The organism is Streptomyces sp. AV19 (genome assembly GCF_015999245.1).
Classification (GTDB): domain Bacteria; phylum Actinomycetota; class Actinomycetes; order Streptomycetales; family Streptomycetaceae; genus Streptomyces.
This window is the reverse complement of record NZ_JAEAMR010000022.1, coordinates 39,965-81,761: the sequence shown is the minus strand read 5'-3', so window position 1 is coordinate 81,761 and position 41,797 is coordinate 39,965. Positions and strand designations below refer to the sequence as shown.

At 72.1% G+C, this 41,797-nt stretch carries 34 protein-coding genes and 1 tRNA gene; 24 read left to right on the top strand and 11 right to left on the bottom strand.

Annotated features, from left to right (window positions below):
- Window positions 1-187: 187 nt before the first annotated feature.
- Window positions 188-2,005, top strand: a complete 1,818-nt coding sequence (locus I5Q34_RS28550; RefSeq protein ID WP_199896029.1) for a 1-deoxy-D-xylulose-5-phosphate synthase — start codon at window positions 188-190, stop codon at window positions 2,003-2,005.
- Window positions 2,002-3,399: an aspartate aminotransferase family protein gene (locus I5Q34_RS28545; protein ID WP_199895333.1), complete on the top strand. Its 1,398-nt coding sequence runs from the start codon at window positions 2,002-2,004 to the stop codon at window positions 3,397-3,399. Before I5Q34_RS28550 ends, I5Q34_RS28545 begins: the two co-directional genes overlap by 4 nt.
- Before the next feature lie 53 nt (window positions 3,400-3,452).
- Here I5Q34_RS28545 and I5Q34_RS28540 read toward each other — a convergent pair whose 3' ends face one another.
- Window positions 3,453-4,247 (bottom strand): tyrosine-protein phosphatase, encoded by a 795-nt coding sequence (locus I5Q34_RS28540; protein ID WP_199895332.1) that lies wholly within the window; start codon window positions 4,245-4,247, stop codon window positions 3,453-3,455.
- Between the two features lie 198 nt (window positions 4,248-4,445).
- On the opposite strand from I5Q34_RS28540, the gene I5Q34_RS28535 reads away from it, so the two are divergent.
- Window positions 4,446-5,243, top strand: a complete 798-nt coding sequence (locus I5Q34_RS28535) for an SGNH/GDSL hydrolase family protein (RefSeq protein ID WP_199895331.1) — start codon at window positions 4,446-4,448, stop codon at window positions 5,241-5,243.
- A gap of 353 nt (window positions 5,244-5,596) precedes the next feature.
- On the opposite strand, the gene I5Q34_RS28530 is transcribed toward I5Q34_RS28535, so the two are convergent.
- Window positions 5,597-6,097: an ATP-binding protein gene (locus tag I5Q34_RS28530; RefSeq protein WP_277965568.1), complete on the bottom strand. Its 501-nt coding sequence runs from the start codon at window positions 6,095-6,097 to the stop codon at window positions 5,597-5,599.
- A 110-nt stretch (window positions 6,098-6,207) separates the two neighbouring features.
- Between I5Q34_RS28530 and I5Q34_RS28525 the strand changes: the two genes are divergently transcribed.
- The 5 genes from I5Q34_RS28525 (at window position 6,208) to I5Q34_RS28505 (ending at window position 10,223) form a co-directional block, all read left to right on the top strand.
- Complete coding sequence (locus I5Q34_RS28525; RefSeq protein WP_234429675.1) at window positions 6,208-7,113, top strand: helix-turn-helix transcriptional regulator; 906 nt, start codon at window positions 6,208-6,210, stop codon at window positions 7,111-7,113.
- 3 nt (window positions 7,114-7,116) lie between these two features.
- Window positions 7,117-7,377, top strand: coding sequence for a DUF397 domain-containing protein (locus I5Q34_RS28520; protein ID WP_199895329.1), 261 nt, complete (start codon window positions 7,117-7,119; stop codon window positions 7,375-7,377).
- Between the two features lie 114 nt (window positions 7,378-7,491).
- Entirely contained in the window at window positions 7,492-8,298 is an 807-nt protein-coding gene (locus I5Q34_RS28515; RefSeq protein WP_199895328.1) for an SAM-dependent methyltransferase, read from the top strand.
- A gap of 37 nt (window positions 8,299-8,335) precedes the next feature.
- Entirely contained in the window at window positions 8,336-8,983 is a 648-nt protein-coding gene (locus tag I5Q34_RS28510) for an alpha-ketoglutarate-dependent dioxygenase AlkB (RefSeq protein ID WP_199895327.1), read from the top strand.
- A gap of 64 nt (window positions 8,984-9,047) precedes the next feature.
- A complete protein-coding gene (locus I5Q34_RS28505) occupies window positions 9,048-10,223 on the top strand; it encodes an MBL fold metallo-hydrolase (RefSeq protein ID WP_199895326.1) in 1,176 nt (391 codons plus the stop codon).
- Between the two features lie 25 nt (window positions 10,224-10,248).
- Here I5Q34_RS28505 and I5Q34_RS28500 read toward each other — a convergent pair whose 3' ends face one another.
- The 3 genes from I5Q34_RS28500 to I5Q34_RS28490 all read right to left on the bottom strand — a co-directional run bounded on the left by I5Q34_RS28500 (window position 10,249) and on the right by I5Q34_RS28490 (window position 15,290).
- Window positions 10,249-13,476, bottom strand: a complete 3,228-nt coding sequence (locus I5Q34_RS28500; RefSeq protein ID WP_199895325.1) for an amidohydrolase family protein — start codon at window positions 13,474-13,476, stop codon at window positions 10,249-10,251.
- 143 nt (window positions 13,477-13,619) lie between these two features.
- Window positions 13,620-14,516, bottom strand: a complete 897-nt coding sequence (locus I5Q34_RS28495) for a transketolase family protein (protein ID WP_199895324.1) — start codon at window positions 14,514-14,516, stop codon at window positions 13,620-13,622.
- A gap of 51 nt (window positions 14,517-14,567) precedes the next feature.
- Window positions 14,568-15,290 (bottom strand): transketolase, encoded by a 723-nt coding sequence (locus I5Q34_RS28490; RefSeq protein ID WP_199895323.1) that lies wholly within the window; start codon window positions 15,288-15,290, stop codon window positions 14,568-14,570.
- Between the two features lie 83 nt (window positions 15,291-15,373).
- Here I5Q34_RS28490 and soxR point away from each other — a divergent pair, with 83 nt between their 5' ends.
- Together soxR and I5Q34_RS28480 are read left to right on the top strand one after the other, a co-directional pair.
- Window positions 15,374-15,886, top strand: a complete 513-nt coding sequence (gene soxR / locus I5Q34_RS28485; protein ID WP_199895322.1) for a redox-sensitive transcriptional activator SoxR — start codon at window positions 15,374-15,376, stop codon at window positions 15,884-15,886.
- A 104-nt stretch (window positions 15,887-15,990) separates the two neighbouring features.
- Window positions 15,991-16,067 (top strand) — tRNA-Pro (locus I5Q34_RS28480).
- Between the two features lie 291 nt (window positions 16,068-16,358).
- Here I5Q34_RS28480 and I5Q34_RS28475 read toward each other — a convergent pair.
- Together I5Q34_RS28475 and I5Q34_RS28470 are read right to left on the bottom strand one after the other, a co-directional pair.
- Complete coding sequence (locus I5Q34_RS28475; protein ID WP_199895321.1) at window positions 16,359-16,751, bottom strand: DNA-binding protein; 393 nt, start codon at window positions 16,749-16,751, stop codon at window positions 16,359-16,361.
- Window positions 16,751-17,002, bottom strand: coding sequence for a hypothetical protein (locus I5Q34_RS28470; RefSeq protein ID WP_199895320.1), 252 nt, complete (start codon window positions 17,000-17,002; stop codon window positions 16,751-16,753). The genes I5Q34_RS28475 and I5Q34_RS28470 overlap by 1 nt, the downstream gene beginning before the upstream one ends.
- 358 nt (window positions 17,003-17,360) lie before the next feature.
- Here I5Q34_RS28470 and I5Q34_RS28465 point away from each other — a divergent pair, with 358 nt between their 5' ends.
- The 4 genes from I5Q34_RS28465 to I5Q34_RS28450 all read left to right on the top strand — a co-directional run bounded on the left by I5Q34_RS28465 (window position 17,361) and on the right by I5Q34_RS28450 (window position 21,761).
- Window positions 17,361-17,957, top strand: a complete 597-nt coding sequence (locus I5Q34_RS28465) for a 2'-5' RNA ligase family protein (protein WP_199895319.1) — start codon at window positions 17,361-17,363, stop codon at window positions 17,955-17,957.
- A gap of 2 nt (window positions 17,958-17,959) precedes the next feature.
- Complete coding sequence (locus tag I5Q34_RS28460) at window positions 17,960-18,316, top strand: VOC family protein (RefSeq protein WP_199895318.1); 357 nt, start codon at window positions 17,960-17,962, stop codon at window positions 18,314-18,316.
- A 73-nt stretch (window positions 18,317-18,389) separates the two neighbouring features.
- Complete coding sequence (locus I5Q34_RS28455; RefSeq protein WP_199895317.1) at window positions 18,390-20,738, top strand: excinuclease ABC subunit UvrA; 2,349 nt, start codon at window positions 18,390-18,392, stop codon at window positions 20,736-20,738.
- Between the two features lie 216 nt (window positions 20,739-20,954).
- Complete coding sequence (locus I5Q34_RS28450) at window positions 20,955-21,761, top strand: DUF4189 domain-containing protein (RefSeq protein WP_199895316.1); 807 nt, start codon at window positions 20,955-20,957, stop codon at window positions 21,759-21,761.
- A 12-nt stretch (window positions 21,762-21,773) separates the two neighbouring features.
- Here I5Q34_RS28450 and I5Q34_RS28445 read toward each other — a convergent pair whose 3' ends face one another.
- The 4 genes from I5Q34_RS28445 to I5Q34_RS28430 all read right to left on the bottom strand — a co-directional run bounded on the left by I5Q34_RS28445 (window position 21,774) and on the right by I5Q34_RS28430 (window position 24,248).
- On the bottom strand, window positions 21,774-22,727 hold the full coding sequence (locus I5Q34_RS28445; RefSeq protein ID WP_199895315.1) for an endonuclease/exonuclease/phosphatase family protein: 954 nt from the start codon (window positions 22,725-22,727) through the stop codon (window positions 21,774-21,776).
- A 24-nt stretch (window positions 22,728-22,751) separates the two neighbouring features.
- Window positions 22,752-23,132: a hypothetical protein gene (locus tag I5Q34_RS28440; protein WP_277965567.1), complete on the bottom strand. Its 381-nt coding sequence runs from the start codon at window positions 23,130-23,132 to the stop codon at window positions 22,752-22,754.
- A gap of 93 nt (window positions 23,133-23,225) precedes the next feature.
- Entirely contained in the window at window positions 23,226-23,495 is a 270-nt protein-coding gene (locus I5Q34_RS36170; protein ID WP_374193080.1) for a hypothetical protein, read from the bottom strand.
- Between the two features lie 87 nt (window positions 23,496-23,582).
- Window positions 23,583-24,248 carry a MerR family transcriptional regulator gene (locus I5Q34_RS28430; protein ID WP_199895313.1) on the bottom strand — a complete coding sequence of 222 codons (666 nt, stop codon included), beginning with the start codon at window positions 24,246-24,248 and terminating at the stop codon, window positions 23,583-23,585.
- 199 nt (window positions 24,249-24,447) lie between these two features.
- Between I5Q34_RS28430 and I5Q34_RS28425 the strand changes: the two genes are divergently transcribed.
- From I5Q34_RS28425 to I5Q34_RS28380, 10 genes are all read left to right on the top strand, one after another.
- Window positions 24,448-25,755, top strand: a complete 1,308-nt coding sequence (locus I5Q34_RS28425) for a YhgE/Pip domain-containing protein (protein ID WP_199895312.1) — start codon at window positions 24,448-24,450, stop codon at window positions 25,753-25,755.
- Window positions 25,756-25,887: 132 nt separating this feature from the next.
- The gene (tkt, locus tag I5Q34_RS28420; RefSeq protein WP_199895311.1) at window positions 25,888-27,942 is read left to right on the top strand and encodes a transketolase; all 2,055 of its coding nucleotides are present in this window, start codon (window positions 25,888-25,890) and stop codon (window positions 27,940-27,942) included.
- A gap of 84 nt (window positions 27,943-28,026) precedes the next feature.
- Window positions 28,027-29,478: a glucose-6-phosphate dehydrogenase gene (gene zwf / locus I5Q34_RS28415; protein WP_199895310.1), complete on the top strand. Its 1,452-nt coding sequence runs from the start codon at window positions 28,027-28,029 to the stop codon at window positions 29,476-29,478.
- An 8-nt stretch (window positions 29,479-29,486) separates the two neighbouring features.
- Complete coding sequence (locus I5Q34_RS28410) at window positions 29,487-30,086, top strand: histidine phosphatase family protein (RefSeq protein ID WP_199895309.1); 600 nt, start codon at window positions 29,487-29,489, stop codon at window positions 30,084-30,086.
- A gap of 159 nt (window positions 30,087-30,245) precedes the next feature.
- On the top strand, window positions 30,246-31,181 hold the full coding sequence (locus tag I5Q34_RS28405) for a CAP domain-containing protein (protein WP_199895308.1): 936 nt from the start codon (window positions 30,246-30,248) through the stop codon (window positions 31,179-31,181).
- 143 nt (window positions 31,182-31,324) lie between these two features.
- Complete coding sequence (locus I5Q34_RS28400; protein ID WP_199895307.1) at window positions 31,325-34,612, top strand: BTAD domain-containing putative transcriptional regulator; 3,288 nt, start codon at window positions 31,325-31,327, stop codon at window positions 34,610-34,612.
- A gap of 128 nt (window positions 34,613-34,740) precedes the next feature.
- Entirely contained in the window at window positions 34,741-39,765 is a 5,025-nt protein-coding gene (locus I5Q34_RS28395; RefSeq protein ID WP_199895306.1) for a glycosyl hydrolase family 18 protein, read from the top strand.
- Between the two features lie 133 nt (window positions 39,766-39,898).
- Window positions 39,899-40,348: a phenolic acid decarboxylase gene (locus tag I5Q34_RS28390; protein ID WP_199895305.1), complete on the top strand. Its 450-nt coding sequence runs from the start codon at window positions 39,899-39,901 to the stop codon at window positions 40,346-40,348.
- 22 nt (window positions 40,349-40,370) lie between these two features.
- A complete protein-coding gene (locus I5Q34_RS28385; RefSeq protein WP_277965566.1) occupies window positions 40,371-40,871 on the top strand; it encodes a MarR family winged helix-turn-helix transcriptional regulator in 501 nt (166 codons plus the stop codon).
- Entirely contained in the window at window positions 40,868-41,698 is an 831-nt protein-coding gene (locus I5Q34_RS28380; RefSeq protein ID WP_199895304.1) for an SDR family NAD(P)-dependent oxidoreductase, read from the top strand. Before I5Q34_RS28385 ends, I5Q34_RS28380 begins: the two co-directional genes overlap by 4 nt.
- Window positions 41,699-41,797 lie beyond the last annotated feature (99 nt).

Below are 41,797 nucleotides of genomic sequence, written 5' to 3'. Positions count from 1 at the left end.
CCGGAATCGAAGATCGTCGAGACCCTCATCGAAGAGGCCCAGAAGCTCGCCGAGCGGATGGAGAAGGACGGCGTCGCCTCCGGTGGGCCCGCCGTCACCGTGGCCCCTTAGCGGGACCGACAGACCGGCCCGGCGGACAGGGCGGGGCCGGTAGATCATGGCCGACGAATCCCAGGAGGGGGCCGGAGTGTCGTTACTGGAGAACATCCGCGGTCCACGCGACCTGAAAGCACTGGCCGCCGAGGATCTGGACGAACTCGCCGAGGAAATCCGGCACTTCCTGGTCCACGCCGTGGCCAGGACCGGTGGGCACCTCGGCCCCAACCTGGGCGTGGTGGAGCTGACCATCGCCCTGCACCGCATATTCGACTCGCCCTCCGACCGGATCCTGTGGGACACGGGACACCAGTCCTACGTCCACAAGCTGCTGACGGGGCGTCAGGACTTCTCCAAGCTCCGCAGCAAGGGCGGGCTTTCGGGCTACCCGTCGCGGGAGGAGTCCGAGCACGACGTCATCGAGAACAGTCACGCCTCCACCGTCCTCGGCTGGGCCGACGGTCTGGCCAAGGCCAACCAGGTGCTCGGCCACTGGAACCGGCACGTCGTCGCCGTCATCGGCGACGGCGCGCTCACCGGCGGCATGGCCTGGGAGGCGCTCAACAACATCGCCGCCGCCAAGGACCGGCAGCTGATCATCGTCGTCAACGACAACGAGCGCAGCTACGCGCCCACCATCGGCGGCCTCGCCGACCACCTGGCCACCCTGCGCACCACCGACGGCTACGAGCGCTTCCTTGCCCGCGGCAAGGACGCCGTCCAGCGCCTGCCGCTGGTGGGCAAGCCGCTCTACGAGTCGCTGCACGGCGCGAAGAAGGGGTTCAAGGACGCCTTCGCGCCCCAGGGCATGTTCGAGGACCTGGGGCTGAAGTACGTCGGCCCGATAGACGGGCACGACGTGGCCGCCGTCGAGTCGGCGCTGCGCCGGGCCAAGCGCTTCCACGGGCCGGTCCTGGTGCACTGCATCACCCAGAAGGGGCGCGGCTACAAACCCGCCCTGGAGGACGAGGCCGACCACTTCCACACCGTCGGGGTGATGAACTCGCTGACCGGCGAACCGCTGACGCCCGCCTCGGGCACCTCGTGGACCTCGGTGTTCGGCGACGAGATGGTGCGCATCGGGGCGGAGCGGCCGGACGTGGTGGCGCTCACCGCCGCGATGCTCCACCCCGTCGGCCTCACCGGGTTCGCCGAGAAGTACCCCGACCGGGTCTGGGACGTGGGCATCGCCGAGCAGCACGCGGCGGTGTCGGCGGCCGGGCTGGCGACGGGCGGTCTGCACCCGGTCTTCGCCGTCTACGCGACCTTCCTCAACCGGGCCTTCGACCAGGACATGTCGATCCTCCAGGTCGTCCCCGGCCTGCGGATCGCCGCCCCGCGCGACGCGGCCCGGCTGCGCGCCCAGCTCCGCGAGGCCGTGGACGTCTCCGACGCGCCCACGGTCGTGCGGTTCCCCAAGGCGACCGTCGGCGAGGACATCCCGGCCGTGGACCGCGTCGGCGGCATGGACGTCCTGGCCCGCACCGGCGAGCCGGACGTGCTGCTGGTCGCCGTCGGCACCATGGCCGGGACGGCCCTGGAGGCCGCCGAGCTGCTCCGGGCGCGCGGCACCGGATGCACCGTCGTGGACCCGCGCTGGGTCAAGCCCGTCGATCCCGGGCTGCCCCGACTGGCCGCCGGGTACCGGATGGTGGCCGTCGTCGAGGACAACAGCCGTACGGGGGGCGTGGGCTGGTCCGTCGCCCAGGCGCTGCGGGACGCGGACGTGGACCTGCCCGTCGAGGCCATGGGCATTCCCGAGCAGTTCCTCCCGCACGCCAAGCGCGGCGAGGTCCTGGCGGACCTGGGGCTCACCCCCGCCGAGATCGCCGGCCGGATCAGCGCGGTCCTGGCCCGTAGGAAGGGCGGGGGCGCCGCGGCCCCGGCCCGTGAGGAGAACCACGCATGACCGCCGAAGACGTCAAGGGCTTCGACCTCGCCCGGCTGCTGGCCGAGCGCGGCGCCGAACGGTACGAGCTGCACACCCGGCACCTCAACCATCAGCTGCCGCGGATGCTGCACACCATCGGCTTCGACAAGGTCTACGAGCGGGCCGAGGGCGCCTACTTCTGGGACGCGGACGGGCAGGACTACCTCGACATGCTCGCCGGGTTCGGCGTGATGGGCGTCGGCCGGCACCACCCGGTCGTCCGCAAGGCGCTGCACGACGTGCTGGACGCCTCGTTGGCCGACCTGACCCGCTTCGACTGCCAGCCGCTGCCCGGTCTGCTCGCCGAGAAGCTGCTGACGTACACCCCGCACCTGGAGCGGGTGTTCTTCGGCAACAGCGGGACGGAGGCGGTGGAGACCGCGCTGAAGTTCGCCCGCTACGCGACCGGCAAACCGCGCGTGCTGTACTGCGCGCACGCCTTCCACGGGCTGACCACCGGCTCGCTCTCGGTCAACGGCGAGGACGGCTTCCGGGACGGCTTCGCCCCCCTGCTGCCGGACACCGCCGTCCCGCTCGGCGACCTGGACGCGCTGGAGCGCGAGCTGCGGCGCGGGGACGTCGCGGGGCTGATCGTCGAGCCGGTCCAGGGCAAGGGCGTCCACGAGGCCCCGCCCGGCTATCTGCGCGCCGCCCAGGAACTGCTGCACCGGCACAAGGCGTTGCTCATCGCCGACGAGGTGCAGACCGGCATCGGGCGCACCGGGGCGTTCTTCGCCTACCAGCACGAGGCCGGCGTCGAGCCGGACCTGGTGTGCGTGGCGAAGACGCTGTCCGGCGGCTACGTGCCCGTCGGCGCCACGCTCGGCAAGGACTGGATCTTCAAGAAGGTCTACTCGTCCATGGACCGGGTCCTCGTCCACTCCGCGAGCTTCGGTTCCAACGCCCAGGCGATGGCGGCGGGTCTGGCGGTGCTGGCGGTCATGGAGGACGAGCGGCTGGTCGAGAACGCCCGGGTCACCGGCGACCTGCTGCGGTCCAGACTCGCCGCGCTGGTGGACAAGTACGAGCTGCTGCACGACGTGCGCGGCCGGGGGCTGATGATCGGCATCGAGTTCGGGCGGCCCAAGTCGCTGGGGCTGCGCGGTCGTTGGACGATGCTCCAGGCGGCCCGCAAAGGGCTGTTCGCGCAGATGGTCGTGGTGCCGCTGCTGCGGAAGCACCGGATCCTCACCCAGGTCTCGGGGGACCACCTGGAGGTCATCAAGCTGATCCCGCCGCTGGTCGTCGGCGAGCGGGAGGTGGACCGCTTCGTGGACGCCTTCACCGCCGTCATGGACGACGCCCACGGGGGCGGGTCGCTGATGTGGGACTTCGGGCGGACGCTGGTGAAGCAGGCGGTGGCCAACCGCTGAGGTTTTTTCGGGGGGACCGTTTCCCTTGGGGACGGTCCCCCCGGATTGGCGGGTCAGTCCGTCAGCAGCAGATCGCGCAGCCGCTCACGGGTGGCGGCGGTGAGGCCGAGGCCCTCGGTGAGGTAGCGGTCGGTCGTCCCCCACCGTTCGTCCAGCGCGGTGAACGCGGCGGCGAGGTAGCCGGCGCGGGCCTCGAACAGCGGCGACAGCAGCTCCAGTACCTCGGGGGAGGTCTCCGCCGAGCGCTTGAGCCGGTAGCGGCGGTGCGGCGCGTTGGACTCCAGGTAGTCCGCCTCGATGGCGTCCCGCGGTACGCCCAGGGCCAGCAGGGTCACGGCGATCGCCAGCCCCGCGCGGTCCTTGCCCGCCGCGCAGTGCAGCAGCGCGGGCACCGAGCCCTCGGCCAGGGTGTGCACGACCCGGCTGTGCTCCGCGGTGCGGGCCGTGATCACGTCCCGGTAGGTGTTCTCCATGCGCTGTGCGGCCCGGCCCTCGCCCAGGGCCGTGCGCAGCAGCTCCGGGCCGCCCTCGCGGACCATCCGCCAGAACTCCTTGCCGTCCGCCGGGTCCGTCATCGGGACGTTGAGGTTCCGGACTCCGGGCAGCGTGACGTCCGGGCCCTCCTGGGCGATGTCGCCCTCGTTGCGGAAGTCCAGGACGGTGTGCAGGCCCAGCGAGCCCAGGAAGGCCGCGTCCTCCTCCGTGGCGTGGGCGAGATGGCCGCTGCGGAACAGCGCGCCGGGCCTGACCCGCCGCCCGTCCGCGGCCGGCAGGCCGCCCAGGTCACGGAAGTTGAGAACATTGGCCAGCAGGGGCTCGGTGGCGGGGACCTGCGGCGTCTGGGTCACGGGCAACTCCTTCTGATCGCGGCTCTGGTCCGCCGTGTGTGCGACGTCGGTCGTCGTGCGGCGGCTGAACGGACCATACGCCGATGGGCAGTGGCTTATTCCGGGCGCTGTGCTGAATTCGGGGTGGGATACATCACGGCCCGTCAACCCCTGGTTACGGTGGCGTAGGTCACTCGGGAGCCGGAATGATGTGCTGACGTGGCAGACGATTCGAATTCATTGAGCAAGAGCGCGATCGGGTCGTACGCAGCCGTCGGGGACAGCTTCACCGAGGGCGTCGGCGATCCGGGGCCCGGCGACTCGTTCATCGGCTGGGCCGACCGACTGGCCGTACTCCTGGCCGACGCGGACGAGCGGGAGGAAGGGGCCTTCCGGTACGCCAACCTCGCGGTGCGCGGCAAGCTGCTCGACCAGATCGTCGAGGAGCAGGTCCCGCGGGCGAAGGAACTGGGGCCGGACCTCGTCACGTTCTGCGCGGGGGGCAATGACATCCTGCGGCCCGGGTCCGACCCGGACGACGTGGCCGAGCGCTACGAGGCGGCGGTCGCGGACCTCGCGTCGTCCGTGGGGACGGTGCTGGTGTGCACCGGGTTCGACACCCGGGGGATGCCGGTGCTGAAGCATCTGCGCGGCAAGATCGCGACCTATACGGCCCATGTGCGGGCCATCGCCGACCGGCACGGGTGTCCGGTGCTGGATCTGTGGTCCCTGCGGTCGGTGCAGGACCGGCGGGCCTGGAGCGAGGACCGGCTGCACCTGTCGGCCGACGGGCACACGCGGGTCGCGCTGCGCGCGGCGCAGGTGCTGGGGCTGGCCGTGCCGGCCGATCCGGACCAGCCGTGGCCGGCGGAGGACGCGCGGACGCCGGCGGAGGTGCGGCGGGACAATGTGCACTGGGCGCGGGAGCATTTGGTGCCGTGGATCGGGCGGAGGCTCCGGGGGGAGTCGTCGGGGGACAATGTGGAGCCGAAGCGGCCGGATTTGTTGCCGCTGTAGGGGGGGCGGCGGGGGGTTTGTTCTCCCCGCCCCGCCCTTTCGCCGTTTCCGCGGGGGCTGAGCCCCTGCGCCACCCCGGGGCACGCGGTGCGCGCCGGGGACGCGGGGCTTCACCCCTGTACCCCACCGGGGGCTCCGCAACCGCGCTCCGCGCGGTTGTCCTCAAGCGCCGGACGGGCTTGAGCCCCCGCCCCGCCCTTTCACCGTTTCTTCCGGGGAGACCCCGGACCCCGTCTGCCCTTCGGGCGGAGTCCTCAAGCGCCGGACGGGCTGATTGTGCGCGCCCGCGCTGAATATCGCCCACGCTGAATATCCGGCGCGGCGCGGGGCGCATCCCGGGGGCGTCGGAGCGCTCAGCGTGGGCCGAACGCCGCGCCCTTGGGCGGGGCGGTACAGGTCGTCCGGTGCGGCAGGTCCGCCCACACCACCCGGCCCCGGCCGCCTCCGTCGTCGGGGCGGACGCCCCACGCCTGGGAGAGGGCGCCCACCAGGAGAAGGCCCCGGCCGCTCTCCTCGTCCGCGCCGCTGCACCTCGCCCGTGGTTCCGTCGTCGCGCAGCCGTGGTCCGCCACCTCTATGCGCACGAGCGCCGGGCCGACCCGTACCTGGCAGCTGACCTTGTCGCTGTCCGTGTGCCGCACCGCGTTGGTGAAGAGTTCCGAGACGACCAACTGGGCGTCGTCGCAGGCGGTTTCGTCGATGCCCCACTCCCGCAGCCGGGTGAGGACTCGTCTTCGCGCCTCCGCCACCGAGGCGTTGAGAGCCGGGAAGTGAAAGGCGTAGGCGTCCGTCGGGCGCCCGCCGAAGCAGCCGCCGCGGCGCCCCAGCAAAGGTGCGTCTTGGGAGGGGACCACTCCGCAACTATGTGCGATGTGAGTCAGGTGTGGCAAGCTTCAGTCTGTAATTTGCAGAATCGGAAGCACAACCTGTCGGCTTCGCACGCTGCGTGGCACACTGCTGGCACATGACGGCAGTTGGCGGGAGTCCGTTCAGGAGGGGACCAGTGGGGGAAGCGCGGCCGGCAGGGGCCCCGACCGTGCTGCGGGTCGTCCTGGGCAAGCGGTTGCACGACCTGCGGGAGGCGGCCGGGCTCTCCTTCCAGGAGGCGGGCCGGGCCCTGGACGTCACGCACGCCACGATCCGCAGGATGGAGAAGGCCGAGGTCGGCCTGAAGATCCCGTACGTCGAGAAGCTGCTGCGGATCTACGGCGTGGACGACCCGGCCGAGGTCGAGGGCTTCCTCGCGCTCACCCGCGAGGCCAACCGCCCCGGCTGGTGGCACCGCTTCCGCGACGTCCTGCCCGACTGGTTCAGCGCGTTCGTCAGCCTGGAGGGGGAGGCGAACCTCATCCGGGCCTACGAACCGCACTACATACCCGGGCTGTTGCAGACGGAGGAGTACGCGCGGGCCGTGCTCCGGGCCGGCCAGCCGCACGCCCCCGAGTCCGAGATCGAGCGCGCCGTCGCCGTCCGCCGGGAGCGGCAGCACCTGCTCGCGCGGGAGAAGCCGCCCCTGCTGTGGGTGGTGATGGACGAGACCGTGCTGCGCCGTCCCATCGGCGGACCGGAGGTCATGCGCGCCCAGGTGTCCCGGCTCATCGAGGCCACCGCCCTGCCGCACGTGCGGCTCCAGATCATTCCGTTCGCCGCCGGGCCGCACCCGGCGATGTACGGCCCGTTCCACATCTTCCGGTTCCCCATCGAGGAGCTCCCGGACATCGCCTACGCCGAAAACCTCATCGGCGCTTCCTACTTCGACCAGCGCGAGGACGTCTCGGCCTTCCTGGAGGCCCTGGACCGGCTGTGCGCGCAGGCCGCCCCCGCACACACCACCAAGGCTTTCCTGGGTGGCATTCGTAAGGAGATCTGAACCATGGATCGCATCTACAACGGCATGCCCGCCGCCGACCTCGGCACCGAGGGGTGGCGCAAGCCGTGGAGCGGGGGCAACGGGGGAAGCTGCGTCGAAGCCATGCGGCTGGGGGACGGGCGGGTCGCCCTGCGCCAGTCCACGGACCCGGAGGGGCCCGCGCTGATCTACACGCACAGCGAGATCGAGACCTTCATCCGGGGCGCGAAGGCCGGCCAGGCCGACTTCCTGCTCGCCGGCGCGGACGGGGGACCGCGCACGTGAGCCGGGACGCCGCCGGGCGTCCTCCGTACCCGATCCGCACTTCATCGGCACTCCACCGGCGCCCCGTCGACGACGGCCGCCGACCCACGGGCAAGGCGAAAGGCAGGACACGGCGTGACTGAGCAGGGCTTCCCGCCCGACCAAATCGACACGAGCCGGCCGCACCCGGCGCGGATGTACGACTACTACCTCGGCGGCTGGGACAACTACGAAGTGGACCGCCAGGCCGCCGAGCGCGTGATCCAGATGGTCCCCGACGCCCGGCCCAGCGCCCGCGCCAACCGGGACTTCCTGCTGCGGGCGGTGCGCGAGGTGGTGCGCGGCGGCATCCGGCAGATCATCGACGTCGGTACCGGCATTCCGACGTCGCCCAACACCCATGAGGTGGCACGGGATGTCGATCCGGGCGTCAGGGTGGCGTACGTCGACAACGACCCGATCGTGGCGACGCACGCGGGCGCCAAGCTGACGAGCGCCGGAAACACCGGGTTCGTGCTCGCGGACGTGCGGGAGCCGGAGGCGATCCTGCGGCACCCGGTGGTGCGGGAGTTGATCGATTTCGGCGAGCCGGTGGCGCTGCTGCTGGTCGCCGTCCTGCACTTCGTCAAGGACGAGGAGGACCCGGCCGGCATCATCGCCCGGCTCTCCGAGGCGCTCCCCAAGGGCAGTTGTCTCGTCCTGACCCACGGCACCGGCGACTTCCACCGCCATGTCGAGGGCGACGCCGCCGAGTTCTACCGCAACGCCACGGCCCAGCTGACCGTGCGCGGCTACGAGGGGATCCTGCCGTTCTTCGACGGCTACGACCTGATGGAGCCGGGCCTGGTCCAGGTGCCGCTCTGGCGCCCGGACGGCGAGACGCCCATACCGTCCGAGCTGGCCAGAGTCGCCTTCTACGGCGGTGTGGGCGTCAAGCACTGACGCTCTTGGAACCGAGGCGCCCGGTTAGGCTGGCCGCATGGACGACGAGCTGTTCCCCCGCCCGTCGGCCGAGGTCGCCCCGGGCGCCGTGCACGTCCCCGGCTGGCTCGACGGGCCCGCCCAGCGCCGGCTGCTGGCGGCCTGCCGGGAGTGGGCCCGGCCGCCGGCGGGTCTGCGCACCGTCCGCATGCCCAGCGGCGGCGAGATGTCCGTCCGCACCGTGTGCCTGGGCTGGCACTGGTACCCGTACGGCTACGCCCGCACCGTCGTCGACGGCGACGGAACCCCGGTCAAGCCGTTCCCCGGCCGGCTGGACGCCCTCGCCCGGGACGCGGTCGCCCGCGCCTACGGCACGGACGGCGGCGACGAGCCGTACGACATCGCCCTGGTGAACTTCTACGGGGCCGGGGCGAAGATGGGCCCGCACCGCGACAGCGACGAGAAGTCGTCCGCCCCGGTCGTCTCGCTCAGCCTCGGCGACACCTGCGTCTTCCGGTTCGGCAACACCCGCACCCGGACCCGGCCCTGGACGGACGTCGAGCTGCGCAGCGGCGACCTGTTCGTCTTCGGAGGCCCCTCCCGCCTCGCCTACCACGGCGTCCCCCGGACCTTCCCGGGCACCGCCCCCGCGGACCTCGGCCTGACCGGCCGGCTGAACGTGACGCTGCGGGTCAGCGGCCTGTGACCGGGCCCTTCCGGGAGCCCGGCGGATAATGGAGACGACTCGTGGGACAACCCTTGGAGGTGCCGTGACCGGCTTCCGCCCGACCAGCTCACCGCTCGACGCCCTGCGCCCCGCGGCCTTCGGCGCCGGCCCGTCGGGGGAGCGGATGGCACGCATCAGGCGGTCGCCGAACTTCCGGGACGGGGTGTTCGTCAATCCCGTCGCCGCCTCCCGGACGCCGTCCGGGTCCATGGCGGCGTTCCTGACCACCTACTTCCGCAAGGAGGAGCGCGTCCGCCGCGCCCCCGTCCGCGCGATTCCGGTGCACCCGACCACCGTCGCCGACCTCGCCGCGCCCCCCGCCTCGGGGCTGCGGCTGACCTGGATGGGACACTCCGGCGTGCTGGCCGAGATCGACGGGCGGCGCGTCCTGTTCGACCCGGTCTGGTCCGAGCGCTGCTCGCCGTTCGCCTTCGCCGGACCGCGCCGGATGCACCCCGTGCCCGTACCGCTGGCCGAGACCGGCCCCCTGGACGTCGTGGTCATCTCGCACGACCACTACGACCACCTGGACATGCCCACCGTCCGCGCCCTGATCCGCAGCGGAGCGGCCTTCGTGGTGCCGCTGGGGGTCGGCGCCCACCTGGAGCACTGGGGCGTCCCGGCCGGGCGGATCACCGAGCTCGACTGGCACGAGTCCACGACGGCCGGCGGCCTCACCCTCACGGCCACCCCCGCCCGTCACTTCTGCGGGCGGGCGCTGCGCAACACCCAGCACACGCTGTGGGCGTCGTGGGTGGTCGCGGGGCACGGGCACCGGATCTTCCACAGCGGGGACACGGGCTACTTCCCGGGCTTCGCGGAGATCGGCGCGCAGTACGGGCCGTTCGACGCCACGATGGTGCAGATCGGGGCCTATTCGGACATGTGGCCCGACATCCATATGACGCCCGAGGAGGGGCTGCGCGCCCACCTCGACCTCCAGGGCGGCGATCCCGCGCGCGGCGTCCTGCTCCCGATCCACTGGGGCACCTTCAACCTCGCCCCGCACCCCTGGGCCGAGCCGGCCGACCGCACGGTCGTGGCGGCCCGCCGGGCCGGGGCGCGGTACGCGGTGCCCCGGCCCGGGCAGCCCTTCGAGCCGGCGGACGGCCTGGTGCCGGACGCCTGGTGGCGGGAGGCGGCCGTGACTCCCGCCGGGGGCTGGCCGGCGCTGCCGCCGATGGCCGCCGCCGCCCCGGCCCTGGTCACCGAGGGGTGACGCGACGGGCCGGGGCGCGCGGGGCTCAGTGCTGCAGGTGCTCCGGGTCGCAGCAGGAGTCGCGCCGCAGCCTCCGGCCCACCTCCAGCCAGTCCTCGCCGTGCGTCGTGCTCCCGCCGCGCAGGGCGGGGGCCTCGTCCCGCCCGTAGGCGGCCACCAAGTCGGCCTGCGCGAACGGCACTCCGCCGCGCAGCACCGACTCCGTCCGCACCAGCGCGTCGAAGTCGTCGAACGGGTCGCCGTCGACGACGGTCATGTCGGCCAGCTTGCCGGGCTCCAGGGAGCCCAGGTCGCGCTCCGCGCCGAAGACCCGGGCGGGCAGCAGCGTCGCCGTCCGCAGGGCCTCCGCCGCCGACAGGCCGTGGCGGTGCAGGGCCCGCAGGCCCATGTGGAGGGAGAGGCCGACCGGGACCAGCGGGGCGTCCGTGCCGAGGGCGACCAGGCCGCCGCCGGACAGGACCCGGCGGTAGACCTCCACCTCCCGCCGCAGCGTGGCCAGTTGGTCGTCCGTGGGCTTCGCGCCGGCCGTCTTGCGGACCAGCTCCACGTCCCACGGCGGCATCAGCCGCGTCACCCGCGGGTCCTCCGCCAGGGCCGGCGCGGCGCCCAGCAGCGGGACGGAGGTGAAGAGGGTGGCGATGAGGTGGAAGTCGGTACGGGTGTAGATCTCCCGCACGTCCTCGAAGGCCCGGCCGGTCGCCGTCGTCGCGTGCCCGAACTCCAGCCGCTGGGTAGCCTGCAGATGGGTCGTCAGGTCCTGGCCGAGCTGGATGCCCGGCGAGCAGAGGTGGGAGCCGGTGCGCACGCCCAGCTCCTCGTGGGCGACCCGGGCCGACTCCGTCATGATCCAGCCGGGGGCCCGGACGTAGGTCTTCACGAAGTCCCAGTCCAGCGCCCGGGCGCGGGAGAGCGAGCGGCGCAGGCCCTCGCGGGTGCGGTGCGCCCGGCCCATGCTGTACGCGACGCGGGCGCCGTCGAGGAGCTCGCCGCAGGTCAGCAGGCGCGGCCCGGCCAGCTCCCCGGCCGCCACCGCCTCGCGGATACGGGCCTGTTCGTAGGCCGCGCCGCCGAGCGAGACGGCGGTGGTGATGCCGTAGGCGAGCTGGAGCGCCGTCTGCCGGCCGCCGAAGGTGTTCTGCCAGGGGTGGGTGTGGGCGTCCCACAGGCCCGGGAGCACCGTGCGCCGCGACGCGTCGATCCGCCGCTTCGCGGACCGGCGCGCCCGGTGCGGCTCGACGGCGGCGATCCGGCCGTCGCGCACCACGACGTCCACGTCCTCGCGGACGGTGTCGCCGGTGCCGTCCCAGAATCGCCCGGCGTGCACCACCGTGTCGGCGGGCGTGGGCCGCCGGTAGCCGAGGGAGACCGGGATCGTGCAGGCCCGGCCGCCCTCGACGTCCAGCAGGCGCAGGCGGCCGGCCGAAAGGTAGAGGATGTGGCGGGAGTCCGCGGACCACGACGGGTGGTCGGCGGCCTCGTCGGTGAGCCGGTGCGGCGCACCCGCCGGCGTACCGTCGGGCCGGACGGGCAGCAGCCACAGCGCGGACTCGCTGATCACCGCCATCGAGCGGCCGTCGGGGGACCAGACCGGGCCCGCGTCGAAGCGGTCGGAGACGGAGGCGTGCGGGGCGAGGGCGTGCAGCCGGGAGCCGCCGTCGGCCGTGTCCACGACGCGGATGAGGTTGTAGCCCTCGCGGAAGCGCTGGTTGAGGCGGTTGCGGTCGCAGTAGGCGAGGTAGCGGCCGTCGGGCGACCAGCTGGGGCGGCCCGGCAGACCGCCCCCGCCCATGGGCGTCGCCAGGACGCGGTCCGTGCCCGCCGCCAGGTCGCGCACCAGCAGGTTGCCCGACAGGTCGAGGCAGGCCAGCCGCTTGCCGTCGGGGGAGAGGGCCGGACTCACCCGGCCGCCGCCGGCCAGCTCGGTGTCCTCGCCGGAGGCCAGGTCGTGGCGGCGGACGGCCAGCAGCCCGGCGCGGTCGTCCGCGTAGATGAGGGCCTTGCCGTCGGCCGTCCAGGACGGTGCCAGGAGGTAGCGGGTGGGGTCCGCGCGCAGCACCCGGCGGGGCGCGGAGCCGCCGGAAATATCCTTGATCCAGAGGGAGTTGAGGGAGGCGAAGGCGACCTTGCGGCCGTCCGGGGACAGCGCGGGCAGGTGCACCGAGCGGACCGTGCCCGCCCCGCCGACCGCGAGGTCGTAGCGCTTGACGCGGTAGCGCGGCCGGTCGAGCGGCAGCTTCGCGGTGAACGGGATCGCCGCCGCCCGCCCGCTGCCGTCCACCTTGACGATCCGGAACTGGCCCTCGACGGTGAGCAGCAGCTCGTCCCGGGAGACCCAGCGCGGCGGCACCGGCTCGACGTCGCCCTCGACCGCCACCGCCGCCCCGTCCACGACCAGGGTGCAGGAGGCCGCGGGCGCGGGCGTCGTGCGCAGATAGGCCAGCCGCCCGCCCGGGCCGACGGCGGGCGTCATGACCTGCGCCTTCGCCTCCTTCGTCGGATCGGTGAGCTCGGTGCGGACCGCGCCGCGCCCGTCGGCGGCGACGGACGCCACCGTACGGGCCTGGAGCGCGCCGCCGGCCGCGCGGGCGCGGACGAACAGCAGCCGCTTGCCGTCCGGCGACCAGGCCGGGTCGAAGTCCTCCCAGGCGCCGTCCTGTTCCGGGCCCTCCTGGTCCGGCAGCCCGGTGATCCGGGTGAGCGCGCCGGTGCGGACGTCCACCGTCCAGATCCGGTAGGGGCTGCCGGTCACCGGATCGCCGTCGCGCTCGGACGCGAAGGCGATCCGGGTGCCGTCGGGCGACCAGGCCGGGCCCCGGTCGTCCCAGGCGCCGTCGGTCAGCTGCCGCAGGCCGGAGCCGTCGGGGCGCAGCGTCCAGATGTGGAAGCCGCCGCCCCGGTAGGCGGCGACGGCCAGCAGCCGGCCGTCGGGGGAGTGCACCGGCCGGGTCGGCTCCAGGTCCGGCGGGGTGATCGCGACGGCGTCGCCGCCCTTGCGCGGCAGCGACCACAGGACGTTCTGCACCTCGGCGACGACGCGGTCGCCGAAGACGGAGGCCGCGCCGTTGGTGGCGCCGGTGAAGGAGAGGACGGGCGGCCCGGCGGCCGCTCCGGCCGCCGCCTCCCCTGCTTCCGCCGCTTCCGCCCCGAGTGTGCCGGTTATTCCCACGAGGGCGGCGGTGCCCGCGGTGGCCTGGAGGAATCCGCGTCTGCTGAGGGGAGAGGGGTGGGTGCCCTGGGGGCCCTGGACGTCCAACTGTCCTCCTGCGGTGAGGGAGTTGCGCGGGGCGCGATGGCGGCATCGCGAAGGATCATGGTTCACGGTGCCCGGGCCCCCGGTCAACACCCCGCGCCCTCGCGCTTCTTCGGTTCGCGCTTCTTCCGTTCAGGAACGGGGTTTCAGTTCAGGAACGCGGTGACCCGCTGCCGCAACGACCGCGGGTCCAGCCCCACTCCGGTCACGTGCTCGTCGAGCGAGCCGTACCGCCGCAGCTCCTTGCGCGGGACGCCGAGCCCCAGCACCCGGTGCGGCATGTGGCCCAGGGCGTCGTTCGCCGCGGCCGTGGAGGTGCCGGCGACGTACGGCTCGACGAGCACGACGTCCGCCGGGCCGGCGCCGACGGCCGAGCGCAGGCCCGCGCCGTCGAAGGGCCGGACCGTCGTCGCGTAGAGCACCGTGACGTCCAGGCCGGCCACGGCCTCCAGCGCGTTGTCCAGCATCGGCCCCACGGCCACCACCACCCCGCGGCGCCCCTCGCGCACCCGCAGGAAGCCCCCGCCGGTGACCGGCCGGGGCTCGGCGTTGGTCTGGGCCGACAGCCGGACGTACACCTTGTCGTTGCCGGCGGCCACCGCCCGGCGCAGCAGCGTCTCCGCCTCGTCCGGGTGCCCGGGAACGTGCTGCGTCCAGCCGTCGAGCGTGTCCAGGAGTGCGACGTCCCCCGGCGACATGTGCGTCACGCCGCCCGCCGGCCAGTCGTACGAGGCGTTGGCGCTGACCAGTACGCCGCCGGTGTCCTGGTGGCCGAAGTCCAGCTTGATCTGCTCGAAGGCCCGGTCGATCAGGAAGCTCGCGAAGGTGTGGACGATCGGCCGCAGCCCGGCCAGGGCCAGGCCGCCGCCCAGCCCCAGCAGGAGCTGTTCGCGGATGCCGACGTTGATCACCCGGTCCGGGTGGGCGGTGCGGGCCTCGTCGAACCCCGCGACGCCGATGTCGGCCAGGACGACCGCAGTGCGGGGGTCCGTGTCGAGGATCCCGGAGACGGTGGTCGCGAAGCGTTCGCGCATGGTGTCCACGATCGGTCCCTTCGGTTGATTGCGTTCAGCGGTGGCGTTCAGCGGTGGCGTTCAGTGGTGGGCGGGCTCGACCTGGACGACCTTCTCCACCCGGGCCACCACGACGCGCGGCTGCCCGGGGTGCGGCGCGGTGAACGCCTCGTACAGCGCCTCGTGGTCCCGGCCGTCCACGGTCACCGCCGACCAGCCCGCGGCGGCGAACCGGGGGGCGATGCCGCCGGGCCAGCCGTGGGTGGCCGTGCTGTTGTCGATCACCACTGTGTGCAGCCGGTCGAGGCCCGTGGCGCCGGCGTAGGCGATCGCCTCGTGGTTGCTGCCCTCGTCCAGCTCCCCGTCCCCGATCAGCACCCAGACCCGGGGACCGGTCAGCCCCCGGGCCCGCAGCCCGTGCACCGTGCCCACCGCGAGCGGCAGCCCGTGCCCGAGCGAACCGCTGCCGATCTCCACGCCGGGCACCAGCGTCCGGTCCGGATGGTGCCCCAGCGGCGAGCCGTACGAGCCGAAGCCGCTCAGCCACTCGACGGGCAGGAAGCCCTTGGCCGCCAGCACGGCGTAGTACGCCATGGGCCCGTGCCCCTTCGAGAGCAGGAAGCGGTCCCGGTCCGGCGCGTCGATCGTCTCCGGGGCGACCCGCAGGACCCGGTCGTAGAGCACCCACAGGGCGTCGAGCGTCGACGTCGCCGCGAATCCGTGCTTCTCGTCGCCGGTCATCAGGCTCATGAGACCGGCGAGGTCGTCGTACGTGTACGTCGTGTCCACCGAAGTCGAGGTCATGTGGATCAGGCTGCAACTTCAAGTGCGCTTGAAGTCAAGGGCGATCACTCGCCAGAGTGACCGGACCGCTACGCTCTGCGGGCATGACCGACCCGACGGAACTCATGACCATCGGCGAACTCGCCGCCCGCAGCGGCCTCGCGGCCTCCGCCCTGCGCTACTACGAGGAACTCGGCCTGATCCGTTCCGAACGCACTCCGGGTGGCCGCCGCCGCTACGCGCGGGCCACGCTGCGCCGCGTCGCCTTCGTCCGCGCCGCCCAGGCCGTCGGGCTCTCGCTGGAGGAGGCCCGCCAGGCCATGGGCCGCCTGCCGGAGGACCGCGCCCCCACCGCCACCCAGTGGAACAGCGTCGCCCGCACCTGGACCCGGCGCATCGACGAGCGCATCGACGAGCTGGAGCGTCTCAAGCGCCGCCTCACCAGCTGCATCGGCTGCGGCTGCCTCTCCCTGCGCAAGTGCGCGATCTACAACCCCAACGACGCCGCCGCCGGCCACGGTGCCGGAGCCCGCTACCTCCTCGGCGACGAACCCCCGATACCCGAGCGCCGCACCCCCCGCCGCCCCGCCCCCGAGGACGACTGCCTCACCTGCTGACCGCCCCCGCCCCCGCCTCCGAATCCGTGCGCGACCACCCCGCGGCGTGCGGTATTGTTCTCTTGCGCGGTCGGCAAGGGCGAAAGCCCGGGCCGGACGGGCACCGGGACGTGGCGCAGCTTGGTAGCGCACTTGACTGGGGGTCAAGGGGTCGTGGGTTCAAATCCCGCCGTCCCGACCAGCGATTTTCGCAGGTCGAAGGCCGTTTCCGATGATCGGGAACGGCCTTTGTCGTTGGGTGGAATTGGCCCCCGTACGGTCCCGGTGACCGCTCGCCGACGCACTTTCGCAAGTGAGAGTGGCCAGCGCACCTTGACTCGGGTCAAATGGCGTCAATGGCGAGTGAATTGACTGATGTGAGCCTGGGCGTGCTCGGAGCGCCCCAGCGGTCTCGAAGTCCCCGCCCTGAACAGGTCCTCGGGCAAGACGGAGTTTCGGAGGCCGGTGCAAGGCGGCTTGCCCCGGGGCATGCTCAGACTTTGGTGATCTCGATGGTGGGTCCGCAGAGCAGTGTGAGGTCCTCGGGGTCGGAAGTGAGGACGGTAACGGGCCCGGGTGCGGTACGCGCGATGGCCGCGAGGGCCGAGTCGATGGTGTACTTGTGGCCGTGCAGATGGTGAGTGCGCAGTAGCGCAGCGGCCTGGTCGGTGATCCCTTTCGTCACGTCGTGCACGTCGATACGGGAAAGGACCCATTTGATGCGGGCAGGGTGAATGCGCTCGTAGTCGGCTTCCAGTGTGGTCATGGCGCTGGTGGCCACACGCGCACCCTCTTCCGCGGCGGCTTGGACAAAGGCCGTGACAGTGCGGTCCTTGAGGTAGAGCTTGGAGAGGCCTTCAGCGTCGAGCAGGAGCGTGCCGGGCATCAGGCAGCAGCCCCGCCCGAGCGGCGGTGGTCGTGCCGCAGCAGCGCGCGGGCCGCTTCGACCTCGGCTCGGGTCAGCTCGTCGTTGTCGGTCCCGAAGTCGGTGACGATCTCGTGGAGCTTGTCCATGGCGACCCGTTGTTCCAAGGCTTCGGCAACGTAGGCCGAGAAGCTCCCGGGGCCGACATGAGCCCGTACGGTTTCCGCAAGATCCTCGGGGAGGCTGATCGAATATTTCTTGCTACCGCTCATGGTTCCGATCCTACCAGTGGTGGTAAGTGCTTGAGTCGTCCCGCCCCAAGCTCCAGTAGTTGCACGTTTAATAACTGTGGTCATTGTGGCCGTCCGACCGGGCGCGCGGCGAGGAGCCCATGCGGCCTCGGGCCGTGACCTGGCACTCCTTGACAGTGGGAGACGACCGGGGCAGCGGTTGAGGCGCCGAACTGGAGGTGGTGGTTGTGTTCCCGCCGTCCCGACTTGTTTTTACGCAAGTTGGAGCCCGTTTTCGCAGTGATGCGGAGACGGGCTTCCGGTTTTTCCGGGTGCGTTGTCCGTTGGTTGGGTTGTTCGCCGACTCGTGTGATTCCGGTGCGGTCCGGACCATGGTGGTGTGGACGGTGAGCGGGTTTACGGCGGGGCCGAGCCGGTGGATGTGCTCGCGGTGGAGCCTACGGCTCGGACGGCGGTGGCCTGGTTGCCGCCGGGGGAGCTTTGGCCGGTGATTCAGGACATTCGTCGGGAGCACGATCCGCAGGTGCGGCGGTGGCCGGCGCCGCATGTGAATCTGCTGTTCGGCTTCGTGCCGGAGGAGGAGTTCGGGCGGGCGCTGCCGTTGCTGTCCGCCGGGGCGGCCGAGATTCCGGCGTTCGCGGCGCGGCTGGCCGGTGTGCGGTACTTCCGGCACCGGCACTACGCGACGGTGTGGCTCGATCCGGCCGCGGCGGGTGCGGTGCCGTGGGTCCGGCTCCGGCGGGCGCTGGCGTCGAGGTTCCCGCTCTGCGGCGGGCGTTTCACCCCGCATCTGTCCCTCGGGCGTACGCGCGAGCCGCGGCGGCTGGCCGCCGAGTGTGCCGGCCGCATCGGGGCGCTGCCGACCGTGGTCGAGGACGTGGTGCTGCTCTCGCGGCGCGGCGAGGAGCCGATGCGGCCCCGGGCCGTGATCATGCTGGGCACGGGTGAGGTCCGCCCGTCAGCCTCTGAGGAGTGATCATGACTGGTTCGTCCACGCGGGGGATCAAGACCGTGTTGCATCCCGTCTCCGATCTGGCGGCGGCCAAGGCGGTGTACACCGCTCTGCTCGGAGTGGAGCCGAGCGCCGACGCGCCCTATTACGTCGGCTTCGATGCCGCCGGTCAGCACATCGGGCTCGTGCCGGGCGGCGGGCCGCAGGGCATGACCTCGCCGGTGGCCTACTGGCACGTACCGGACATCGAGGCGAAGCTCGCCGAGGTGACCGCCGCCGGTGCCACCGTGAAGGAGCCCCCGCGCGACGTCGGCGGCGGACGGCTGGTGGCCACCGTCACCGACCCCGACGGCAACGTCCTCGGGCTGCTCCAGGACGCGTGAGGGCTGCTCTGTCAGTGCCTGCTCATATCCTCGACCGGACCAGTGAACAGCGTCGGAGCGCGAGGGAGACACGATGAGCACGGCCGACAGTCACGAGCTGATCCGCGTGCACGGCGCGCGCGTGAACAACCTCAAGGACGTCAGCGTCGAGATCCCCAAGCGTCGGCTGACGGTCTTCACCGGCGTCTCCGGCTCGGGCAAGAGCTCGCTGGTGTTCGACACGATCGCCGCGGAGTCGCAGCGGCTGATCAACGAGACCTACAGCGCCTTCGTGCAGGGCTTCATGCCGACACCGGCGCGGCCCGAGGTCGACGTGCTCGCAGGGCTCACCACCGCGATCGTCGTCGACCAGCAGCGGATGGGCGCCGATCCGCGTTCCACGGTCGGCACCGCCACGGACGCCAACGCGATGCTGCGCATCCTCTTCAGCCGGCTCGGGAAGCCGCACATCGGCCCGCCCAGCGCGTACTCCTTCAACACCGCCTCGGTCCGGGCGAGCGGCGCGATCACCGTCGAGCGCGGTGACAGGAAGACGGTGAAGGCGACGTACCGGCGGACCGGCGGCATGTGCACGCGATGCGAGGGCCGGGGCGCGGTCTCCGACATCGATCTGTCCCAGCTGTACGACGACGGCAAGTCGCTCAACGAGGGCGCGTTCACGATCCCCGGCTACACCGGGGGCGGCTGGAATTCCCGGCTCTACAGCGAATCGGGCTTCTTCGACCCGGACAAGCCGATCCGCGAGTTCACCGAGAAGGAGCTGCACGACCTCCTCCACCGCGAGCCGACCAGGATGAAGATCGCGGGCATCAACATGACCTACGAGGGACTGGTCCCGCGGGTCCGGAAGTCGATGCTCTCCAAGGACAAGGAGGCGATGCAGCCGCACATCCGGGCGTTCGTGGACCGGGCGGTCACGTTCACGACCTGCCCCGAGTGCGACGGGACCCGGCTCGGCGAGGCGGCCCGGTCGTCGAAGATCGAGGGGACCGGCATCGCCGACGCCTGCGCGATGGAGATCCGCGATCTGGCCGAGTGGGTCCGCGGTCTCGACGAGCCCTCGGTGAAGCCGCTGCTCGACGCGCTGCGGCACACCCTCGACTCGTTCACGGAGATCGGGCTCGGCTACCTCTCGCTCGACCGGCCGGCCGGCACGCTGTCGGGCGGCGAGGCGCAGCGCGTCAAGATGGTCCGCCACCTCGGGTCCGCGCTCACCGACGTCACCTACGTCTTCGACGAGCCGACCACCGGGCTGCACCCGCATGACATCCAGCGGATGAACGGCCTGCTGCTGCGGCTGCGGGACAAGGGCAACACGGTGCTCGTCGTGGAGCACAAGCCGGAGACGATCGCGATCGCCGACCACGTCGTCGACCTCGGCCCCGGCGCCGGTACGGCGGGCGGCACGGTCTGCTTCGAGGGCACCGTCGAGGGGCTGCGGGCCGGTGGCACCGTCACCGGCCGGCACTTCGACGACCGGGCCGCCGTCAAGGAGACGGTGCGCAGGCCCACCGGCAGGCTGGAGATCTGCGGGGCGACGACCCACAATCTGCGGGGCGTCGACGTCGACATCCCGCTCGGGGTGCTCTGCGTGGTCACCGGAGTGGCGGGCTCCGGCAAGAGCTCGCTCGTGCACGGGTCCCTCCCGGCCCCGGCGGGTGTGGTGTCGGTGGACCAGGCGCCGATCCGCGGCTCGCGCCGGAGCAACCCGGCGACGTACACCGGACTGCTCGACCCGATCCGCAAGGCGTTCGCGAAGGCCAACGGCGTGAAGCCGGCGCTGTTCAGCGCCAACTCCGAGGGCGCCTGCCCCGGGTGCAACGGCGCCGGCGTCGTCTACACCGACCTGGCGATGATGGCCGGTGTCGCCGTCACCTGCGAGGAGTGCGAGGGGAAGCGGTTCCAGGCGTCGGTGCTGGAGTACCGGCTCGGCGGGCGGGACATCAGCGAGGTGCTCGCGATGCCGGTGACCGAGGCCGAGGAGTTCTTCGGCGCGGGCGAGGCGCGCACGCCGGCCGCGCACAAGATCCTCGGCCGGCTGGCCGGCGTCGGGCTCGGCTACCTCAGCCTCGGCCAGCCGCTCACCACGCTGTCCGGCGGCGAGCGGCAGCGGCTCAAGCTGGCCACGCACACGGCCGACAAGGGCGGGGTCTACGTCCTCGACGAGCCGACCACCGGCCTGCACCTCGCGGACGTCGAGCAGTTGCTGGGCCTGCTCGACCGGCTCGTCGACTCCGGCAAGTCGGTCGTCGTCGTCGAGCACCACCAGGCGGTCATGGCGCACGCCGACTGGATCATCGACCTCGGCCCCGGCGCCGGACACGACGGCGGCCGGATCGTCTTCGAGGGCACTCCCGCCGACCTCGTCGCCGCCCGTTCCACCCTCACCGGGGAGCACCTCGCGGCCTACGTCGGCACCTGATCCGCTGCGCCGACTCCGCTGATACCACGTCACATCCCTATATGGATCGGGGAGTTCGTCTTCAGGTCACGGCCTGGTCGGCGCGCTGTTCGCCCGCAACCTCGCCGAGCCTCCGCCACCCCTGTGGCTCGCGCACGTGCTGGACTTCTCCCGGGAGACCTTCGACGACGACCGGGCCCTGCTGGTGGTCCGGCCCCGCACCGCGGCAGCGGAGCCATGAGTCCTCCTCCTGTCGACCACGCCTCCCTCGTCCTGGACCGCCGCCTCGGGCAGGGCGGCCAGGGCGCGGTCCACCGGGTGACCGACAGGAGGATCAACGAGGCCGACGGCGGCCGCCGTGACGGCGTCGAACGCCCCCGCCGCACCTCCGGCCGCGCCGCGCCCGGCCGGAGGGCCTCGGCCGTCGTCGCCTTCGCCGTCGTCCCCTCCGGCGGCTCCCGGCCCCGCTCCGGGGCACCGCCCATGGATCACGTCCCCGCCACGCCGGACGCGGTCCTCCAGGGTCCTCGCCGGTGCCCTCGCCGTGGTGGCCGCCCTGTTTCTCGTCGCGTTCCTCGTGCGCGGGAGCGGCTCGTCCGACGACGAGTCAGATGCCCTTCCCCGACCTCGTATTCGGCGACGCCGGGCCCTCCGGGCCGCACCTACGAGGAACCGGCCGCGCCGGAGCCGTCGGATGACGACACCCCCGCGTCCGATCCGGCCCCGCCCCCGCCACCCCCTCCACGGCCGGACTACTACGGCGCCATAGCCGTGGGGTACAACGGCGGCTACGGATCGTCCTGGGACTACGGCTCCGTGAACGCCGCCGACCGGGCGGCACTGAACAGGTGCTCCGATACGGGCTGCAGGGTCCTCACGCGGTTCGTCAACAGCTGCGGCGCCGTCGCGTACAACCCCGGCACCCGCTACTACTGGGGCGGCCAGGGCGCCACGGAGAGCGAGGCCAAGCGGGACGCCATTTCCCGTGCGGGCGGCGGGCGTTGGATCGCCTATGCCTGCACCACGCGGTACCGGTCTCCGTGAGCGGTCAAGCGGTCAGTACTTCAGCTCGGCGAGGACCGGCGCGTGGTCGGAGATCGGCTTGCCGCGGCGTTCGGCCGGGTCCTCGTTGACGTCCGGGAGGGGTTCCAGGGCGCCGGTGAAGACCTTTTGGACGCGGGGGAGGAGCCCGTGGCTCACCAGGATGTGGTCGATCAGTTCGGGCTGTCCCTCGAAGACGCGGGAGACCGGATCCTTCGCGATCAGAGGCGCCAGGTTCCACAGCCGCGCCTTGTCGCCCTTGTCCGGGCGGTCGAACCCGCCGGTTCCGATCTGGGAGCCGGGAGGGCCGTAGAGGATCTGGGTGGTGGCGGCGGTGGGGCCGTCGTTGAGGTCCCCCATGACGACCACGTCGTGCTTCTTCCCGTCGCCCTGCAGGAGCTCGTCGGCCAGGGACCGCAGGGCCACGGCCTCGGCGCCCCGCCGGAACAGCGCGTAGGCGTTGTAGCGGGCGCGTTCGCCCTCGTCGTGCGGTGTGTGGCGCTGGGGCGGCGGGGCCGGGAAGGTGAGGAGCTTCGACTTCAGGTGGCACACCGCGAGGTGGAGCGTGTGCCCGGCCGCCGGCTTCACCTTCACGGCCAGCAGGCCACGGCCCGTCGAATCGGACAGCGAGCCGTTGTCCTCGGTCTGCACCGAGCTCAGGGGCGGGGGCAGGACCTCGGTGTCCTTGACGACCGTCAGGGGCAGGCGGCTGAGGAATCCGACGAAGATGCCCCGGGGATCGGCGTGTTCGGAGTGCGCCGTGTGCCAGTCGCCGTCCAGCAGGCCGACCAGGTCGGCCAGGGCTTCGAGGTTGCCGATCTCCTGGATGCCGAGGAGGTCGGGGGACAGTCTGTTGATGGTCTTGGCGAGGCCCTTGATCTTGGCCTCGTACTCCGGCTTCGTCTTGGGGCCGAATCTCTCCCCGAAGCGGAACAGGTTCTCCAGGTTCCATGTGCCGATGACTGTCATATGGTCAGTCTCGGGGGCATTCGATCAAGCCGCCCGTCCGGTTGGACCGGCTGAGTGAGGCCGGACCATTTCCGGAAATGGTCCGGCCTCACTCAGCCGTGCCCGCCCGCCCGTCACACGAAGGCGCTGTACCCGGTGAGGGCCTTTCCGACGATGAGGGTGTTCGTTTCCCGGGAGCCCTCGAAGGAGTGGACGGCCTCGGCGTCGGCGTGGTGAACGCCTTGGCGAACGCGGCCTGTTCGGCGCTGTCCCGGCCGGCGGCGACCAGTGCTGGTCGAGGCGGACGACCATGCCGGACGTCGCGGTGATGTTGCCGGGCATCTTCACCAGGAGATCCTGGATCAGCTGGAACGAGCCGATGGGCCTGCCGAACTGCGCGCGGATGACGGCGTATTCGCGGGCCACCTCGTAGGCCCGTACCGAGATGCCCGGCGCCTGTCAGGCCACCACGCCAGGACGGCGGCGGTGTCGCGAAGCCGTCGATGCGCTGCGGACGGTTCACCTCCGGGGCCCGCCTCCAGCCGCTCCCGCAGCCGCGGGTGCAGGGCCGGCGCCACCCCCACGTACTCCGTCTGCCGCTCGGGCCCCAGGGCCCGGCGCAGTTGCCGGGGGATGTCGTCGAACCGGCCGAGGGCGTCCTTCGCGACGGGCAGCAGCGCCGCGCCGGCGCCGGTCATGGCCCACATGGTGCGCATCGCGGTCGAACAGCCGTTGGCCGGGCTCGCGCTCCAGGTCCCTTGTCCGCCGGCTCAACGGCGAGGTGGCCATGTGCAGTTGGCGTGCGGACCGGGAGAAGTCGAGGTCCTCGGCGACCGCCACGAAGCAGCGCGGATGGAAGATCTCCATCGGCGGACACTAACCGCGGGTGTCGGGCTCCTCGAAGGACGTCCGGCGGCGGACCTGGTCCTCCTGGGCGAGCCGCCGCAGGAGTTCGAGCAGCGGGCCGGAGAGGGCGAGGACCACGACCGCCTGCTCGGCCAGGGTGGAGGAGTCCTCGAAGGCGGCCGCGCGCTCCAGGTCCAGGCGGGCGATGGAGCGGGCGAGTTCCGCGTAGGCGACGAGCCGCTCCGGGCGGTAGTCCGCGTCGAGCCGGCGGAGCTCCTTCAGCGTGGTGGTCAGCCCCCGGATGTGCGGGGAGGCGTCCGGCACCTGCCAGTCCATGGCCTCGATCAGCCCGGCCACGTCCGCCTCCGCGGCCGATTCGGCATGCGCCTCCTCGTCCGCGTCCCCGGTCGGGGCCTGTGCGACGGGCACCGGCAGGGCGTAGCTGATGGCCTTGAGGGTGCCGTCGGTGCTGTTCGACCGGTCGACCGCCGTCAGGACGTCGCGGGTGGCGGCGATCGACAGTCCGCCCAGGGTGGTCAGCGCCTTGATCAGCCGGAGGCGCTGCGCGTGCTCCTCCCCGTACTCGGCCAGCGTGGCGGCCGTCGCCCGCCCGGCGGGCAGCAGGCCCTCCCTGCGGAAGTACTTGATGCTGGCGACCGGTACGCCGGTTCTGCGGCTGAGCTCCGAGATCTTCATGCAGCTTCCTGTCGGTGGTGCGGCCGGGCGCGGGCGGTCGTGAGGGGGCGTCGTGATCGGACGTCGTGATCGGACGTTGTGATTGGACACCCCAGCTCGATACTGTCACTATCTAGCACTGGATACTTTCAATATCTAGTTGCTCAAAGTGACAACGGCGTCACCTGCCCTCGCTCGCAGTCATCGCACCGGAGTATGCATGCCTTCCCCTCAGCCCTCCTCCGCGCTCCGCAGCCCGCGGCTGTGGATCGGCTCGGGCCTCATCCTCGCGGTGGTCTCCACCGTGTTCGCCCTGCTCTACGTGGGCGGCAACGTCAACCCCAAGGGCAACCTGCGCGACCTGCCCGTCGCGCTGGTCAACAGCGACAAGGGCGCCGTCGTCGCCAAGGGCAAGCGCCTCAACGCCGGTGACCAGGTCGTCTCCGGGATCAAGAAGTCCGCGGAGGGCAACGACAGCTTCGACTGGCAGGTCCTCAGCCGCGAGGAGGCCGACGAGCGGCTCGGCAAGGGCAAGCTCTTCGGCGCGCTCGTCGTGCCGGAGAACTTCACCGCCACGCTGGCGGGGCTGACCAGCCCGCAGCAGACGCAGGCCGCCCGGCCGACGATCACCGTCCTCACCAACCAGTCGGCCGGCAGCTTCGGTTCGTCCATGGCGAGCACGGCGACCCAGAAGGCGGCCCACGCCGCCTCCGCCCAGCTCGGCAAGGACCTCCTCAAGCAGGCGAACGCCCAGGGCGCCAAGCTCCCCCCGGCCGCCAAGCTGATGCTCGCCGACCCGGTGAACGTGCAGGTCGCCGACGGACACCCGCTCGGCACCCACAGCGCCATGGGGCTGAGCGCCTTCTACTACGCCCTGGTCCTGATCGTCTGCGGCATGCTCGGCGCCAACGCGATCGTCTCCCAGGTCGACACCTTCCTCGGCTACGTGCACACCGACTTCGGGCCCTTCCGCCAGCGCATGCCCCTGCGGCACACGAGCCGGGTGCGCACCCTGGCCATCGACTCCGTGCTCATGCTCGGCCTCTCCGTGGTCATGGGCTCCCTGGTCGAGCTCGCCACGGTCGGCATCCTCGGCATGGACGCCTCCCACCTCGGCCTGCTGTGGCTCTTCTCCGTGGCCACCGTCGCCGTCGTCGGCATCGGCGCCCTCGCGCTGCTCAGGGCCTTCGGCACCCCCGGCATGCTGCTCTCGACCATCGTCTTCGTCGCCATGGCCGTTCCCTCCTCGGGCTCGACCGTGCCGCTGGAGGCGCTGCCCGGCTTCTTCCGCTGGCTCTCGGAGTTCGAGCCGCTGCGGCAGATCACCGGCGGTCTGCGCTCGATCCTCTACTACGGCGCCCAGGGCGACGCGGGCCTGACCCGCGCCTGGGTCTCCATGGGCATCGCCCTGGCCGTCGCCGTCGTCTTCGGCTTCGGCATCACCCGCCTCTACGACCGCAAGGGCCTGCACCGTGCCCAGCGCCCGGAGGAATCCGCCGACGCGGAGCCTGCGCCCGCGGCCGCCTGAGCCAGGACTGAACGACCGGAAGCGCCCACTCCCCGCGGGGAGCGGGCGCTTTTCGTTCATCCGGGATGCATCCCCGTGCCCCCCGGCGTCTACTGGAAGGGTCCGTCTTCCTACGAGAGTCCGGGGACGCCCATGGCCGAGCTGGACACCCTTGCCGTCAATACCATCCGCGGCCTGTGCATGGACGCCGTCGAGCAGGCGGAGTCCGGGCATCCGGGTACGCCGATGGGGATCGCGCCCGTCGCCTATACGCTGTGGCAGAAGTTCCTGCGGTTCGACCCGAGCGATCCGATCTGGCCCAACCGGGACCGTTTCGTGCTCTCCGAGGGGCACGCCTCGACGCTGTTGTGGTCGCTGCTGCACCTGACGGGGGTGCGGGCGGTCGATCCGGACTACGAGGTGCTGGGGCGGCCGGCGGTGACGCTGGACGACCTGAAGACGTTCCGGCAGCTGGACTCGCGGTGCCCGGGGCACCCGGAGTACCGGTGGACCAGTGGCGTCGAGACGACGACCGGGCCGCTCGGCCAGGGCGTCGCCACGTCCGTCGGGATGGCCATGGCCGGCCGCTGGCTGGCCGCGCGCTACAACCAGCCGGGCTTCACCCTCTTCGACTTCGACGTCTACGCGCTCGCCGGCGACGGCTGCATGATGGAGGGCGTCGCCTCGGAGGCCGCCTCGCTGGCCGGGCACCACCGACTGGCCAATCTGTGCTGGATCTACGACTCCAACCGGATCACCATCGAGGGCCACACCGACATCACCTTCACCGAGGACGTCGCCGCCCGCTTCCTGGCGTACGGCTGGAACGTGACGACCGTCGCCGACGCCAACGACCTGGACGCCGTCGCGCGCGCCTTCCACACCTTCCGGGCCGAGACCGAACGCCCCACCCTGATCGTGGTGCACAGCCACATCGGCTACGGCTCGCCCGTCGAGGACTCGGCCGAGGCGCACGGTTCGCCGCTGGGCGCCGACGGCGTGCGGGCGGCCAAGCGGTTCTTCGGCATGCCGGAGGACCGGTACTTCCACGTGCCGGACGGCGTCCGGGAGCACTTCGCGCAGGGCATCGGCGCCCGGGGCGCGGAGCTGCGCGCCGCCTGGGAGCGGCTCTTCGAGGGCTACCGCGCCGCCTGGCCCGCCCCGGCGAAGGAGACCGAGCGCATCCAGCGCCGCGAACTGCCCGACGGCTGGGACGAGTTGATCCCCGACTTCCCGCCCGACCCCAAGGGGCTCGCCACCCGCGACTCCTCCGGCAAGGTGCTCAACGCCCTCGCGCAGCGCCTGCCCTGGCTCGTCGGCGGCTCGGCCGACCTCGCGCCGTCCACCAAGACCCTGCTGACGTTCGCCGACGCCCGGTCCTTCCAGCCGGACAGCCCCGCCGGGCGCAACCTCCATCTGGGCGTCCGCGAACACGCGTCGGCGGCCGTCGCCAACGGCATGGCGCTGGTCAAGCTGCGCCCGTACTGGTCCGGCTTCCTGATCTTCTCCGACTACGCCAAGGCGGCCATCAGGCTCTCGGCGCTGATGGAGATCCCCACCGTCCACATCTTCACCCACGACTCCATCGGCGTCGGCGAGGACGGCCCCACCCACCAGCCCGTCGAACAGCTCGCCGGGCTGCGGGCGATGCCCGGGCTGCTGGTCTTCCGGCCCGCCGACGCGGGCGAGGTCGTGGAGACCTGGCGGGCCGTCGCGCGGCTGCACCACGAACCCGCCGCCCTCGTCCTGTCCCGGCAGAAGCTCCCCACCCTCGACCGCTCCGCGCTCGGCCCCGCCTCGGGCGTCGCGCACGGCGCCTACGTCCTGGCCGACGCGCCCGCCGGGCAGCCGCAGGTGATCCTGCTCGCCACCGGGTCCGAGGTCCATCTGGCCCTGTCCGCCCGGGAGGAGCTGGCCGCCGACGGCATCGGGGCCCGGGTGGTCAGCATGCCGTGCTGGGAGCTGTTCGACCGCCAGCCCCGGGAGTACCGCGACCAGGTCCTGCCGCCCGCGGTGAAGGCCCGGGTGGGCGTCGAGCAGGCGTCGACGTTCGGCTGGGACCGCTACGTCGGCGACCACGGCACCGTCATCGGCATGAACACCTACGGCGCCTCGGCCCCGCTGAAGCAACTGCTCAAGCGGTTCGGCTTCACCCCGGAGCGGGTGGCGCGGGCCGCGCGCGAACTGGTGGCGGCCACGTCGTCATGAGAGGCCACGTCGCCGCGAGAGGCCATGCCGCCGTGAGAGGCCACGTCTCGTCGTGAGAGGCCGCGCCGAGGGCAAGGAGTGACCATGACCAGTTCCTCCCGCACCGCCGGGAAGCACGGCCCGCGCCCCGAGGACCACGTCGTCGTCCTCTTCGGCGCCACCGGCGACCTCGCCAGGCGCAAGCTCCTCCCGGGCCTCTTCCACCTGGCCCGCGCCGGGCTCATGCCCGCCGGCTACCGCGTCATCGGCTCGGCGCCCGCCGCCGGCGCGCTCAGCACCGAGGAGTTCCGCAAGCACGCCCGCGAGGCCGTCGCCGAGTTCGGCACGTCCAAGCCGGAGGGCCCGGCCTGGGACGAGTTCGAGCGGGTGCTGTCCTTCGGGGCCGCGGACCCCGGCGACACCGGGCCGCTCGCCGCCGCCGTCCGCGAGGCCGAACAGGCCCTCGGCGGCCGCCCCCGGCGCCTGTTCCACCTCGCCGTACCGCCCAAGGCGTTCCCCTCCGTCGTCGCCGAACTCGGCTCGTCCGGACTGGCCGAGGGCGGCCGCATCATCGTGGAGAAGCCCTTCGGCACCGATCTGCCCACGGCCCGCGCCCTCGACGAGACCATCCACGCCGTCTTCGACGAGTCCCGGGTCTTCCGCATCGACCACTTCCTCGGCAAGGAGTCCGTCGACAACATCCTCGCCCTCCGCTTCGCCAACGGCCTCTTCGAACCCGTCTGGAACCGCGACCACATCAGCCACGTCCAGATCGACGTGCCGGAGCGCCTCACCATCGAGGGCCGGGCCGGATTCTTCGAAGGGACCGGCACCTTCCGGGACATGGTGGTGACCCACCTCTTCCAGATCCTCGGCTTCGTCGCGATGGAGCCGCCCGCCGCCCTCACCGCCCGCGCCCTGCGCACCGAGAAGGACAAGGTCTTCCTGAGCATGCGGCCCCTGGACCCGCGGCACGCCGTCCGGGGGCAGTACGAGGGGTACCGCGCCGAGCCGGGCGTCGACCCGCGCTCCGACACCGAGACCTTCGTCGCCCTGCGCGTGGACATCGACAACTGGCGCTGGGCCGGCGTCCCCTTCTACCTCCGCTCCGGCAAGGCCCTGGCCGAGGGACGGCACGTGGTGACGCTCGGCTTCCGCGAACCGGCGCTGCGCATGTTCCCGGACGAGGTGGCCGAGGACACCACCAACGAGCTGGTCATCGACTTCGACGACCCCGGCAGCATCGCCGTCCGCTTCCTGGCCAAGGAGCCGGGGCCCGAGATGACGCTCGGCGACGCCCGCATGGTCTTCGCCTACTCCGACTGCTTCAACACCGCCCACGCGCTGGAGGGTTACGAACGCCTCATCCTCGACGCGATGCTGGGCGACCAGTCGCTGTTCACCAGCTCCGACGGGATCGAGCGCCTGTGGGAGGCGTCCGGGCCGCTGCTGGAGAACCCGCCGCCGGCCGAGCCGTACGCCCGGGGGGCCTGGGGTCCCGACAGCGTCCACCGGCTCATCGAGCCGTACCGGTGGCACCTGCCGGAGGGCGGGTGACGGCCGGCATGGGTGACATCCTGCTGATCCGCCACGGCGAGACCGAATGGAGCCGCGCTGGCCGGCACACCGGCCGCACCGACGTGCCGCTCACCGACGAGGGCGAACGCCAGGCCCGCTCGCTGGCCCCCGCGCTCGCCGCCCGGCGCATCACCCACGTCCTGTGCAGCCCGCTGCAACGGGCCGTCAGAACCGCCGAGTTGAGCCTGCCGCCCGGCCGCGGCGTCGTCCTCGAACCCGGGCTCATGGAGTGGGACTACGGCGCCTACGAGGGCATGACCACCCCCGAGATCCAGCAGGTGCGCCCCGGCTGGGACCTGTGGCGCGACGGCGTCCCCACCGGCGGCACCGCACGCCCCGGCGAGACCCTCGCCCGGCTCGGCGAACGCTGCGACACCGTCCTCGCCCGCGCCGACGCCGCGCTCCACGACACCGGCGGTGACGTCGCGCTCTTCGCCCACGGCCACGTCCTGCGCGCCCTGACCGCCCGCCGCCTCGGCCGCCCGCCGGCGGACGGCGCCCTCTACCGGCTGGACACCGGGACGCTGTCGGTCCTCGGCACCGAGCACGGGCGGCCGGTGATCACCGGGTGGAACATTCCGCCCTGATCCCGCCTGATCCACCCTGATCCGGCCCGATCCGGCTCGACCCGCCCTGATGCGGTCGACCCCGGTCGACGGATCGTCAATCGGACGTTGACCGAGCGTTGATCACCCGTTCCTAACCTCCTCGAGGCAGTCACCCCCCGAGGAAGAGGAACGGGTCCGATGAAGACGTCGACCAAGCCGACCACCAAGAAGTCGCTGAAGAAGTCGCACATATGGGGCACCCTGGCCCTGGCCGCGCTCGGCGTCGCCGCCATGCCGGCACCGGCGCAGGCGGCCGCGCAGGCCGGTCAGCTCGTCGGCCTCGCCGGCAAGTGCCTGGACGTCCGCGGCGGCGTCCGGGACAACGGCACCCCGGTGCAGCTCTACGGCTGCAACGGCACGGAGTCCCAGAGATGGATGTACGTCGAGCAGCCCGGTGAGATCGGCGCCACGATGACCGCGTTCGGCAAATGCCTGGACGTCGCGTCGAGCGGCACCGCCGACCGCACTCCCGTCCAGCTGTGGGACTGCAACGGCTCGGGCGCCCAGAAGTGGGTCCGTTACCAGGGCGATGTCCTGGTCAACCCGCAGTCCAACAAGTGCCTCGACGTCCGGGACGGCAACGTCAACGACGGCACCCCGGTGCAGATCTACAGCTGCAACTACACCGCCTCCCAGGTCTGGAAGTTCTCCGACGGCGGCGAGCAGAACCCGAACCCGAACCCGGACTCCAAGTCGCTGCAGCGCCAGGTCTTCGACCTCGTCAACGACTACCGCGCACAGCACGGCAAGGCGCGGCTCCAGTACGACCCGGTCGTCGAGCGCGCCGCCCAGGACGAGGCCGACGAGCAGGCCCGACGCCAGCAGCAGGGCCACTGGCTCGACCTGGGGAACTCGCTGCGCAAGCACGGCTACCCCCGGCCCGCCTACGCCACCGGCGAGAACGCGGCGGGTGCCCGCGGCTTCTGGAAGGACGCCCGGTCGGTGGTCGACGCCTGGATCCAGGAGCCGTCCCACGAGCGGATCATGCTGGACGACAAGTACAAGTACACCGGCGTCGGCGTCACGATCGACTCCAACGGCAACTACTGGTGGGCGCAGGACTTCGTCGGCTGACGGACGTCCGTTATGCATGGACTCGACCCGGAGCGCCCCCAACGCCGACGGATGGGTTGACGATCTCTATCCGGGTCGTTTTCATAAGCGCGTACGAAAATGGGTTGGTTTCGGCGCGCGGAGGTACGCGGCAGGTGGGCGATGTGGGGGGCCTCCGTTTCTCGGTGCTCGGCCCGATGCTGGGCCGGGACGGGGATACCGCGCTGCCGCTGGGCAGCAGACAGCAGCAGGCGACGCTCGCCGTCCTGCTGCTGCGCTCCGGCCGGACGGTGACGGCGGCGGATCTGGTGGACGCGCTCTGGGGGGAGGAGCCGCCCAGGGCGGCCGTCGCCACGATCCGCACGTACGTGTCGCGGCTGCGCAAGGTGCTGCACCGCGACCCGGCCGCGCCCGTGCTGGACTCGCTCGGCGACGGCTACCGGCTCCGGCTGCCCGACGACGCCGTCGACGCGGCGCGCGCCGAGGCGCTGGCGGCCCGGGCCGGCCGGGCGAAGGCCGAGGGGCGGCCCGAGGAGGCCCGCGAACTGCTGGCCGGCGCGCTCGCCCTGTGGCGGGGCGAGCCCCTGGCCGGCCTGCCCGGCCCGTTCGCCGAACGGCAGCGCCAGTGCTTCACCGAGCTGCGGCTCGCCGTCCTGGAGGAGCGCCTCGCCCTCGACCTGGACCTGGGCGGATCGATCGGCTGCGTACCGGAGCTCACCGCGCTCACCGACGAACACCCGCTGCGCGAGGGCCCGTACGCGCTCCTGATGCGCGCCCTGTGCCAGGCCGGGCGGCGGGCGGACGCGCTCGGCGTCTACCGCCGGGCCCGCCGGCTGTTCGTGGACGAACTCGGCGTCGAGCCCGGACCCCGGCTCGCCGCCCTCCACCGGCGCGTGCTGGACGGCGACCCCGGACTCCTGACACCGCACCCGGCCGCCGCGCCGGCGGTACGGGCGGGCACGCCCGCCCCGGCGTCCCCCTTCGTCGGCCGGCAGGCCGAACTGGCCGCGCTGGAGGCCCTCGCCGCGGCCCCCGCCGGGACGACGCGGCTGGCCCTGGTCGGGGGAGAGCCCGGCGCGGGCAAGACCGCGCTGCTCCAGCGGCTGCGCGAACGGCTCGCCGGACGCGGCTGGCGCGGCGTCCGGGGCCGCTGCCCGGAGAGCGACGGCGCACCCGCCGCGTGGCCGTGGACGGAACTGCTGCGCGAGCTCGCCGCCCTGGGACACGAGCCGCCCCCGGGCATCGCTCCCTTGCTGGACCCGGCCCTCCCCGTCGGCACGGCCTGCTCCCGCTTCCGGCTCCACGACGCCGTGGCCCGGCACCTGGCCGGGGCGGCCGCCGCCGGCCCCCTGCTGGTCCTGCTCGACGACCTGCACCGGGCGGACGAGGAGACCCTCGCCCTGCTGGGACACCTCGTCGAGCGGACCGCCGGCGCCCCGCTGATGGTCGTCGCCGCCTATCGGACCACCGAACAGAGCGCCGCGTTAGGGGACTCGCTGGGACGCCTGGCCCGCAGCCACCCCCTCTGGACCGAGCTCGGCGGCCTCGGCGACAACGATGTCGCCGCGCTGGTCCGGCACGACGCGCCGGAGGCCGACGACGCCACCGTGCGCGCCGTCGCCGAACGGACGGCGGGCAACGCGTTCTTCGTCCGCGAAACCGCCCGGCTGATGGGCGACATGGGCGCCCCGGCGGCCCTCGGCCGCATCCCCGCCGGAGTGGACGCGGTGATCAGGGGCCGGCTGGCGCGGCTCCCGGAGGGCGCGCGGAACCTGCTCCGGCAGGCGACCGTCCTCGGCCGGGAGGCCGACCTGGACGTCCTCGCGGCCATGGCCGGTGACGACCCCGCGGCGGTCGCCGCCGCCGCGGAGGCCGGGCTGGCGGAGGGGCTGCTCGTCGAGGAGACGGCCGGGCGGGTGCGGTTCGCCCACATGCTCGTCCGCGACGCCCTCTACGACGGGATCCCGCTGCTGCGCCGGGCGCAGTGGCACGCGCGGGCGGGCGAGGCCGTGCTGCGGGTGCGTCCGGAGCAAGTGAGCCTGCTCGCCCACCACTTCCTCTCCGCGGGCGACCGCGCCACCGCCTCCCGCGCCGCCACGTACGCCCGGGCCGCGGCCGAGCAGGCGCAGCGGCGCTTCGCCCACCGCGAGGCCGTCCGCCTGTGGCGGGCCGCGCTGGAGGCGCACGACCGCTCCGGCTCCGCCGACGGACGGGGGCGGCTGGAGCTGGTGATGGGCATGGTCCGGGCGCTGGCCCTGGCCGGGGACGTGGTGGCCGCGCGGGAACAGCGGGGCGCGGCCGTGGAGGCGGCCGAGCGGTTCGGCGACCCGGAGTTCACGGCGGACGTCCTCGCGGCCTTCGACGTGCCCACGGTGTGGACCAACCGCCGCTACGCCGCCCGCGACACGCAGATCGTCGCCACGGCCGAGCGGGTGCTCGGCGACCTTCCCGCCGGTGCCGCGACGTCCCGCTGCCAGGCGCTCACCACCCTGGCGCTGGAGCTCGACGGCGCCCAGGACGAGCGGGGGCTGCTGGCCGCCCGCCGGGCCGAGGCGGCCGCCCGCGAGCTGGCCGAACCGGTGCTGCTCGCCCAGGCGTTGCACGCCCGGCACGCGCACACCTTCCGGCGGGCGGGCCTGGCCTCCGAACGCGTCCGCATCGGACAGGAGATCGTCGCGCTCGGCGTCCGCCACGAGCTGGCGCCGGTGGAGGTGTTCGGCCACCTGATCCTCTGCCAGGCGCACGCCGCGCTGGCCGAGCCGACGATCGCCGACGCGCACGCCGCGGCGGTGGAGCGCCTGTCCGACCGCTATGAACTTCCCTTGCCCGCAACGTTGTTGTCCTGGTACCGCGCCATGCGGCTGTCGATCGACGGCCGTACGGACGAGGCGGACGCCGCGTACCTCCGGGTCACGGAGGGCCTCGACGGCACGTGGATGTGGGGCATCGAGCGGGATCTGCTGCACTTCGCCCGCTTCTGCCTGCGGGCCGCCGGTCACGGCTCGCTCCTCGACCTCGCGGGCGAGGCGCAGGACCAGTACGACCGCTGGGGCCCCATCTACGCCCGCGGCCAGGCGCTGATGCTGCTGGCGGACGGCCGTGCCTCCGAGGCGCGTGCGGTGGCGGCCGCGGCGCGTCCTCTCCCGCGTGACTACCTCCTGGAGGCCCGTCTGGGCCTGGCCGCCGTTCTCGCCGTCGAGCTCGGCGACCGTGAGATGGCGTCCTCGGTCTACCGCCAACTCCTCCCCGCGGCGGACGGCTTGGCCGGTGCGGGCAGCGGTGTCGTCACGCTGGGCCCGGTGGCCCACCATCTGGGTGCCCTGGCCCATCTTCTGGACCGTCCGCGCGCGGCCGCCGACCATTACCGCCGTGCGCGGGCGGTGGCGGAGCGGGCAGGGGCGCGGCATTGGGCGGAGGCGGCGGGGAGGGGGCTGGTTGCGGTGGGCGGGTGAGTGCCCTGGCCCCCGGTCCGTCACGTCCGCCCGGCTCGGCGGCACCGTTCATCGGCTGTTGATGCGGCGGCCCTAGCGTTCACGTGACCCGTATGAGGTCAGTGATGCGAAGTGAAGGTGCATGTGAAATGGGATCTCTCTCCACGCGGCCGCGTGGATCATGGTGGACGCGGGGGCTGGCCATGGGCCTGGCTCTGCTGCTCGCGTTCGTTTCGTTGTCCGAGCTCGCTCCCCGTGCCGCCCGTGCCGCGGACGAGGTGAGCGAGGACGGGCTGTATGCCGACCGGTACCGGCAGTTCATCGATGAGGTCCGGCGGAACGTCACCCTTCCCCTCATCGATCACCAGGACGCGCCCGAGCACGAAGTGACCGCGGCCCAGGAGGACGACCGGAGACTTGTAGAAGTTCCGCTCACCCTGCTGGAGCGGCTGGATCCGAATGTACCCGACAGGCCGGAACCGGCACGGCTGTTGATCCAGCGGAGCGATCTGTACATCGTGGGCTTCGTCGTTCCCCGGGCGGGCGATCAGCCGGAGCGGAGGTTCTACTTCCGCGGGGTGAGGGACCGGCCGACGAACCCTAGAGACTACGTCGACATCGGATACAACGACCGGTACAAGCAGGGTCTGGGGGACCCGAATCGGGTGCGGGTGGACCGCGAGAACCTTGAGGCGGCAGCGGCGGCGCTGCGCAATGCCGATCGTTCGCATGGAGGCCACGACGATCTGAAGGACTACCTCACGCTGCTGGCGGTGGCCGTGGCCGAGGCGGCCCGGTTCGAACCCATCCGCCTGGCTGTCGTCGACCACCTCAGACGCGGCACCCCCTGGGCCGCGGCTGATCGGATATGGCCCGACGACAGGAACGTGAGGATGCAGGACACCACCTACGGGTGGCTTGTCAACCACTGGGACGATCTGAGCGCGCTGGCCCGTAGGTGGATGGAGACCGATCGCGCCGATCTCAACACCGAATGGCGAGATGGCATCCCCCCGGAGTGGAGGTCACAAGAGGGAGATGACGAGGAGACCAGGCGACGAGCCGTTCTCACCGCCGGACGGCTCTTGAGCATTCTCGCGGTCGTCCGCTATCCCCGTGGGATGGGAGTGCCCGGCTGCAGGGTCCCCCGGTCGACGGTCGGCGAACCGGCGGACAACTGCACTGCCAAGCCGATCGACGCGGCGGTCTCCGTCAACGACCACGGCAGCGTCTTGCTCTTCAAGGGCCCGAACTACCAGCGGCTCGGTGAGGCCACCGTGACGACCGGCGGCAAGAAACTTGCCTCGTGGGGGCTGACCGGGGGACCGGACGCGGTGCGGAGCATCTACAAGGACGTTCCGGCGTTGCGGGGGACGGTGTTCGCCAACGGCATCGACGCCGCGATCCGGCTTCCCGGCACCCCGCGCGAACTGCTGCTCTTCCGCGGCAATCAGTACCTCCGTCTCTCGCTGGACAAAGAGGCCGCGAACCAGGGGTTGCTGGGCGGCACCGTCGCCACCGGCCCGATGAAGATCTCCGACGCGTTCCGCCCGCTCGGCGGGACCGTCTTCGCGGACGGCTTCGACACTGCGGTCGCCGTCGAGGGGAACAACGCCTACTTCTTCAAGGGGGACCAGTACGCCCTGGTCCGCATCGACATCGACGGGACCGGGGACAAGATCGTCAACGGCCCGAAGAAGATCGCCGACAACTGGTCGGTCCTGCGCGACACCTGCTCCAACAAGGAGGCGGCGCCGAGCAGTGAGGGACTCTGTTCCGGTCTGCACGCGGCGTTCTACGCTCCCGTGCCCGGTACCCTGCTGGACCGGACCACTGGAGGTGACGATGGCGATCCCCCGGACCCGATCATGGGGACAGTGTTCATCAAGAACGGCGCCTACGTCACTATGAAGGTCAATCCCGGCACGGTGGACGACGAGAGCCTCGACGCCTCCGGCCAGATCGACACAGACTGGGGCGACGTAGGGCGGTCGATCTTCTCCGCGGGGGACGGCGCCATCCTCATCCCCACCAACATGCGCCGTCCGCCCAAGGAGCTCCCCTCCGGACAGTTCGAGGGCCTGGCGGGCAAGTGTCTGGACGTGCGGGGAGGTTCCCGGGATCCCGGCACTCCGGTCCAGCTCTACGACTGCAACGGCAGCGAGGCCCAGGACTGGACGCTGCCCGGCGACGGAACCGTCCGGGCGCTGGACCTCTGCCTGGACGCGGACCAATCGGGCAAGGACTACGGCACCAAGGTGCAACTGTGGGGCTGCAACGGCAGCGGGGCCCAGAAATGGACCCGCACCGACGCCCACGAGCTGAAGAACGACAACGCCGATCTGTGCCTGGACGTACCCGGCTCCGTGCCCGACGACGAGCGGCAGTTGCAACTCTGGGGCTGCAACGGGAGTGACGCCCAGAAGTGGGTGCTCAAGGCACTGGCGGGCCAGGACAAGCCCAAGAACGGCGACGCCGGCGACCCCTTCGACGACTCCGCCGACGACCGCGGCACCAAACCCGCCGCCTCCGGCGACTGCCGCCCCGAGGGCATGACCCCGACCAAGGGCGTATCGGCCCGCTACTGCGACGTCTACGACGGCGCGGGCCGCGAGTGGGTCGGCAACGACCGCACCCGGCGCGTCGTCGGGTACTTCACCGGATGGCGGGCCGGGACGAACGGCGATCCCAAGTACCTCGCCTCCAACATCCCCTGGTCGAAGGTGAGCCACATCAACTACGCCTTCGCCCGCGTCGACGACGACCGTATCTCCATCGGTGACCCGGGTGATGCGAAGAACCCGGCCACCGGCATGACCTGGGACGGCGCGAAGAACGCCATGGACCCGTCGCTCCCGTACAAGGGGCACTTCAACCTGCTCAACACCTACAAGAAGAAGCACCCGGCCGTGAAGACGCTGATCTCCGTCGGCGGCTGGGCGGACACGCGGAACTTCTACGCCATGACCACCAACGGCGACGGCTCGGTGAACCAGGCCGGCATCGACCGGTTCGCCGGCTCCGTGACGGAGTTCCTGGACCGGTACGGGTTCAACGGCGTCGACATCGACTACGAGTACCCGACCGCCCTGCCCAACACGGGCAACCCCAAGGACTGGGACGTCTCCAACCCCCGCCGCAAGGGGCTTCAGGAGGGTTACAACGCGTTGATGAGGACGCTGCGCGAGAAGCTGGACAAGGCCGGGGCGGACAAGGGGCGTTACTACCTGCTCACCTCCGCCGGGTCCTCGTCCGGCTACCTGGTGCGCGGCCTCGACGCCGGACAGGCGCTCCAGTACCAGGACTTCGTCAACGTGATGACGTACGACCTGCACGGCTCGTGGAACAAGTTCGTCGGCCCGCAGGCGCCGCTGTACGACGACGGGAGGGACAACGAGCTGGCCGACGCCGGCGTCTACGACGACAAGGGGGCGAACACCAAGGACTTCCAGAAGCACGGCTACTTCAACGTCGACTGGGCGTACCACTACTATCGCGGCGCCCTCCCGCCCGGCCGCATCAACCTCGGCATCCCGTACTACTCCCGGGGCTGGCGCGACGTGCAGGGCGGCTCGGACGGGCTGTGGGGGACCGCGGCGATGCCGGACCAGTCCAAGTGCCCGGAGGGCACCGGGGGCCGGGGGCCCGCCAACGCGCAGTCCTGCGGCCTGGGCGCGGTCGGGATCGACAACGTCTGGCACGACACCGAGGACGGCCGGGAGGTCGGCGCCGGGTCCAACCCGCTGTGGCACACCAAGAACCTGCAGGGAGGGATCGCCCCCGGGTATCTGGAGTCCTTCGGGGTCAAGGACGGGAAGCTGACCGGCACTTACGCCGAGAAGTACTCGGACGCGCTCGAAGCGCCGTGGCTGTGGAACGACGCGAAGAAGGTGTTCCTCTCCACGGAGAACGAGCGGTCCGTCGACGCCAAGGCGAAGTACATCGCGGACAGGGGCATCGGCGGCGCGATGGTGTGGGAACTCGCCGGTGACTACGCCAAGCGTTCCAACGGCGAGTGGGGCATGGGCTACGACCTCACCACCCGCCTGGACAACGCCTTCAAGGGCGCGGGCGCGTACGGCAACGCCAAGGCCGGGGGACGGGCGCAGCCGCGGGAGGTGATCGACGTCAAGGCGGAGCTGGTGGACTTCCCCACCGGGAAGGACGACTTCTACCCGGTGCAGCCCAAGCTGCGGATCACCAACGACAGCAAGATGCCCCTCGGCCGCGGGACGAAGATCTCGTTCGACATCCCGACCTCGACCCCGCCGGTCGTCAAGGACAACGACTACAAGGAGATCAAGGGGCTCACCCCCGGCCACACCGGCCCCAACGCCGGTGGTCTGAAGGGGGACTTCCACCGGCTCACGATCGAGCTCGGCCACTGCGAGGACCTGCCGCCGGGCAAGTACCGGGACATCGACCTCAAGTACTACCTGCCCGTCACCGGCCCCGCGAACGTCACGTTCAAGATCGGCGACAAGGAGTTCGGCAGCACGGGCGACCGGCGCCGCGAGACCGCCGTCGTCGATCCGCCGGCCCCCGCCTCCGGGGACCGCTGCCAGGCGGCCGATTACGTGAAGGGCCAGGTCTACCGGCCCGACGGCGGACGGCTGTGGCGGATGTACGACAAGGGGGACAAGGGCTGGATGTTCGAGTACGGCGACAGCCCCTCGGGCCGTCCCATGATGATCGACAACAACCCCGACCAGTCCCGGATCCACCTGGTGGAGCTGGGTGAGTCCAACCCCAACCAGTACTGGAGGATCCGGCCCGCCGGAGAGGGCCTTTACACGGTCGGCAGCGGCGACCGCTGCATGACCGTGACCGGCTCCCGCGAGGACGTCGCCTCGACCGGCTGCGACGGGCGCGCCGAACAGAAGTGGAAGCTCGTCCCGATCGCCGGCGACGGCGGGGAGGGAGCCCCCGGCGGACCGAAGCACAACGGGCTGTTCAAGCTCCGCTCCGCCGCCGGCGACCACGACGTCGAGGTGGCCAACGGAGCCACGGAGCGGGAGACGCGCATCATCACGGGCGACCGGGCCGCCTCGACGGCCGCGTTCGTGAAGCACGACGGCTGGTACTGGTACGCCCAGTGGTACACCACCGTCGCCCCGGGGCAGGCCGAGTCCAACGGCGGCAAGCCGTGGAAGAAGCTCGGGCCCGCCGCGTAGCGAGCAGGACGGACACCGTGGCCCGGCGGAGCGATGGCAGCTCCGCCGGGCCCTTTTCGACGCTTAGGTTGACGTGTCAACCATCGACTTCGTAGGGTCATGGTTGACACGTCAACCTCACGGGAGGCCCCCCATGACCCGTTTCCCCCGCAAGCCCGCCGCCCGCCTCGGCGCCGCCGCGCTGCTCTCCGTGACCGTCCTCGGCCTGAGCCCGGCCGTCGCCCAGGCCGCCGACTGCCTGCCGGGCAGGGCCGCCACCCGGCAGGCCCCGCCGCGGTTCGCCGACCGGACCCTGGAGATCTCCTACGACAACGGCTTCCGCTTCGAGCTCGACTTCGACGGCGCCCGGACCGCCCACTGGAAGGTCCTCGCCGGCCAGGACCCCGCCGAGGGCACCGTCGAGGTCGCCCACCGCGAACTGGCCCCCGGCGTCTACCGGCTGAAGTGGACCGAGGCCGACGGCACCACCGTCGAGCAGGTCCAGGACTGGCGGAACCGCACGGTCCGTGCCGTGATCCAATTCGAGCAGGACGGCAAGAAGCAGCGACTGGATCTCAAGGGCACCTTCATGACCGGGTGCTGAAGCCGTTCATTAAGGTGCTTCCGTGAGCGAGAAGCAGTGGCTGGACCGGGACGAACGGCGGGCGTGGCGCGGATACGTCGCCATGAGCGAGATGCTCGAGGCGCGGCTCGGCCAGGACCTGCGCAGGGCCGGGCTGTCGAGCGCCGACTACACCGTCCTCGTCCTGCTCTCGGAAGCACCGGAACGGCGGCTCGGCCTGGGCGAGTTGGGCGTCGAGGCCCAGTGGTCCAAGAGCCGGGTCTCGCACCAGATCCGCCGCATGCAGGAGCGCGGGCTCGTCGAGCGCACGGGCGACGCGGCCGACCCGCGCCGCGCCCGGGCCGTGCTGACCGGCCGGGGGGCCGAGGCCCTGCGCGCCGCGGCCCCCCTGCACGTGGCCGGGGTGCGCCGCTACTTCCTGGACCACCTCACACGCGAACAACAGGCCCAGCTCGTCGAGATCGCCCGCAGCGTCCTGCCGCACCTTGGCCCGGCGCCGCTGCCGCCGGAGCTGCGGGAACACCATGGAGGGGAAGAAGCATGACCGAACAGGATCAGCGCACCTACATCGTCACCGGCGGCGGAACCGGCATCGGGGCCGCCACCGCCCGGCTGCTCCGCGCCGCCGGGCACCACGTCGTCGTCTCCGGACGGCGGGCCGAGCCGCTGCGGAGCCTGGCCGAGGAGACGGGCGCCCTGGCCCACCCGTCCGACGCCGGCGACCCGGGGGCCGTCCAGGAGCTGGTGGACGCGGCCGTGGCCGCGTACGGACGGATCGACGGGCTCGTGCTCAACGCGGGCATCGGCCGCAGCGGAGCTGTGGGCGAGCTGTCCGTCGAGGTCTGGGAGGAGGTCATGCGGACCAACGTCACCGGACCCTTCCTGCTGCAACGCGCCGCCCTGCCGCACCTGTTGGAGTCGCGCGGCGCCGTCGTCGCGGTCGCCTCCGTGTCCGCGCTGCGCAACGGCCGGGGGAACGCCGCCTACGCGACGTCCAAGGCCGCCCTCCTCCAGCTCTGCCGCTCCCTCGCCGTCGACTACGGGGCGCGCGGGCTGCGGGCGAACGTCGTGTGCCCCAGCTGGGTACGCACCGAGATGGCCGACGGACGCATGGCGCGCTTCGCCGCGGCGGAGGGGCTGGGGGAGGGGGACGAGGGGCTCGACGCGGCGTACCGGGAGGCCACCAGGCTGACCCCGGCGGCCCGGGCGGGAGCCCCGGAGGAGGTCGCCGAGGCGGTGTCGTGGCTGCTCTCACCTGCCGCGTCGTACGTCAACGGGGCGGTGCTCACCGTCGACGGCGGGGTGACGGCGCTCGACCCGGGGACCGCGGCGTTCGATTTCCGCGTCGAGCCGAGGACGGCCCGGCCGTAGACTTTTCCGCATGGACGGGCAGGACTCGGCCGATCGTTCCCGCAGTGTCGAGGAGGCCGTCGCCGTGCTGAAGGCCGTGGCCGACCCGACGCGTTTCCG

Excerpts from the sequence above, each read along its gene's own strand:
- I5Q34_RS28450 (WP_199895316.1), top strand. The coding sequence starts at position 20,955 with ATGAGTCCTCCTCCTGTCGACCACGCCTCCCTCGTCCTGGACCGCCGC.
- I5Q34_RS28490 (WP_199895323.1), bottom strand. The coding sequence starts at position 15,290 with ATGACCTCGACTTCGGTGGACACGACGTACACGTACGACGACCTCGCC.
- I5Q34_RS28410 (WP_199895309.1), top strand. The coding sequence starts at position 29,487 with ATGGGTGACATCCTGCTGATCCGCCACGGCGAGACCGAATGGAGCCGC.
- I5Q34_RS28545 (WP_199895333.1), top strand. The coding sequence starts at position 2,002 with ATGACCGCCGAAGACGTCAAGGGCTTCGACCTCGCCCGGCTGCTGGCC.
- I5Q34_RS28510 (WP_199895327.1), top strand. The coding sequence starts at position 8,336 with ATGGACGACGAGCTGTTCCCCCGCCCGTCGGCCGAGGTCGCCCCGGGC.
- I5Q34_RS28460 (WP_199895318.1), top strand. The coding sequence starts at position 17,960 with ATGACTGGTTCGTCCACGCGGGGGATCAAGACCGTGTTGCATCCCGTC.
- tkt (WP_199895311.1), top strand. The coding sequence starts at position 25,888 with ATGGCCGAGCTGGACACCCTTGCCGTCAATACCATCCGCGGCCTGTGC.
- I5Q34_RS28445 (WP_199895315.1), bottom strand. The coding sequence starts at position 22,727 with ATGACAGTCATCGGCACATGGAACCTGGAGAACCTGTTCCGCTTCGGG.
- I5Q34_RS28425 (WP_199895312.1), top strand. The coding sequence starts at position 24,448 with ATGCCTTCCCCTCAGCCCTCCTCCGCGCTCCGCAGCCCGCGGCTGTGG.
- I5Q34_RS28455 (WP_199895317.1), top strand. The coding sequence starts at position 18,390 with ATGAGCACGGCCGACAGTCACGAGCTGATCCGCGTGCACGGCGCGCGC.
- I5Q34_RS36170 (WP_374193080.1), bottom strand. The coding sequence starts at position 23,495 with ATGGCCACCTCGCCGTTGAGCCGGCGGACAAGGGACCTGGAGCGCGAG.
- I5Q34_RS28395 (WP_199895306.1), top strand. The coding sequence starts at position 34,741 with ATGGGATCTCTCTCCACGCGGCCGCGTGGATCATGGTGGACGCGGGGG.
- I5Q34_RS28525 (WP_234429675.1), top strand. The coding sequence starts at position 6,208 with ATGACGGCAGTTGGCGGGAGTCCGTTCAGGAGGGGACCAGTGGGGGAA.
- I5Q34_RS28520 (WP_199895329.1), top strand. The coding sequence starts at position 7,117 with ATGGATCGCATCTACAACGGCATGCCCGCCGCCGACCTCGGCACCGAG.
- soxR (WP_199895322.1), top strand. The coding sequence starts at position 15,374 with ATGACCGACCCGACGGAACTCATGACCATCGGCGAACTCGCCGCCCGC.
- I5Q34_RS28470 (WP_199895320.1), bottom strand. The coding sequence starts at position 17,002 with ATGAGCGGTAGCAAGAAATATTCGATCAGCCTCCCCGAGGATCTTGCG.
- I5Q34_RS28405 (WP_199895308.1), top strand. The coding sequence starts at position 30,246 with ATGAAGACGTCGACCAAGCCGACCACCAAGAAGTCGCTGAAGAAGTCG.
- I5Q34_RS28390 (WP_199895305.1), top strand. The coding sequence starts at position 39,899 with ATGACCCGTTTCCCCCGCAAGCCCGCCGCCCGCCTCGGCGCCGCCGCG.
- I5Q34_RS28380 (WP_199895304.1), top strand. The coding sequence starts at position 40,868 with ATGACCGAACAGGATCAGCGCACCTACATCGTCACCGGCGGCGGAACC.
- I5Q34_RS28475 (WP_199895321.1), bottom strand. The coding sequence starts at position 16,751 with ATGCCCGGCACGCTCCTGCTCGACGCTGAAGGCCTCTCCAAGCTCTAC.
- zwf (WP_199895310.1), top strand. The coding sequence starts at position 28,027 with ATGACCAGTTCCTCCCGCACCGCCGGGAAGCACGGCCCGCGCCCCGAG.
- I5Q34_RS28430 (WP_199895313.1), bottom strand. The coding sequence starts at position 24,248 with ATGAAGATCTCGGAGCTCAGCCGCAGAACCGGCGTACCGGTCGCCAGC.